Below are 57,671 nucleotides of genomic sequence, written 5' to 3'. Positions count from 1 at the left end.
ATTAAAATCCTCACTATAAGCTTTAGTAGTAATAGCAATACCAATAAAACCAATGACAGCTACTACCCATCTTTGCCAAATTATATTTTCTTCCAGAAAAGGAATTGCAAGAAGCATAACAAATAATGGTATTGAGAAACCTATAATTGTTGCAGTTACTATTGGGCAAATAGTCAACCCATAGGTCCATAAGGTCATTCCACAAAACAACAATGCACCTCTAGTTATTTGAATAGATATTCGACTTGTTTTACAAACTCCTATTCCATAGTAAAATATAAAAGGTATAAGAGTAATAGTGCTAAATAAAAAACGGAAAAAGATTATCTCAAAACTTTGAAGGTGTAAACCGAGACACTTTGATATAGTATCATTAACTACACTACTAAGTAAACTGAGTATAAACCAGGTAACTCCAAGCAAATAAGCTCTTAGTCTGTGATCCATAAAACTCCAAATTTAATATTTTATGAGATAACTTTACTGTACAAAAGATCAATACTAGAAAAGGTTTCTTCTATCTACTGTTTAACCATATTCATAAATATTTAGTAGAAATAATTTGAGAAGTGTTATATAAAATGCAGCTTTATTGCATAATTTTAATAAACAGAAATGCTAACTGATTTTTTTGTAATATATGATAATACTTGCGAATACTATCACATTGTCAGGAAAAGTAATCGGGAGTACTGACGGCTGTGCCAACTAGCTTCTCTACTAGCATTAGCAATATGTGTTTTCAGCATCAATTTTAAAAGCATTAAATTTGAAGTTTATCAAACAACGCAAATTAGCAGCAAAATTTTATGAAAATGCTTCAGTTGAGTCAGCTAAATAAGGGTTTAGAATAGATATATTAACTATATAACTATTTTTGCTTACATCTTAATATAATATCTCTGAATATCCCTGTTTTTAATCCAGAACTCAAGTCAATTCATTTTTGGACAATCACTCAACTCATCAGCAGTGAGGCCACTTGCTCGCAAAATAACATCAGTAGAAACACCCGCCTTCACTAGATTTTTCGCAACCTTGATCTTTTCTGTTTTTTTAACTTTCTCTTTGCTATTCTTCATATCCCTAGATAAAAATTTCTTCACTAATTCTTGCTCTTTAGTTTTTCTTAGTAAATTAAGTAGTTCACTATCTTCATTTGTTTTAGGTAGCAGAACTTTAATATTCACTGATAATCCTTCTGCTATTTGATATAATTTATCAAATGATATGGCAGTGTATCCTATTTCATACTCGTGTATTTCCTTGAGTGTTAAACCAACTTTGTTTGCTAAATCTTTTTGAGTATACCTTTTTATCAATCTCCATTCTCTTATTCTTTGCCCTACTCTGTAGTATATAGAATCAGTGCAGACTTCTTTCTCTGTATTATCATACTCGTAAATAGATAAGCCGGTTGCTTGGGAAATTATGTCAACTGAAACTCCTTCTTTTACTAGATTTTTTGCTATTTCCAACCTCGCCTCTTCTTGATTAATTTTTTCGCTAATATGAACAAACCTGACTAATGAAGGTACTATTTTGCCTAACTTTTGATTCTCGTATATTTTTGTTAAATAGAATATTTCTTCGTCTTCATCTTTATACTCTCTTACTACTACTAGTTCAGGTAGCAGATCTATAGCACTAACCGATAGTTCTTTTGCTATCGTATATAATACTTCAACTGGAATAGCGCTATAGCCATTTTCATAATTGTTTACTTTTTGATATGCTACCCCGATTTTACTTGCTAGTTCTACTTGATTATACCCTTGCATTAACCTGCAATTTTCTACTCTTTGCCCTATTTTGTAGTTTATAAAACTAACGCCACTTACAGAAACAAACATATACCTCAATTAAAAAAATAAACTTTTATGCAAATTGGTCAGCGGATAAACCAACTATTTGCAAAATAATATCAATAGAAATTCCCCCTTTTACTAGATCTCTTGCAACTTTGATTCTTTCCGCTTTCCTCACTTTTTCTTCACAAATCCGTATGCCTTCAAACAAAGATTTTATTAGTGCATTACGTAGTTCTTGGCTCTCAATTTCTTTGTATTCTTTAATCAAATCAGGTAGCTCATTTTCTACTCTACTACCTTCATCTTCTTCTATTAGTAGATCTGTAATATTAATCGATAATGTTTCCGCTATTGCATACAATTTTTCCAGTGGAATAGCCACACGTCCTTGTTCATAGTTGCTTATTTCGTCACGTGTTGTACTCATTCTCTCTGCTAAGTCCTTTTGAGTATACTCTCTCACTAGCCTCCATTCTTTTATCTTTTTTCCTATTTGGCAGTATATAGAACCAACTTTTTCTTCAACACATTCATCAGCAGAGAGACCGATTGTTTTTGCAACAACATCAACAGAAATTCCTGCTTTAACCAGACCCTTTGCAATTTTTATTTTTTCCGATTTTCTACTACTTTTTTCACTGACTTGAACAAATTTGGTTAGCAAACAAAACATTCTACGTAACTCCTGATCGTTAATCTTTTTATATTCTCTTACTAGATTTAATATTTCTTCTCCCTCATCTTCAAGACAGCTTTTTGATACAGGAATAAGATCCGTAATACTGATTGATAGTGCCTCAGTTATAGCATACAACCTTTCAATTGAAATTCTACGGTTCCCTTTCTCATATTGCAGTATTACCCAGTACTTTACACCAATTTTCTCCGCTAAATCCTTTTGAGTATACCCTCGCTCTAACCTCCAATTTTTTACTTTTTTCCCTACTTTATAGTCTAGACTTTTTTCCACGCAAAGAACCTTACATATAATATTTTCTACTATAGCTCAATTTTGTTAAGGCTCCAGTAAACTCTGGAACCTCAAAGTTAGCCATAATTAAAGCTTCCTACAAGTTTCTTTACTTTTTTCACGTACTTTATCTACCCATGAAGACAGCTTTTCACCTGGGCTATCAACCTCCTTCATAAGCTGCTTGCTATTCCATATGCCACATCTCATAAAACTTCCCTTTTCTACTGCTTCTTTAAGTTTTACTCCAGCAAAAAGGCAATTTTTTCCAAATTCTTCCCCTCTTTGTTGTAGTTCAGCCCACATTTCCTTGTTTTCTACTCTGACTTGTACTTGATCATATTTTTTTACATCGTGGTACAATATAATATTTAGCTTACCAATGCTTGTGGGAAATTCTAACATGATAGAGCTGCCATCTGATATATCAGTATAGTTTCTTATACCTCCCTTCTCACTTTTAACTTCAACTGCATCATTCCCTATTTTTAAAATATTACTTCCTAAATCTCTCAGTATTTTGGCTACTTCTATTTTGCTATCTTCGGAAAATTCTACATACGATGTTGTATTATCTATCTCAACATCTATTAATTCTCCTTCTTGCACAGCACTTTCTCCAGCTTTTTCTAGTTCTTCTAGTTGCTTATCTATCTGTGGTTGAACTTCTGGTTGTAGCTCATCATAGATTTCACCTATCAATTTATTCTGTAGTAGAGTATCATGAAACTCTGCACCGCTTAGCATTAATTTACGTATTACCTTTTTACGATCAACCTTATCAAATTTATGAAAATGTGTGCCCAGTATCACATATTCTGCGAAACTCCATTCCCCATTATTACATGCATTTAGCCTTGTTCCATCACCTATTACTTCATCTATAACTCTGTTCATCTCTTTTGGAGTTTTTGCTCTTACCACAGCACTCTTAAACCAGCTCAACTTTTCGCTTTCGCTTATACTTGGCTTTATTTTTTGCAAAGCTGAAGTAAATGGATTTAAATCTTCTGCTTGATCATTTAAAGGTTTTGTGCCATATATGTAGTCAAGTCCTTTCCCATAGTTGATTTTGTTTTCGCGAACTTCTCTACCAGGGAAAGGTGCTATTTCTTGAGACTTTTTAGCCTTATTAATTTTGCTTACAAAAGTAGGCTGCTGGCTAGTACGACCAATTCCTACAATAGCATTTAACATCTCACCTTTTGATAAGATCAACGTTTAATTGATAAGTACCTCCTTTCTTATCATCAAAAGGTACAATTATTTTATTACCCATATTAGCCTCCGCTATTAAATATACTTTCTAAGTGTATAGTTATTATACATTCTACTACTCATTATAAATTATAGTGAGTAGATTTGCAAATACTTTCTGCTATAACAATCCGTTTTCTCGAAAGCTGAAATAGCCTCCACTTGTGATGATAATATGGTCAAACAATTTTACGCTTACAGTACTACATGCTGCTGCTAAGCTCTTCGTTACTTCTTGATCTTCTTCTGATGGTTCTAAACTCCCTCCAGGATGGTTATGTGACATTATTATTAATGTTGCATTTTTTATTAATGCTTTTCTTGTAATTTCCTTTATGTATACTGGTGCTTTTTCCATTTCACCAATATAGAGTTCTTCTCCGATTAGCTGGCGCCTGTTATTCAAGTACAGTATTTTTACACATTCCCTTTCTGAGTGGCCTATACTTACGTTTAAATATTCTACTAGCCCTTTTAAGTCCATTATTGGCTCACTCTTGAGCTTTTCTCTAAGTACCCTTTCTAGCGTTTCCTTAACGCACATAATCATTGCTATTGAAGAATCAGTTACTCCTTCTATGACTTTCAGGTCATCCATTTCTCGACCTAAAATCCTTCCTACTCCCGTATAAGTGTTCACCAGATTTTTAGCAATTTCTTGAGCTTGTGGTCTTTCATGTACTGCACTTAAAAACGTTTCCATTATTTCACGATCAAGTAGTGCTTTGCCTTTGCTTTCTAATATTCTGAATTCGATTTCTTCTTTACTTTTATTCATATAATTTACCCTTCACTAACAACAAACTTTTTTTAAATATTTACTGCTGTTTTTTTATCAGCATTGGCATAGAGCCATAGCTTTCGAGTGAAGTCAAATCAATTTTTCAATCTTTTTTACTTATTTTTTCATTAATAGGTGAAGATATTAATATATAATGATTTTTTATTTTAAACTTGTTGAATTTCGCCTAAAGAGAGGCCTGTTATTTGCAAAATAATATCGGTAGAAATTCCTTCTTTTACTAAATCTTTTGCAATTTTGATTCTTTCTTCTTCTCTAATTTTCTCCTCACAAATTTGTATGCTTTTAAACATAGATTTTATGAGTACATTACGTAGTTCTTGGCTCTCAATTTCTTTGTATTCTTTAATCAAATCAGGTACCACTTTACTACCTTCATCTTCTTCTATTAGTAGATCTGTAATATTAATCGATAATGTTTCCGCTATTGCATACAATTTTTCCAGTGGAATAGCCACACGCCCTTGCTCATAGTTGCTTATTTCGTCACGTGTTGTAACCATTTTCTCTGCTAAATCCTTCTGAGTATATTCCCGTACTGCCCTCCATTCCTTTATCTTTTTCCCTATTTTGTAGTAGATAGAACCTATTTTTTCTTCAACACATTCATCAGCAGAGAGACCAATTGTTTTTACAACAATATCAACAGAAACTCCTGCTTTAACCAGACCTTTTGCAATTTTTATTCTCTCTGTTTTTTTACTACTTTTCTCACCAACTCGGGTAAATTTTGCTAGCAAGTAAAACACCTTGCGCAACTCTTGATCATTAATCGTTTTATATTTTCTTACTAATTTCCTCTCCCTCATCTTCAAAACAGATTTTTTCATTTGATACAGGAATTAGGTCTATAATACCAATCGACAATATCTCTGCTATAGCATACAACTTTTCAATCGAAATTTTACGTGTTCCTTTTTCATATTGTAGTACTATTTGATACGTTACGCCAATTTTTCCCGCTAAATCTTTTTGAGTATAACCTCGCTTTAACCTCCAGCTCCTTACTTTTTGTGCTATTTTGTACTTTATCGAGATATTTGCCATAAACATTATACAAATTAATACTACCAAATAAAGATATACAAAATGTTTGCATTTTAGTTGAATATTTCTTCACAATTGTGTATAATAATTAATGCTTTTTATCTTACTTTCTCATGGCTCTTTCAAAATTTTTAGATCCTAAGCTTGATTTAACATTTAAGAAAATTTTTGGTACTGAAAAAAATAAGAATATCCTTATTCACTTTTTGAATGACATCTTAGGCTTTACTGGAGTCAATACTATTCAAGATGTTGAGTTCCTTAGCACTATTATGAATCCTGAAATTGCTTCTGATAAACAAAGCATCGTTGATGTCCTCTGTAAGGATTCTCTCGGAAATAGGTATATTGCGGAAATGCAGCTTGCTCGTGATAAAGGCTTTGAAAAACGTGCTCAACTTTATGCTGCTAAGGCTTACTCAAGGCAGGCTGATAAAGGTGGTAAGTACATTGATTTAAAGAAGGTTTTCTTTATTGCTATTTCTAACTGTAATTTATTTCCTGATAAGCTTGATTATATATCTAGCCATACCATAAGAGATGAAAAAACTAACGAGCATGACTTAAAAGATTTTCAATTTATTTTCATTGAGTTACCAAAGTTTCCTAAGAGTAGAGAAGAGCAGCTAGAAAATGTAGTAGATCGTTGGCTATTTTTCTTCAGTGCGACCTGGAAGGTCATGGTTTTGTGGTGGTTAAATTCCATCTTCCCAGACATCAGGGATAATGTATATCTCACATTTCAAAGAGTGGCAACCTCTGGGATGCAAGCATGAGATAAAAGCAGGTAACACTAAATCTCGTGGTGAATCCCTGCAAACAGAGTTAGATATGATTACGAGAGAAACCTATGTTTGAATTGTCGTCAAAGCATAATATGCGAAAAGAGATTGAACTACGCATAGACCAAAATGGTACGAAGCAAAAAGGGAACTAAAGATTGAAGACTTTAGTTATTGATGTTCCAAGCTTCCGGCAAATAGTAGGAATCTAAGTTTAACGTGAAACGAAGCCATGGAACAGAGTAACCACATAGAAGCTCTTATATTCATTAAAATATAAGTAAGTAGCCAGCCACAAGCTACTATGTGGAAGGATTGTTTAAGAAGCTAATGCCCAAAGTAATATCTGGGATATGCAGACGTAAACACTTTAATTTGGAAGGTAAAGTGGTGAATAGTAGTGAATATGTTATGGACCAGCAAAAAGTTAGGTATGAATGGAATGGAATTCCTTGGCGCAAGCTAAAGAAATCTTCATTTAAGCTACAAAAACGAATTTACCAAGCTTCTAAATGTAATGATATCAAAAAGATGCATAATCTTCAGAGATTATTACTCAAATCAACAAGTGCAAAAACACTCGCTGTTAAGAAAGTAACACAGGACAATAGGGGGAAGAAGACTGCAGGTATTGATGGAAAAGCTAACCTTAATCAAAAAGAAAGATTACAACTATCATATTCTTTAGATATAAAAGAAAAAGCAAAGCCATCAAGACGTGTCTGGATTCCAAAATCTGGTAAGCCATCGGAGCATCGCCCACTTGGTATACCCACTATATCGTGTCGAGCAAAACAAACACTTGTAAAAATGGCTTTAGAACCAGAATGGGAGGCAAAACTTGAGCCAAACACTTATGGTTTTAGACCTGGTAGATCATGTCATGATGCAATTGAAGCCATATTTGATGTGCTAAAACAGAAAACAGCATATGTATTAGATGCTGATATTTCTGGATGCTTTGACAATATTAACCATAATAAATTGCTTGAAAAGCTCAATACCACACCAACATTAAAGAAAATCATAAAAGGATGGTTAGGAGCTGGTGTTATGGAAGATGGAAAGCTTCAATCCACAAAACGTGGTACAATTCAAGGAGGGACGATCTCACCGTTGCTAGCTTGTGTTGCATTACACGGATTAGAGCAACATGTCAAAAAAGCATTAACAAACGAACTCTTTCAATGCATGAAAAGAAAATATGGTAGGATATCGCATAGAAACGCGCAAAAGTCTATTAGTGTAATTTTCTACTGTGATGATTTTGTCATCATACATGAAAACGAAGAGATTATTCTTAAAGCAAAAATTTTAGTTGAAGAATGGTTAGAAACCATTGGACTAAAATTAAAGCCCTCTAAAACAAGAGTTTCTCATACATTAAGAACCATTGACGAAACAAAACCAGGATTTGATTTTCTTGGATTTTCAATAAGACAATATCCAATAAAAGAAAGTAAGAAAGGTTACAAGTTATTAATCAAACCAAGTCGTAATTCTATAAAACAGCATACACTAGCTATTAAACATAAACTCAGAGAAATGCGTGGAGCACCACAAGAACGTGTGATAAAGGATCTCAATCCAATAAACAGAGGATGGAGTCAATATTACTCCTCGGTAGTTTCATGTAAAATCTTTAGCTCATTGGATAATATTATGCATAGAAAACTCTGGAAGTGGGCAGTTTTTAGGCACCCAAACAAAGGGAGATGCTGGATAAAAAGAAAGTACTTTAAGAAGTATAATAACGAAAACTGGCGCTTTATGACAAGTAACAAGGTACGTCTTACTATACACAGCGATCATGTTATTAAACGACATATCAAAGTGCAAAAAACCAGATCCCCATATGATGGTGATTGGGTATATTGGGGTAAACGTCTGAGAAAAATACCAGATAAGCCACTAGGAGTAATAAAATTATTGAGGTTGCAACAAAGTAAATGCGATAATTGTAGACTATGGTTTAAAAGTGATGATACAATAGAAATACATCACAAAGACCGGAATAGACGAAACAATATGATCACAAACTTATCTTTGTTACATGGACATTGTCACGATGAATTACACAGGAGGTGTGCATGAAAAGCACCAAATTAGAGAGAAGCCGTATGAGGCGCAAAGTCTCACGTACGGTTTTGCAGTCGAGTGAGGAAGGGCGACCTTCTTCACTTAGACAACAATATGCAGAAGAAACGACCGATGAAGATTTAAGAAAAATAGCAGAAAAATCACCAATAATAAAGCTAGCATATGATGAGTTAGATAAGTTTCATTGGAATGAGAAAGATCTTGTAGCTTATGAAGAAAGGGTCATGGATTTACAGAAAGAAGCTGCTATCTTAGAACAAAAACTTGATGATGCTAAACATGAAGGTAGACAAGAAGGTAGACAAGAAGGCATCCAAATCGGCCATCAAAAAGGTAAAGTTGAAGGTAAAATTGAAGTTGCAAAAAATTCACTCAAGGCCGGTGTCTCTATTGATGTTATAGCTCAAATTACCGGTCTCTCTCATTCTGAAATTTTACAACTCAAGGAAAAAACATAAATACTACAACTTATTCACTTTACTTTTCAACATTTATGAAAATCTTTCCTAAGTCAGACATACCCCTTAATTAAGAGTCTAATGAACTGTCTAAAACAGCTATAAAGATTGCACATAGAATTATATAAATTACTATCATAACGTTACCCAAACTTCTATATCAAAGCTACGTACTGTAAGTTCAATATGGAAAACACATTAACCACTTAGCATTATTACCTGTAACGTCTACTTCATCCATTTTATTATTAAGACCATCAAACTTGCTACTGGTTTCCCTAATTATTTTGACTACCTTTACTTTAAATCCTATTGTAAACTTTCCCCTATTTTGCATATTATACCTCCATCTCTCATATTTTAGTCTACCTACTGAGGTTATTCACAAGCTTAGTTACTCCTATGTCAGAAAGACAAGTTGATACTTTTGAATGGCCTTGAACGGAAGCATTACTTAAATAACTTTGAGGCTCTAAACTCATTTCCTTTGCACCATCAACTTCTAATCTACCATCTCCGTTGTGTAATATCTGCTCTATTGATTGATTTAGTACAACATTTAGCCCGCTATTAAACTCTACCATAAACTTGTCAAACTTTTTCGAACTTAATTTACCAGCTTCTCTACCAGGAAATGCTTTCTCTACATACGATTTTAAAGTCCCTGAAATTTCATTAAATTTACCACTCATGACTTTTCTAGTAATCTCTTTCTGCATTCCCATATAATCAATATTTAACCGGTGCATTGATATGCCACTTTTTAATGCAGCTTGCTCTACTACTTTCTCAAATCCCTTTGTAATATTGAGTGCATATCCCTGTGCCTCTAGTGGAGATATAGACTGATCTGCTGTAGAAATATACTTTTGACCTGTAACCTTTCTAATTAATAAGTCAAGTAACATTATCGTACCATTTACATCCATTTTTGCATCAACTTGTGAGATTGGACTTTTAGTACTTGATACTACTTCAGGTAACTCAGAACCTAATAACCCACTCACAGAGCTTCTTATCCAACCAAATAAATCATTTATCCATGAAGACGTTCGAGTAGCACTATTTGTAATTTTTTTGTTTATATCAATAATACTTTCCTTACTTAGTTGATTTGAAATGGAAGTTACTCTACCAGCTCTAATTTTAGAGTTAGATATCGTCTCTACTTCACCAAGTTCAAGAAATACCGACCTTTTCTTTCTGATGGAACTAGAATTTTCTTCCTTCACTGACCTGTTAGTCATGTGTATGAAGAAATTTGGAACCTTTCCATAAATAGCTATCATGTTATCAGCCTTACTTTTTCTCTCTTTATACCAGTTGCCCCATTCCTCTTCTGTTATAATAGCATAATCAATCACCATTGTCGATTGTACACAATGAGAACACCTATCAAAAGCTACTAAAGATTCTCCTGAATTTAGTTCTTTGTAAGTGGCTAAATATTTTATTGGTACTTCAACTTGGTGACCAGGGAAAACTTCTTTAGCTCTAGTAAGTGCTGTAATAACGTGAGCTTCAGCACAGTTATTGTGAACCCAAGGAGCCAATTTTTTATCAAGCTTTTCGACTTCTTCCAAAAGACTACTCTCTTTTAAAAACTCTTGAACTTCTTTTTTTAAATCCTTTGTTTTTTTTGCTATATCTTGTTCCAGTTTATTGACTTCTTTGTTTAAATCATCAAATTCCTTCGATAATTTTTGCCTTTCAGACATACTTTTTTCGGCTTTATTTTTTAATTCATTAATTTCCTTTTCCAATTCGTCTTTTTTACTCTTATCCTTTTCTTTACCTTTCTTCTTCTTCAGTTCAATAATTTGTTCGTTTAACTTTAGAAGTTCCAATCTTTTCCTATTATCTTGATGAATATTCTCATCATGTTCTTTGTTTTGAATTTTCTCTTCTAAAATCTTAATTTCCTCCTTCGGTATCTTTTTTTTATTATTTTTTTCTAGACTCTTTTTTTGTTCTATTAAATTTTGATATTCATCCCACCATTTAGTAACACTTTTTTCTTCTTCCGGAATGGATTTAAGTTCTTCGTTATACTTTGATGCCTCAGTTACTTTTTGTTCTTTCTTAAGTAATAAATCCTTTAAACTGGAGTCGGATTTTAAGTAAATTTCTACTATTTTTGCTCTTAAAGAATCTGGACTCATCCACTCACCTTTTTCTCGATTTTCCTGTAAAAAAGCAAGTACTTTTTCATTCACCTTGCCATTTCTGCTTAATTCATCACCTAACATCTTGTCTAAACTCTCTGTATTAATCTTCTCAAATAATTCTTCTAAATTACTCTTTTTGATATTTTCTTGGTTCTCGTACATATGACGAGCCATAACTTCATTAAGTTCAGGACTATCAGCTACAACGATTCCTTTGCCAGCAATCTTTGAATTATCTTTCTGAAAAAAATAATCAACCAATTTATGATCCTTGAAGTCTTTATGAGTATACAATGCAATAAGTCCAGTATCTTGGTTTCCTGAAAATCCAGCTACTATATGTGTATCAGTTATTCCTATTGAAACTGCTCTGTTGGGTATATTAACATTACTAACATCACCAACTTCTGGTAATTTGGTCAATTTATCTCTATAAAACTCAATGACATGGCTTACAATTTGCTCAGTGCGAACCTTAATATCGTTATAAATACTTGATCCTGCTACATTAGCACTACTGGGTCCTGGTACATCAGTAGATCCTCTCTCATACAAGTTAATAGTATCACCCACAATTCTCTCAGTTAGAATACGCTCATCTCTACGTGTTTCTGCTACCTCTTTCAATTTATAGCTATAGTCCATAACAACATCCTTTACAGTTTTCTGAACAAGAATCTTATTACCATCAGCACTACTGCTTCCCGGTAGACTCTCCAATTCTGATTCAATTAATCTATCTATATGTAATCTATTACGCAACTCATCTTTATACTGTGAAACAGCACTCTCTGCTATTTCCTTAGAAAACTGTCTTTTTGCATCATTATCCTTCAATACTCTACCCAACTTGTGTTGTCTATAAGCATACTTACCAGTAGAGAAAATCTGATTGATTGTCATTGCTGTACCAAATACTTCCCTATAGGAGTTGGGATCACCCATATCTAGATCATGACTTAACCCCGCAAATGCAATCGGTAACCCAACTATTCCAACTGCTTTCATAAAATATTTCAGTTCACTAAGATGAAGAGAATCAGCAATAGGAAAAAAGCCTGTTTTTCTTTTGATAGTCTTCCAAAGAGGACCGTCTTCAGGAAAGTCGATATAATGATCGCTATGAGAAGGCAATCGACCATACTTGCGATTATGCAATCCTGCTTTTACTTTTGTAAAACCTTTTCTCAAAAACTTATTACCGCTATGTGCAAGCATTGGCAGATCAGAAGCACCAGTAACTGCATCCAACAATCCATAGTACATTCCAGGCTTTGACCAGTCCCAATTAGCAGCATGTCCATTCATAGCAAATAATCCCCCACCAGTAACTGTACTACCACCAATAAAAGCACCTCTACTCAAACTAGAACTTAACTTTCCGTAAGCTATTCTAGCACCATGGATTCCAGCTGGTATGCTAGAGCCTAATGCAAACCCATGAAATCCCGCATTCCATGTTGCAGGCGATTCATAATTCCACTTGCCAGGATTCCATTCATTATTAGCTGCGCTCATGCCCAAGTAACTACCACCAAGACCTAACCCTGTTGTTGTAGCAATAGCTTCTCCAGTTGACAATCCCATGGTAGTCAAAGCAGGCACAGATCCAGCAAATCCTACTGGCAAGAATCCTCCAGCAATACCTCCACCTGTTATACCAAGCCAAGTCTCTTTACTTTTAAAATCCCATACCGTGGGATCCCATCTATTATTCGCTGCAGCTCCACCCAAATACCCTCCTGCTATAGCTCCAGCTATGATAAATGGTAGAAGAACCAGGAAGGCAAGCTCTCCATCTGGATCAACCATTGATACCGGTGAGTTACCAGCATATTTGTATGGACTAAAGTACTGTTCTTTCGGATCAATCTGATAAAACCTTCCAATGCTTGGGTCATAAAAACGTGCGTGGTAATTGTACAAACCTATTTCTTCATCCCATTCTTGACCCGTATACCGATATGAAATTTTACCTTCAGGGTTGTTTCCATATTCACGCATTAAATTACCATATGGTAAGTAATCATACGCTGCTACAACTTCATCACCCTTTACCACTAACCTTATTGAGCCTTCATGGTCAGTTATTACACTATAAAACTCATTATTCCTAATAAACCCAAACAACCCTCTAGGACCATAAATGTATGCTGTTACTGATACGTCTGGTCTCAAACCTCCAGCAATATAAGTAACTTCCCTTTCTACTAATGCTCGACCAAACTCATCTCTTATATAGTGTATTTCTTTTGTTGTTTCCCCTGCTTTATCATATACTCTCTTTAGTACACGTTCACCACGTGCATCATAGTAAAATTCTAACACTCTACCGTCGGTTAATTTTATTTTAGTAGCACGATTTGATACCGGATGATAATCAATTTGCTCAATGCCTTTGTGCAAAGCCTGAATAACATTTCCTCGACTATCATGTTTCATTAAAAAATTTTGTTTTCTTTCAGATGAAGCAAAAGATTGAAACTTCACATTGCTAACTTGGTTGGTATTATTACGATAGCCAATCTCATAACGATCAAATCCAGTATAAAAATGACCATGATTACCGTTTGCATCTATACTATAAGACTCAACATCAAACTCCGCTTCACCAAGACGCTTAGCAAAATGTTCCGACAACACACTAACTATTTCGTGAACATATGGCTGATACCGCTCCAGTACCTCATTAAACTCTTTTGCAAAAGGATTCTTTAAGTATCCCTTCTCTTCTAACATTTTCACAATCTTATTTGCATTTGCTTCCTCAATACTACCCCACCTTACAAATGCATCTCGCAAACTTACCTTCAATGATGATAAATCCCGCTTTTGAGCAAAATATTCAATCAATACCTCTTCTAAAGGTAACTTATACCGTTCATAATCAGCATTAACACTTTTAAGATCATCAAGCAGTGTGCCTTTAATAAAAGATTTTCCCCTTTTACCATGACCTAAAGATAGATCAACTTTTTCATTGTCTTCTATCAGATACCAAGAATCTTTTAACCTCTTCCAAATATCACGTGAGGCCGTTTCATTCATTCTAGGAATTTCTCTAGCAAAACTATCAGGCTGCAGCGGCATAGGCGCTTCCTTACCTACAAAATACTTGGCCTTAGTCAACTCTTGATAATTACCATAATCATAGCTATGTCCATATTCTCGAGGAAATCCTTCTCTTCCCAAGGTGTTTTGAATGTGACGACCAGTCGAACCATACCTGCAAATAATTGGGAGCTCGCCCCTCATGGTAGAAGAAACTTTTGCTTGATGCCCATTGTCATTCAGATAACCTCCTTTCTTTAGCTCGCGAAAACAAAGTGCTGATTCTTCAGAAGTGACATATTCACTTACAAATGACTTCTCATTCAATCCAAGTTTACTATCATCACAATTTTCATGCCATTCTGCTTGAAATTCAGTGCGTGTAATAGTACCATCACCATATCCATAACCACCATAACTTCCATTGGTATAGTAAACCCTCTCCGTTAAAAATTTATCTTTTAGTTCAATTAAAAAGCCCGCAGAATTATAACTATATTGACGCGTAAAGTTCTTTTCTAAATCTGGCAAGTGCACCTCACTACTGATCTGCCCATAAGCATTATAGGTAAAACTTGCAAACAGGTCTTCTTTTCCCCTTACACCAATACCTTCAATCCTACCAAGCTTGTCATACTGATAGTTAATCCTCAAAGGTCTATCCTGAATATCAATTGGATATTCTACCTCCCTTAATTTCCCTGCTCCATATCTCTTATTTACTGCAATCAATACAGGCTTTTCACTATCTTTAGTTGGAATAACGATACGTTTGCTTATAGTTTCTTCATCTATATTTAATACTGATTCTTCAATAAGAGGTTCTCCTCTATTAAAAGTAATAGTTCTTGCTATCTTTCCACGTAGAAAAGGTTGATGTTCAGCATCGCTATAGTAAAATTCCTGATATGCTCTTGTATTATTACCAGAAAGCTCTAAACTCAGCAGCTCTTCCTTAGGCGTTGAAGAAATTACTTCACCCGTACTTCGCAGTCTTCCTAGTTCGTCATAATCAAAATATACAGTATTATCAATCTTCTCATTATTAGAATAGTGTAAAACAAATCTTAGCAATCCATCCTTATCGTATAAATTCTCTACTTTCCCTGAATCTGGGGCTGTTTTAGTAATGATGTTTCCCTTTTGGTCATAACTTATATTTACACTTAAAGAATCTTGCAAACTCTTTTCCTCTCTAGACGTAGAATTAAGTTGTGAATTTAGTTTGTAAAAAGTACCCACCTTCTCATGATAAATAGGCGGTAAACTCTTTACTAGCTTGCCATTCTCACCATATTCATAAGTGCTTAATAAACTTTTACTTTTTGGAGTGGAGATGTACCAAGCTACTCTGTTATCCTTGCTGTCAAAAACAGAAACATCTTTCACGTTTCCAGGTTTATGCTCTACACGGTAACTATAATTTTTGCTGGCAGGAAAGAGATTGCTGATAAACAAATTATCTAATGAAGAAGAAAAACGTTTTGCATAAGGACCTGAAATAGAGAACTCTTTGCCAGGTAAACCTACTACACACTCCTCATTCAGTGGATTATCGCAATATTTAACCTGACTGTAACCATATTCTCCTACAATTCTTGCAGCATCACCTTTCAATTTGCCAGTTTTCCATACCGAATTTGCTGCATAAGGATTACCATTTGTAACAAAATTAGGATAGTAGGCTAAACCATTACTCTCTATACCCACTGGTTGTGTGGCAATAGCTTCTCTACCAAGCTCATCATACAGATATTGCGTTATTACTGAAACATTTTCACTCTCTAACACAATCTTCTGTAATTTTTCATTCAGTTTATTCAAATAAGTTACCTCAACGCTTGGCTGACTAAAGACAATCAAGTCACTTACTTTTGCTTTACCGCTAATTTCTAAATTGAACAGAGAAGCATTCAAAAAACCATCAAAATATAGACCCCCATCTACCCATACGAATATCCGCTTACCCTCAGCAACTATTAGTAGTTCACCATCAAGTGGTATAGATTGACCTCTCCCCGAGAATGCAATTTCCGCTTTACTTCCTGTGCGGATTACTTTTAGATTATTATTAAAATTGATCACACTACCATCTGACTGTAGTGAGAAATAAAACCTCATTCCATATGAAGCACGATCTATATCACTTGAATTTAACTGCAAAGTATGTGTACCACTAGTTAAATGTTGCAACCTTCCAGGAGAAATTTGCCAAGCATCAGCACTATCTATTTTCCATCGTTCGTTAAATGATTCAGGAGCAAAATCCTCATAAAAACCATTTTCAGGCTGAATCATAACACTACTCTTTAGCTCTGTTATCCTACCAATACTTGAAGACTTAGTGTAAGTGCTAAGCTCTTTAAGCTCACCATATCCACTGATGCTTCCTACTTGCTTTTGATATTTATCATAAATCTGTCTCTCAACCAATCCGCTAGCACTTATCACTTCTGTCACCTGTTTGGTATATACATTAGCTTTGAAGTTACTCTTGAGCGGAGAGAAACGAACATGATCTACATCAATAGTAGTGTTTGTATCAGGAGCTACAATAATAGATGTTGTTAATTTAACATTCTCTTCTTCTACTAGAGTTTTATTTGTCTGTACTTCATTTAAATTTTTCAAAACCTCTTTCGCATAAAATAAATCTACAATTACCTCTAAATAGAACCAATTACCAACCTGTAACTTAACTTCACCAAGTGGTAAAACCGTCTCATTTTTGTTTTTAGCTGAAACAACTGCTTTTAGATAAGGAACAATATCACCAAGTTTAAACATTTCGCTTTTCGGCCTTACCCAGCATGATGCTATGTATTCCTGACTTTGATCATTTGGCTGAAACTTCCCTACCAAGGACTTTCCTGATAAGCTTAGATAGTTTCTTCCAGTAAATGAAAAACCTTCTCTTATTATATCCTTTTCATCAAATACCCATTTCTTTTCAAATGTGGAATCCTTTTTACCAATTCTATTTACCTCATAACCTTCAAAGCCATAGTAACCAACTTCTTCATCTGCTATTTCGTAAGGAAAAAACTGTGCTATTTCTAGCCTTCCCGTTTTATCCAATAAGGTAGTGTTTAAGTATAAATTCTCCTTATCTACTGTGGTAGCATTAGCTTGCTTATCTTCAAAAATTACAGTTTTTATCAACTCTTTTTGTGAGTTAAAAATTCTTTTTTCTGTTCTAGATTGGTTGCCAAAATCTCTGGTTTCTTCTATCCAACCAAAAGATCCCTTATCATTACCTGGAACTATAGAAACACTCTCATAGTATACAATATTACCTAACGCTTTTACTTTACTATATTCATATCCAGTAATACGCTTATTACCATCATCAAAACTCACCGTAACCTTTTTAATCACAGGGTTAGGAAATAAATGTCCAGCCTGTTTGCGAAAGACCAAAGTCTTACCACTATTTTCACTCGTTACTAATGTTTGATAATTACTGAATGGACTTAATTTCTCCGACCAGGACAATTCATCAATTCTACTAATATTGCCATCATTTGCAAACTTAATCATGCTTATCCGTTGATCCCTTGGCTGATAAGCTAAGTAAATCGGATATCTTATCACAGTCTGATTCAATTGATTTACTCCTAGATCTTTAACCAGCTCCTCTTTATCATTTGACTTCTTATATAGCTTGATGGAAGAATTTAAATCTTCCTTTTTCAAAACAAATTTTTCACCAAGTGGAACAGAAAATTTTTCCTGTTTCAGCTCTTCTTCAGATACCGTACCTTCCTTCCAATTATCACCAGTAAAAGTGAGCTTGGTGTTGTTACATATCACCACTTGTGAATTGAGAGCTGCAAGATACTTATAAGGATTCAGCAGAAAAGGCTTCTTTGCAGGATCTTCCAGAAATTTAGTAGTGTCCTTGAGAACCTCATCTTTTTGATCATTTCTTCGATTAGAATTATCAGTTTGCTTATGTATTTCATCAACAATACTACCACGAACATCCTTAGCAATGACCTTAAATTTATCATTAACAAGCTCATAAGAAAATTTAAAGGAACTTCCATTACCATTTTCCAACCAATCTGAAATTTGATTTAAATCATCTTGTAGAATCTTTTTTTGTTCGTGTTTAGCTAATTTGTAACTACTATCCAGAACAAATAAGTCTATTACAGAATAAAGCTTCATTCCCTCCGTTTTCCATCTATTTAGAAACAACAAATTATTACTAACTTGCAATGCATTATTTTTGAAGAATGCGAAAAAATCATCACGCCGTTTGCTATCTAAATCAAATTTATCTAATGTTTCCTCTATATCATTAATCACTCCAGGTATTGCTTCAATTGTATTATACCGCCATCGGTCTTCATAATCCTTATATCCTATTGACAAAAGATCGTTATCATAAAAGATAAACCCTCTACCAAACACTTTGAGCAATAGTGGTGCTTCTGACTCAGCAAAAGGTTTATCCTTTCTCCACTCTTTTGAATCTTTATTCCAGCTAATCACTTCTATAGCAGAGTCACGATCTACTACAACCATAAAACCCTTGCCAGGATTGATTGTTGTTTTTTCACTAAAAGTGTAAGATTTGGATAACCATTTACCTTCTTCTTGACGTAGTAAATGCAGCTCTTGATCAGTACTATAAGATAAAACAACAGCAAGAAAACCACCTGTAAGAACAACCCCATAAGATTTTGCTCCACCCCTTCCTAACAGCGGCAATTTTGATGAATCTTTCCGTGCTAGAGAAGAGTACAACTCCTCTGTCATCTCTTGATTAAACATTCTGAGGACTACTTTCTCTTGTCCATCCATATAACTCACAAGTACGTAATCATCAACATAATCTACTCTGTAGTCTTTCCCTACACCATACCTTTGCCCAATCCTCTCATTAACTGAAATTGAAGGATCTCTTTCCAACAATTGGTAGTCAAATTGAACACTCGCACCAGTTGGTAAAACAACCTTTTCCAACATATGTGATTTACTATAAGAAAATTGTAGAACTGGCTGATTAGTGAAATCACCTTCTTGCTCAATTTTAGATAATAAACGCTTTCTATCTTCTACTTTATAAACAAAACTAATATCTTGTCGATAGCCTGCAGTGCTAACTTTATAGCTACTAAGATAACGGGTTTGCACAACTTGTGTATTGATATTACCTTGCTTATCCACTAAAGGAGGTAAATCATACTCACTTTTGTCTTTATCAGAGTAATTGAAGGTAATATTATTGCCCTGATCATCACTAATGGTCTTTAAGTAAATTTCCCTGGTAAAGTTTTTACCACTTGCTACTTCAACGTTAATTGCGTCATACGTACAATGCAGAACATTATTATTTTCATCCTCTATTTGAGCTAAATACCAGACATTGGCAAACTGCTCTTGTCCTGTGGAGCTACTACCTACACCTCGCCAATTTTTCCATTTCAATCCCCAACCAACAGCTCCATTTTGAGCACCACCATAACTCTGCTTAACACCCTTGCTATCTATTTCCCATCTTTCTTTATCTCTATAATAACGCACCTGTACATCAGATTGTTTATTCGATAATTTAAAGGAATAAACGTTATCAGTTGAATTTTTAGAATCAAATATTAATTGCTGAGGCAAATCTTGCAGAATAATATAATACTTTTCATCTTCAGGAAAAATACTCGCTTGGTGATCCACCATTATAAAATTTTGTGGTAAGGACCAAGCAAGCCCCAAGTTACCAGATATTTGACTATTGCCATCATAAAACACATCTAACTTGAGATCAGATGAAAGATTTGATAAATCAATTAATGGCAATTTAAAATTTAGCTTTCCTGTATTTTTATTAACCCCATCGATGATCGAAGAGTAATCTAATTGATCCCTAAGTAAAAGAGTAGGTTTTTCTTCTTCAATAGGCAACTTGCGTATTTGTGGTATTACAGGTGGCGCTAATGCCTCAGATGAAGTATTGTGAACTGTTTTAGGCTCAAATTCCTCCTCTAATGACTCCTCAAACTCAACGATGTTTGCCCAGTGTAATTGGTTCTTATACTCTGTAAAGACCATCGGTTGTTGTATAATCGGAGGACTTGCAGGTATAACTTTTACTACATTGCTATGGCGCTGAGAAATAGTAAGATCAGAATTGTCCAACAAGGACTGCCATTGATTAGTATAATTATTAAATGAAAGTACATTTATTCCACTCGGGCCAGTAAAGAGCATATCCTCTCTGCCATCTAAATCTATGTTCTCAAATTGAATGGAGCTTACATATTTTTGCTCCCAACCCTTTAACTTTGAGAACGAAGGCTGATAATCAATTAGTCCATAATTATTCACGCTACCATTATATTGATAGACAAATAACCCACTAGCATTTAACAAAACGATATCACGATAAGACTGCCCTGTTAAGTTAGGAAAGAATAACTCCTCTTCAGAATCACCAGATTTAGCACTACTTGGTACTTGCATCAGGTGTTCTGGATCATTATCTTGATTGATTCCATATACATTCAGACCATTATTACCATGAATAATAATATTTTCCTGGCCATTTTGCTTTAAGTCTGATAAGGCAAACTTAGCTTGAGAACAATTACCAAACACACTAAGGTTGGTATCGAGAAGATAAATAGGATATTCACCGCCCAGGAGCAGATCTACCATGACAGCATAGAGATTTATGCCAACCGCCTTACGGTGAGTTAGTGTTCCTACTAGGCTTGAATCGTGATAAAAACGCCCAAATTTTATAATGCTTCCAGGTTCGTCCCAACCATGATAAACGTCGTTAAACATATTTTCCTCGAAGTCTTCACTTCTTACTAAGAGATTAAATCCGTTATTTTTATGCTGGTAAAAACTAATGCCATCTTTAGTTTTCGCAATCAACATCAACTCTCCATTTCCTAACACATCAGCAAAATAGAGCTGCTGAGCATTAAGATTTTTCATGGATGACACTCGTGCCCAAGTATTGTTGTTATACCGATAGCTGGCTAGCCCTCCATCATGAAGAGCATACAGTTGCAAGGGACCACCACCTCCCCGGTAAAGTTTTACCTTTTTATCGGAAGAAAGGACTTGTTGAGCAAAGCTCAATCTATAAAAATTATGCATAAAAAACCCGCATCAAATAAAAAAAAGCCCAGATAAACAAGTAACATAAAATTACTTTTAAACTAATGAATGATTCTTTCCTATCTTTTCCGCTTTTTCTAAAGCGATCTCGCTAAGGTGAGAAGAAGGTTTTACGTTCTCTTGTATTGACTCCATGGTGGAGTCGCTTGCATTTTCTGCCCCTTTTACATCGCGTCTCCTACGCAAACCTCCACAGTCTTGAAATTCCCAAGTGGCTGCGCTGGGCTCTGTAAGCTGATCAAGAGGGACAGCTAACGCAAGATGTTCACCAACAGCATGATAAGGATAGTGAGCACTAGAACGATACAGATAACGGTCACTGTAAAATGCATTTACTATATTTACACCACGAAAGACAGGTAAAATCTTCCAGTTAGCCGATTTATTATCTGTAGCACCAAGAGTGAATACGTTGTACGCATAGGCATCACAACCCTTCACTGTATTAGGCCCCGACCATGTATAACCAAGATAACAACCTTTTAGGTCACCCCAATATGCTAGACGCCTACCATGCTCTGAAGGTGCGCCATATAAATATACATTATGTACAACACTCTTTATGGTAAAACTTCCACTTTCAAGGAGTTGAAGTTGCCATTCATCCTTTTTCACTTTCCCTCCTGGATCCCAAGTAGAAACTTCACGATTTTTATCCCCAAACCTATAAGTGTAGCCAGCGACATGCAAATATTGATTACCTATAGCACTTCTAATACACACATTTGGAGCAAACGCCAAAACGGAAATTGATTCAGGTAACTTGTTTCGTAATTCTTCAAGCTTACCTCTTGCTTCTGAATCGACATGAGGATAGTCATCCATATTCACCATTTCCCTAATATAAACAGCTAACCTGACCAACGCATCGTCAGTAATTGGATTGCTTCTAATTTGCATCACGTTAAATAGAGAGACATACGCTTCCATACGAACGGCAATACTGGACAAATTGTTCCTTAGAAAGTTTAGTATCTCTTTCGTATCCTTTCCACCAAATACTTGATTCACTGCTTCTTTCATATAACGTCTAAATAACGATCGATCTAGCGAATAAACTTCATTAGAAACCAACCCAACTCTATCATTTGACACATTGCCACTGGCCGACATAGCATCTACCAGCTCTTGCCTTGCAACATTTGCTGCTAACCTTTTCAATTCGATAAAAAGCTCACCCGATCTTCTTACTATAGAAAGTGAAGCGTTTTCTTGACTAAGAACTTCCGATCTCACTACACTAGCTAGTTCGATTATCTCAACAGCATTTTTATGCAGGTCATGTTCCAGTACGTCATGCAGAGCTTTAAAAGATGAAAACCTCAATCCGATATCAGAGATATTTTTACAAAATTCAATTAACAAAGGAAACTGATTTGTCCGGCTATCGTAAACTTTATCTATTATACTAACAATTTTAGTTTCATCACCAATCCTTTTCAGTTTCTCCTCTGCAGAGTTAAACCTCCTCCCTTCTATATCCTTAACACATTCATCAGGTAGGTGCTTTAGCTCCATTTCTTCAATTTTTTTCTTTAAATTACTCACTTCTGTAGAAAATTGATTGACAGAGATCATCAAGTTTTGTATCTCCGAATTTTTCTCCGATAGTTCTTGCTCAGACTTTTTTTCCATATCGTCTAGAGATTTTTTCAAGGATGTTTTCTGCTTCTCCAAAGCGGAAATACGAACTCGCGAATTCTCATCATTATCAGAAAGTTTTGCCCGTAGTTCCTTGAGCTCGCTATCCTGTCGGTCTATCGTAGCTTTGAGGCTTGTAATTTGAGAACTGAGAGAAACATCATCATTTCCTTTAACAAACTTTCCCCTTTTTACTCTAACTCTTGGACTAGTGGAATTAGAAAAAAGTTTATAGCGCTCGACACCTTGGTTGCTACTATTACTTGAATGGTTCAAACCCTCTACCGGCCTGCCCTCCTCCTTTGACTCCTTTACCTTAACATCAAGGATTTCTACAAACCTGCCATCTTCGCTGGAAGTATTCTGCATGGAAACACTGTCACTTGTACTCACCTTAAGCTCAAAAGATTCATTGCTAAAAGGCAAAACAGAATTTTCTACAGTAGTAGAATTACTTGAGTAAGCATTAGCAACAGCCACCTGAACAGCTAAAAATAAAGTTATCGCTTGCCCTGGATTACAAAGGAATAATTTACTAATATTCCTTAATCTAAAGTTGGTTTCTCTGCCTTTGCTTACAACAACTTCATCTAAAATCGGCAATTCAGTAACTAAGGCTTTTTTCTTACCTCTTTCATCTAGTAGAGAGTTATAATAAGCATTCCCCCCTCTTCCCAAATCTGTATCACTTTCGATACATCCTTTTAACAGTGAAGGCTGTGCTCTTAATTCCTCTCTAAATTCACCCTTCACTTCTGCTAATACTTTAGAATAATTACAAAAATTATCTAAGTTAGATACAAAACTCTCTAATTCCTTTAATCCATCCTCATAAACAACAGGAGATAAAGTATACTTACCAACTAACCCCTGCAACTTAACAAGATCAGCTTCAAACATACTTTCTGACACTCCCAACTCTAGCTGTTCCTTTATCTCCTCTATATTCGCTCTAAACATTCCTTCCCAAACTCGTTTATCAAGATAATTAACTTGATCAAATGTTTTGGCAAAGTAATCACGAGGTAGACCATTAATTAAATTCAAAAACCAACGTGAGGTAGCTTGATCAATTGAAGACATAGTATTACCCACAAGACCGATAGCCCAATTTTTCCACTCATTTAGACTTAGCTTTTTACTTGCAAACATATAAACCTCTATAATATTCTAAAAGAAGAATAATAAGAATTATGATAAAAGCAACATTTATTTATTCAAATTGAAATTTTTTTTATGATAGGCTTATTGTAATTTTCCTATCTCATTATCAGATGACAGACTATTAATTTATCAATATATTATATTGAAAACCTAGGTAATTTGGCCATTCTCAGCACTCAAAACCAGCTAGTGTGAGAAGAGTTTGTTTTGGGATGAGTTGGTCTACCAAATGATACATACGAACTTTTTAATATAATAACTTCAATGTGCGCTAAAATCAGCTATATTAGCTCACTTTAGCTAAATTTACATACGAACTGTTTTGCCTAAGCTTATTGAAATAATTTAAATCTTCTATTTTTGTAACTTTATTTTTACGCGGCTTGTTCTCACAAATATACGACCTTTTTTGCAATCTTAGGAAGAGTCAATAATTCAATTCTTTATAACACTAACTAGCATGATACTTTTACTAAAGTATTTTTTGAAAAAGTTAGTTGACTCATAAATAATTCTCTACTAATACTGGCATGTGTTTGTTTATTCTGCTGAAGTTGCTCCGTACAAGTTTGTTGTAAAAAAACTTCAGCAGTTTCCGTACTCCTTTAAAGCATCATATTCCTATATATTAAATATAGCTGGTGTTCTCAATTTTTTTGATCTATAGTAAAACTGGCTAAAACTTCCAGTAATAAACAACTTTTAACCTAGTAGTAGTACTCACCATAAAAACTTAACAAAAATATGAGTAGTAAAAATATTATGTTGAAATTAGCTTGACCAATATTATATATTATACATAATACATCCTATATTTAGAATTAGGGGGTAGCTGTGGTTGAGACTAAAGAATTTGTAGAACATATTATAAAACTTACCAATCGGCAAAGTGATCAAACAAATGAGCAGGAACCGAAATGGAAATCAAGCACTGGGCAAAGATGGCCAAGCACAGATGACCAGGAATTAGAAATAACTCAATTACCAACAAGTAGTAAAGATGACTACTACGAACTCATTAAACAAAGTTTATTTTGGATTAATATGAACTTAATGGATAATACAAGTAATTGGAGCTTATTAGAAAAAGAATGGGTTATTAAAGCGCATAGATCAGAATTAACAAAGAATCAGGAGAAGTTAATTCAAAAGTTATTTCATATTATTAATAGTCGTGATACTTCAACACTCCAACAATTTTTACAGAAAACTAAGAGTAATCCAGATCTAAAAACTGTTCTCGATCTTAAAGTAGGGGCGTCAGAGTTAACACTGTTACATATACTTCCAACAATCCTATATTCATTTGATAGTTGTACTTTAGTGGATTGTCTCTTAAAAGCAGGAGCTGAACCAAATATACAAGATTATAAGGGGAAAACACCTCTACATTACTATGCTGCTACTTATCCTGTTGAAAAGAAATATGTGGATTCTCTTGTAAGCCATGGAGCTGATTTGAATATAAAGGACAATAATGGAAAAACTCCTCTACAAATTGCAATTGATAAAGGTACTTTGGATGTTGCAGAGTGCTTCTTTAATTTAGAGCAAAAGAAATTGTATGAAGAATTAAACAAGCTAATTGAAGGTACATCTAAACTTGAGAATGGTTCTTCCAAATATAACGTTCAAGGTGTTGAGGACCTGAAAAAGTTCTTAGATAAAAATAAAAACAATGAAGATTTAAAGATGATTTTGAGTATTAGGGATGAAGAAAATAATTTAGAAATACTTAAAGATTATATGTATACTGAAGTGATAAATTTACTCTCGGCAACTCAATCACAATTAATGGTAACTGAGCAAGAGACAGAGGAAACTTATGTACCACATCAATGTTTATTGGACATTTATTTAACAGATCAACTAAGGCAACTAAATCAGTTTGTAAGTAAAATACCAAAAGCTGCAAACATAGCTGAATTACAGAAAGTTGTCGATAAGGCTATCATGTCTGGAGTGGGATTGAATCTTACTAAAGATGGAGGTCCGTGTTTCACAGATTACATACTAGAAAGAATTGGCCAACTAGAAAAAAACCATGAAGTTGCTAGCAATATAGTATGTACATTAATATCAAAAGGAGCAAGGTTAAGTGACTGGAATAGTTTAAACGTTATTGATGAAATAGAACTGGAGTTTAAAGAGCACAAAGCTAATATGATAAAAGCTCATGAACAGTGTGTTGATCGTACTCATAAATTTCTGAAAATCGCAAAAAATGCGACCAACGGCAAGTTAAATTGTGCAAAAATGGATAACGCTACTTTTTACTTAGAATATTCAGAAGACAGTATAATAGATGTTGCGCAGGTTACAGATGGAACAAGGGATTTAGGACTAACCCATGGAGATGTAAAGTGTGGAAGAAATATAGTAAAGATCGGTAGTAGTGAAGTAGAAATTCAAACCAAAGGTGGAATAAGGTATTACACAGATCTTACAGAAGGCAGCGATATAGTATTAACCTTCTATACTAGTTTGGGAAATGTAGACGTTAGGTTGTATCCTGACATACAGAATAAAAGCAAAATTATAGTAGAAGTGAGTAATAAAGAGGAAGTATTGGAAAAATTCGAAGGTCATAAAGAAGAATTAGGCGAGGATTGTGCACTTGGTAATTATTATGTCTACGATGCTATTGAACAGGGATATTTTGAAAGATCTGATGGATTAATGCGTCCTGAAGTAATAAGCGAGTCTAACAACAAATGGGCAGAACGTGAAGAATTAAGAAGGGTTTCTAATTCGAGGGAAGAAATTGCTAGGTAGAAGGTATTAAATATTAACTAAGATAATTAGCAATTTAAGAAACGGATTATCTTAAGCTCTACACAAATCACTCGCTCTTTTTTACAATTAATTTGGTTTATAGAACTACTCGTAGTAATCAAAATAAGATTTTTTCTTATAGTCAAGTTATAGTAAAATGAAATGCGATAAAGTTGCATTATTCTTTCTACAGCTAAATTTTTGCCTTAGCGTATTTATTATACAGGTAGTACAAAGCCATCGTTACACTTATATATCGTCAATAATCTATTAACAATTCCTATGTATAATTAATTTTGAAGGCTTTATAGCTTTTTTCACAATAATCCGAACGGACCGTAATATGCTACTGGCCTGCTATAGCCATAAACACATATCTTATCACATTCAGACTATTACAAGAAAGGCTATAGTAAGGGGGAAGTATGACAGAAGCAAATCCAATAGTTACATTAAAGGCTAAAATTAAAGAATTTGGTTTTAATAAATTAAGAGCTAAAGATAATAAAAGCGCAAATTCTGGTGAGCAAGCATATAAAGACATTAATAGAATGGATTTCATCATTAACGGAGAGAATATAGATAGGGATTTTGTTGACCGATTATATAAAAAACATATTAGCTTGGTTAAAAATAATAAAGATGGAGAAAAGAATTATCGTTCATTTGCAAAAGAGGTTTTTAAGGAGATGTTTCAACATTCTAGAGCAGAAGCTCCAAATGATCATATTCTAGAAGAGTTAGCTACTAATTGCAATCAAGCAGGATATGAACATATATATGGACCATTTATGATGGAACTTTATGAGAAACATAAATTATTTATGAATGTCAATAGTGGTGTTGATAGAAAAGTGTACATTAACTGCAAAAATCCAAATTCTGTAAAAGTTGAGTGTAAAATCCCCAAAGCACCTGTAAAGCTTCTAGATTTTTCTGAGAAAAAAATATGTGATATATCATTTTCAATGGAATTTACACTTGAATCTCAGAATGGTAAAGAGGGTCTAATATATAGAGACGGTAAGTTATTACTTGATGTTCCTGAGGAGTTAAAAAACTATCAAGATGGCGATAAGAGTTTATTTGATATTATAAGAGAATATTTCGAAAAATTTTGCAAAATATTAGGATTTACGTTTGCAACAAAAATAGAGCACAACTTAGGAAATGAATTGAAAGTAGACAGTCATGGCTATCTGGAAAATGTGGAATCTCCTGTCCGGAGCAATAATCATGCTCATGGTTAAAAAAGTATGCTCTATAAGCTCAAATGAGAAGAAATTACCTAATTTAAAAGTTTTACTTGATGAGTATGGATTTTCTCAACTGTGCAGGATTCAAAGAAGGCTGGATAATAGACCTACTCAAGTTTAGTATTCGGCTTTGTAGCATTATACAACGCAAAACCCATACACCACATCTACTGCCACTGCGAAATAAAACATAAAACACAACACAGCTCACCAATAATAACGCACCAACAACACCAGCCGCAATTGGTTGATTTGATGATTTTTCGTATATAGGGATTTCCTTCACTATAAAAACATGGTTCTATTTCAGCAGAAAAGGGTTGTTATGTGAGTTTGACTCTTGCTCAATAATTTGCTCTGGTTTCATATGTAAATTAAAAATCTTTACTATTTATATTAATATACTCATATAATTTAATGTCAGTTTTCGTCACACTGGTTTACATCAAGACTATTTTAAACCTCTTCAACATCTGCTGGTGCATTAGAAGTCCTTCATATTTTGCAATAGTGGTTTCCTTATAAATCCTTGAGTTTTTTTTGCAACAGCTTTTCCTATTATTTTCGATGTTTTCATCTCCTCTTGTTAAACAATGCAATCAAGACCATAAAATTTCTCCAATTGCTCACTCCACAGCATCGGTATTTCTCTCAAATCAACTAATTTCAAATCTCTTGGCTGTCTCCCATTTACTATGTCTTCTTTAATCTTTGGTGCTAAATAGTTCAACCTCAAAATTTGCTGTATACGTCTTGCACCTATGTTAATTTTGGCACTCAGCTCCTTCACACTTTCGTATTTTCCCTCTTCTAGTTGCCGTTTCCACAGATGGGATCTTACCACTGCTTTCAGTAGCGCATTATTTGTTTTGCCTTCTGGCTCTACTACTGTGCATTTGTTTCCTTTCTTTTTTATTGGTATAAATGTTTCCTCTGACTCAGAATGTACCTCTATTCCATCTTCTCTTATCATTACTCCCTTTATTAACTTTTTCACTACTTCTTTCTGCTTTCCAAAACTTAAATTTTCCCATTTTTCTTCGGTCTTTTCTCTCCAATTTTCATATATCTGCTCCGCTTTCCTCATCACTTCTTTTTCTACTTCTCCTGCTATTACATTTCGGTTTTCTGATTCACAACCTTTTCCCCTTAAATGATTGTTGCATACGTAATATCGATATCTCTTATTCTCCTTTTTTGCATATGTCAGTGTCATATTTACACCGCAGCTCTTGCACTTAATTATTCCCCTAAGCAGCGCTTCCTCATATTTTGCTTTTCTATATGGCTGATTCTTTATCAATTCCTGTGCTTTTCTCCACTTTTCCTCTTCTATTATCGCTTCATGCTTTCCTTTATACTCTTTCTCATAATGTCTGATTTTTCCCACATATATTGGATTTGTTATTATTCTTCTCACCGTTGCTTTTTTAAAGATATCTGATTTTGTTCTGTAACCTTGGCTATTTAACTCTCTCGCCAACTCTGCCATTGACTTCAACTCCAAATATCTTTCAAATATATGCCCTACTATTCTCGCTTCTTTCTCATTTATTATTAATTCTTTATCTTTCACATCATACCCTAGCGGCACAGTTCCACCCATCCATAATCCTTGCTCCTTTGATGTTGCTATTTTATTTTTTACTCTCTCTACTATCATTTCTCTTTCTAGTTGTGCTGCTCCTGATAACACTGTTTGTACAAACTTTCCCATTGGCGTATTATTGTCAAATATCTGCGTTACTGCTACAAAATTTACTCGATGCCTTCTAAAAAATGATGTTACTTCAATGCTGTCTTTTGTTTCCCTTGATAGCCTATCCAGAGTATATACTACTACACAATCTACTTCTCCTTTTTTTACATCTTCAAATAATTCCTTTATCGCTGGTCTTTCTAAATTCTTTCCTGAATATCCTCCATCGTCGTACTTTTTTGCCAATGCTACCCAGCCTTCTTTGCTCTTTATATATTTTTCACATGCTACCCTTTGCGCATCAAGACTGTTAAACTTTTGTTCTAGTCCATCCTCATTTGATTTTCTTGTATATATCGCACACCTTACTTCTTTTAGCATTTTATTCTCTTCAATTTTCATTTTTATCACGCATCCCAAATAATAAAGGTCCGTTGTAGCTCATTCCCATTATTTTTCCTGCCACTGCTGACAATGATGTATAAAACTCTTCTTTGTAGATTAAACCCTTGTCTGTTACCATTACCGCATGCGTTTCTTCCCCTCTCTCTAATATTAGCTCTGTCCCTTCTACTGGTAATTTATCGCTACTTATTCTTTTTCCCTTCTCTAGCCGATCTGCCAGATACTCTAGTCTTTTTGCTCCTTTTCTTGACATTTCTCCATATGCTTTTTCCTGCATTCTATAAGCTAATCTCGGTATCAGATATTTCTTTGAGTATCTAGGCGCTTCTTCTCCATATACCTTCTTCCATATTTTTCTCAGCTCACCCAAAGGTTTTCTCTCTAAATTCATTACTTTCTTTTCTATTTCTTCCTCCATATTTTTAGCCTTTCATAAATAACTTTTCAATTCTGTCTATTTCTTTCTTCAATACTTCAGTTACTTCTTTACTGTTTTTCGCATAATCCATTGCTATCATTCCAAATTTATCTGCTTGCTCTATTTCTGCTCCTGCTTCCACTAACTCTTCCACTATTTCCACTTTCCCCACCATACATGCAAGGTGCAATGGAGTGCATTTATTTCCATATTCTTCCGCATTTACATTCCCTCCTGATTTTATTAATTCTCTCACGGTTTCTAGGCGTTTCTCGGTTACCGCTAGATGCAGTGCTGTATATCCTCTTGCATCTGCTGCATTCACATTCGCTCCTTTTTCGACTAATAACTTCACTGTTTTTGCGTCTACCGCATAATGCAGAGCTGTTCTTCCTTTTTCGTCTCTTTCATAAATATTTTTAAATGAGTTCTCTAATAGTGACTCCTCTTTTTTACCGAGCTTTAACATAATTTACCTCACCTTTTCTTTAAATTTAAATCCCTCTTTTAAGCCTTCCTTCTCACCCCATCATCTATCATTTCATTTACTTGGCTCATTATTTTGCTTGCTAAATTTTCACATTTTTCCTTTATTAGTGATTTGTCTCTCTTTCTTATTTCTTCTATCTCTATCACCTTTAACTCAGGTAAATAGCTTCTATCTAACGTATATGCTATTTCTTCCACTAACTTCTCTATTCCATAGCACGTCAGTTCTCTACTTTTTGTTACTCCACCTTTTTCTCTCAAAAATTTACTTGCCTTTTCACTTTCTTTGCTATCACATAGACGATACTTTTCACTTTCCCAGATGTAATACATTGGTGTTGCACCATATTTATTCAGTTGATTAACTTCAGCTCCGGCCTTCACTAGCTCTTTTATTATTTCAACTCCTGCTCCTCCTATTTTGCACGCAGAGTGGAGTGGCGTACATCCACTGACATATTGAGTGGCGTTTACTTCTACTCCTTCTCTTAGCAGCACTTTTACATTTTCTAAACTTTTTGCGAATACTGCACAGTGCAGAGGTGTATAACCATTTTTGTCTCTTGCATTAACCTCTGCTCCTTTCTTTATTAAGAACCTCACTGTTTTGTAATCAGAGATTTCTACTGCTTGATGCAAGATCGTCTCTCCTTCTTCATTTCTTTTATTAATGTTTTTAAACCCGTTACTTGATACTTCTTTAAAAAACTTACTAAAAGATTCTTTGCTAAACTTCATACTTACCTCACAAAATTAGCTTTTCTAGCGCCAGACAAATTTCTTATATTTACCTGCTGCTATTCAAGTCATGTCCGTTTTAGCATAAGAAAGCAAGTCTTTTTCTTTTTATTTCATACACTTTTACCTATTATTAATATAATATATGAGGATCTAAATATAAGTACTTAACTTATTAGACATATTACTTGACTATTTTTCCAACTTCTGTGCAAATGTCGATGTTCGTGCCACTTCAATACTCCCGGGTAAAACACTAAAATGTAATTTTCCGGTTCATGTATTGAATCCTTTTGCTCTGAATTTAATTCGCTTTCAAAATGAACATTATGTTCTGCTAAACCAAATCTTATAACTTTCTGGTTGGTAAAATCTTCTACCTTGTAGTGGTGAGTAACGCTAAACCTTTCTAAAATTGGCTTGTATTTTAAATTCCACAGTTGTTCAGATAGTTTGTGGTCATTCAAATAGAACTTTTCTCCACATTCTTCTACACTCGTAACCGGAAAACATGCGTTTATTTCTCCTAATCTCCAACTGCCTGACAATACTATCTCTGCTTTAGCAAATTTAATCGGTGGTAATAAGCTCTGTGGTAGAGGATATAACGTTTTTAAATTATTCCACTGATGATTTCTTTCATAAATACCGTTATAATTCTTCGTGTGAGGCTCGGTTTCTCCAAGTATTGCTACATCTAATCGATATATGTCATTACTAAATGCTTGCTCATAATGAACACGAAAAGTACTAAACTTAAAACTTGGATTTAATATTTTTAGCTCAAATGAGTTCTTCCGACCAAATGATAACACCGGTCCATCTTCTTCTATTTTTACACCTGAGTAATCCGATAACAAATTTCCAAAAAAACTTTCATCTAAAATGAACCTACCCATGTTGTAGTGATCGTTAAAAATTCTCATTAGTCTCGATCTTGCAGGTAATGATAGTTTTGCCAGCTCTACTACTGCATCTACAAAGAAATCATTTGGTACGTCTCTTATCCCTACCTGCAACTCAAAAAAGTGTTTACCAGGTGGCTCTTCAATAATCGTAATATCTTCTATATTTGCCCATTTGAGCGCTATTTTGAGTGATGCTGGTGTTCCTCTTAAACGCTGAAATTCTACCCCTTCTTTTATCGCTCTTTTTTTATCTTTTGCCCAGCGTAGAATTTCTTCTAACCCGTATTCTTCAACCAACCACGGCAATACTTCTTCTTTTAGGTTAAATTTAAACCCTCTGATACAACTTGGATCTACTTTGTAATCAATAGCCTCTACTAATGCTTGCTCTTGTTTTGTTGCATTTGGGGGTAATAGCATTAATTCAACTCAATCTTTAAATTTCGCAAATTTGCACACTCATTACCTAGCACAACAACATCCTCTCTTGGCTCGATTAATTCCACGTTTTCCACTCCTTCCACAAACAAATTCGCTATAATCCATGATCTTGTTACACTCCATCCCAGCCTTCTACTTGCTTCAAACTTCTTAATGAACTGTTCCTTAATTTCCTCCTTTGATATTACAGAACTTATGCTCATTCTGCTGTGAATATCTATTTCCGTAATATTGCAACTTACCACTTCAATCGTATCTGTTAAAATCCTCACATCCTCCTTGTTTAGCTGATTTCTGACAATTTCTAGTAATTCTTCTTGCAGTGTGGATAATTGTGTTGATAAGATTGAAACTTGTACTTTTCCTGGTACCAGAGATTCTACTAATGCATCTTTAACTCTCGTATTTGCTGAGAGTGCTTGAAACCGATAATTCCCCCCTGTGCTTGAGCCAACTATTCTTGCCTTGATTCTTTTTCTGAAGCGTTCATCTTCTTCTCCATCTTGCCTCTCTGCTCCATAAAACTCAGCTAAATTATCAAGATCTTCTCCCCTTGCAAACTTGAGTAAATTGCTTTTTACCGCTTCATTTATTCTTTGTCTCAGCAAAAGCTCTCTCCAGGCTGCTACTTCCAGAACCTTCATTGCTGGATCAGATTCTACTAATGTTGTAAAACTTGCATCACGCTTCACTAACTCTTCCTTCATCCGAGCAAAAATCTCTTCAAAGTTCAGTGGTTCGATAATATTTGGCTGCTCCATCTTTATACCACAACCCCGTCAAAGCGAATATTTTCTCCATTTGGTAGATAAATCCCATCCAAAGAAATTGTGACTTTCCCTTCTTTCGCCTCTGTGATTTTTACCTTTTCGAGTTTGAATCTTTTTTCCCACTTTTCTAGTGCTCCTGCTGTTGCTGCATAAATTTCTAACGAAAAATCTCTATTTATTGGCCGGTCAACTAACTCAAGTAATCTTGACCCATAATTTCTACGCATAATACGTGATCCTATCGGTGTGGTTAATATATCAATTATTGATTGCTTTAAATGTTCTATTCCTTCTAATGCCTTACCTGTTCTAGCACTCATTCCCTTCATATCTTTATCCAGAAAAAACGCTGCTACTTCCGCCTATTACCTTAAATCCACACGAAACCATATCTCCAGTTCTTGCTACACCAATACCATTCACAAATACGCTGTTTGAACCTTGTGTTATCGTCTCTCCCAGAGTTACAATATCTCCTTTTCGACACACAGATCTCCCTTTCTTAAAAACATCACTACTTCCACTCATACAAACATGAACCGGTATCCCACTGCAATAATCCCCTATACAAACGATTGCTTTACCCATATTTTAGTTTAAATCTATTCTTTTTCCTTTGAGTTTTATTCCTTTTTTTGTCATCTCTATGCTCGATTCCCCAGCCTTCAGTGTTATTTTGTCTAATACTTCAATCTCTAAATGATGTTTATCTTTATCGTATGACAACTTTGTTCCATCTTGAAATGTTAAGCTACTCACCTCTTTTTTATTTTCTGGAGCAGAGTACTTTTGTTGATATATTCCAGGAAGTACTACTCCTAAAGATAATTCTCCCAGCGGGGAAAGTATAACTACTTGCTCATCAATATCTGGCGGACACCAATCTCTATCTTTTCCTGCTTTACTTGTTATCCACGGCAACCAATCTGTTAAAAATTCTCCTATTTTCACTCTTACTTTTGCTTTTTCATAATCTATTTCTTTTACAATTCCTATTCGTACAATGTTTGCTAACTTTCTTTGCAGCTCTGAAATAGCAAAATTACTCTCTAACATTTTCTCCTATTGTAATCGTATGTGGCTTAATCGTATTTTCTGTCCATATCGATTTACCTAAATGAAGCTGATGACTCCACTCAACCAACCACACCAAATACGCATCTAATTCGGGTCTAAATCCGTCAATTTCCGCAGATATAAATTCTCCTGGTGAAACATTTTCCACATTCCAAGTATTTTTATTTACTACTCTTGCTACTTCTGCTGCTAATGTTCTGACAATAATAGCTGCATTTTCTATTGTGCTATCAATCACAATTCGTGCTTCAAATCTTGCTTTCAGTGCTAATTCCTCTGTTCCTGGATCTTTTCCCGATTCTAAACTCACAAGCTCTACAAATAACGCTGGCGCTAATAATTCTTTTCTTATCGATGGATAAATATCACAAGTTTGAATTGCTGATATTTCTTCTTTTAACTTAGTGCAAATTGCTTTATGTAAATCTTGCCAATTCATATAGATGTAATGTAACTTAATTCGCGGTGGAAGAATTTTTCAAATACCTTTTCAACTTCATAATTAACAAGATTCCCTATTATCCTTGAAGCCTCAGGTTCTAGTGGCAACTTAACTTCCTTTATTGGCAATGCTGCCCTTCCTTCACGTTTAAACATACCGCTATTTCCTTTTGGCATAACTGCTGCAAATCCTCCTATAAACTCATGCTTTCCTACTTTCGATCCTCTTCTTGTTTTTTGTATTTTGCCAATTGTCCATGCTCTAATGTCATAGAGATTTGCTCTAATCAACACGTCTAATCTGCTAGTTTTCGCCTTAAAAATTCTTAATCTCTTTCTTATCAAACTTAATTTTATCTTCTTTTCCTCACTGATTTCCTTAGCTGCTTGCGCTTTTAACCATAGTGCCGTTTTGTTTAGTGCCTTTACCATTGCTAATTCTATTTTTCCTCTTTTAGCATTTACACTGTCTATACTATTAACTTCTATATGAATAGACATTCAGATGCTTCGATTCGCCAGATCATTCCAGATTTATCTCTAAGTGGTGGTGAGTGCACCTTATACTTACAGTTACCAATAACGAAGATATCTCCTACAATTGGCCTCAGTATATCAAAAATGCTTACCTCAAGAAAAAGCATCTCTCCCACAAATTGTCCTTCACCAATCTCGTATAATTTATCTGGCTGTTGCTTTAATACCTGTACCATATATGACTTATCCTTTGATTTATATAAAGCCACTTCTCCTAAATGGGCAAAACAATCTTTAAATAATCTCTTAATATTCTCTTGCACATTTCTCCGCTATATACTAACATTTATATGCTAAGAAGAGGTAAAGCATTCTTCTGCCTCACACCACTTTATATTTGCTCTACCTATGTTGCAACGATCTTGACTAGTATTGCTGGACGGTGACACATTGGCAGAGGGTTTGACTGCGTATGCAAATCAGTCCCTCTATCAAATCTTCTTGGCTCTTGTTTTGCATAGAGTGGCTGTCCAAGAGTATTTACTGTCTCATTAAAGTCTGCTGGTGCAAAATATGTTGTAAATGTACTTGCTGTTCCTAGTGGAAAACAGTGACCTGTATCTCTTTCTATAAATCTTCTCACGGTTCCTTCAGGATCAGTTGCTTGCCCTCTATATTCCTCAAATGTGATTCCACAGAACGTAAATCCTGACCTCATATCATTCCTTAGCGCTGCTCCTTCTTGCCATCTTTCATATGCTTCTTTTACTTTAGCATGAGAAGTGAGTGCATCAAAAAACTCAGGGCTTACCAGTGCATGAATCCCGGTCATATATTCACCACTTAAGTTGTCTTCAATATGCCGCAATACTTCCAGACACTTACGTTTTACATCAGTTGTTGCTGTTCCCAGGACAAAATTTACTACTTTTGGTGTTATTTCAAATTCGTTGTACAGATTTAATAATTCTGACCCATCAGCATCTAAAATTATTCCTTTGAGCGCTCCCATTCGCAAATGCTCTAATGTTATTGCATGTTTGTTTCTCATTAGCTGCAAATGATCAGTTATTACATCTGCAAGCGCTTTAAGTTCACTCTCTGATCCAAATGCCCTTATTCCTTGTACTTCTTCTGGCAGCACTACATCATCATGCGGAATGTGCGGAATCGTAAATGTTCTTACCTTTCTTTTTCCTCTTTTTCCTACTGTTGCTGGTGCTCCGGGTACTTGCGTTGGTAGTAAACTTAACACTCCGTTGTGTTCTTCTATCGTAATATGTCTAAATCTTACTGACCTACTTGGAAACAAATTTAAATTTTCAACACGTCCATAATTTATCGGCAATATATTCATCGCATTTGTTAGTGCCGTCATGCTAAATGCTGTATTCGTAAATGGATTTTGCATTCTTTTTTCCCCTTATTAATTTAAGTTACACTCCCTTGCGGACAATGATCCCTCGTCCTTCAAGTTGCTTTATTGCTGCAGCTTTTTGCTCTTCAGTGATACCTGTTGGCCACACAATTGCATGATCTGCTAGCATTGCTATACGTGTAATGATTACTGCTTTGGCATTTTCTGTCGCATTTACATCACTTACTATCGCACCTATTGCTGTTTGTGTACCATCTGTTGCAGTTGGATTTATTATCTTAATCATGTTATCCTTATCACTACCAACAACTGTACCAAGTTTAAGATTTTGTCCCTTGGCTACCGTTATTTGGTCTCTTGAATATAGACTTGATGCCTCATACTTTAATAAGTCACCTAGATTATTTTGTTCGATTATACAACTCATAAAATTTCCTCATTTATTTTCCCCTTTAGTTTTACCGCCATGTTTGTAATTGTTGTACGCGGCGGTTATAAAAAAACTTAAATACTTGATTGCGCTCTAGTCCTTGCTACCTCCATCATCAACTCTTCTCCTGAATTCTGCGGTATTGCACTCAGTATCTCTGTCTTTTTCGTTCTCTCTGCAAGTAATTCCATTAAAACTTCCCTGGCTTGCTCAATACTTACGCCTTGCTCTATAAATTCTTCTATTTTCTCTGGCATTCGTGATAAGTTACATAAACGTATTAATTCAAGAACTTCAGTACGATACTTAGTTACATTATCAGTTTCTAGGTCAGTTGTAGTTTGTTCATTCATAGTAATACTCCTGTTTTTATTAATAGATGAAAGAATTGTAATTCCATCTGCAAGACCTATTTCTATTGCTCTCTCGCCAAAATATAGCCCTGCCTCCGTTGATCGAATCTTTTCAATTGAAAGACCTCTGTTCCTCGCTATTAGCTGCACAAACATTTCATATAGTCGGTCTACTTCTTTTTGTAAGCTTTCCAGACTTTCAGACGTCATTGGCTCATGTGGATTTAAATCATTTTTTCTACTTCCTGCAAATACTGTGGTATATTTTATTCCACATTTTTCATTAAATCCACTTTGATCTATATGACTTGCAATTACCCCTATGCTTCCTACTCCTGAGGTTCTGCTCACAAATACCTTTTCAGCGCTAGAGGCTATAGCGTACGCAGCAGAATATGCATCATCATTTGCTATCGCTATTATCCTCTTTTTTGCTCTTGATTCATAAATAAAGTCAGCTAGGTCAAATATACCGTTTACCTCTCCTCCGGGGCTATCTATTTCCAGTATAATTGTCTCTATGCTACTATCTGCTAATGCTTGTGTAATTTGTTCTTCTATTTGCTCATATGATGTCATTCCGAGCATTTCATCAAATGCACCAGGTTTTTTAGTTAAAATGCCATGTATCGGTATTATTCCTCTTTCACTATTTCTTACTGCATGTTTTATATTTTTAAAGATAGGCTGCTTTCCTGTTTGTAGTGACAGCAACTCAAAACTCCTTGGTTCTACCATTACACATCTGTTTAGCCATTGTTGTTTCATATCACCTCTTGATTTGCAGTAACCTCAGAATCAAAACTTAAGCCCAGTTCGCTTGCACGTCTTTGATCTTCTGCTATTTCTTGGTCAATTTCTTCTACATCATAACCCATTTCTGATACTACTTCCGATCGACTCTTAAATCCATTTCTTACTGCCATTTGTTGTGCTTGCTGATCTTTCAGTGGATCCACCCAATCAAATCCCTGTGGTATCCATTTTACTTCTTCTTTCGCTGCTTTTACTACTTTTTCATCTATACTCAGTTCTCCACAAAGCACTGCTAATTCTAGCCATCTATTCCAAATAGGTCTACAAAACTGGAACACTATAACGTTATGCTGTAACATTGCACACCTTCTGCGAAACTCTATCAGCCCTGCTCGAATGGATGAATAATTAACACCTGTTAAATCTCCTGTTAGCTGCTCATATGTTATTCCTGTACCTATTGCTATTGCCCTCAGTTGCTGTCTCATGAATGCTTCATAACTTCCTCCTACGTCTGATGGTTCTGAAAATTTTATGTCCTCTCCTGGGTCTAAAAGCTGCATTGTTCCAGGTTCCAGGCCAGATAGTGCTACTCCTTGCTCACTTGCTTCACCTTCTCCCATGATATTTGCTTCTGGATCGAGTCTCGTAATAAATCCAGCAAACATTGCTGCAGTTTTCTTTCTCACCAGCTCTGCATCATCATATTGATCAAGCTCATAAAGCTTCAGCAGTATATTAGAAAGCCAAGGCTCCCCTCTGATTTGCCCAGGTCTTAATGGTCTATAAATATGTAAAACATCATTTGCTGGCACTCTCACTGATTCACCAAACGAGCCTTCACCAGGGTGTTCTTTAAATAGGTAATATGCTTCTCTTTGCCCAAGCTTGTTAAACTCAATCCCGTTTCTTATTACATTACCATTTCCTAAAGTTTGATTTGTTTTATTATCTAAATGTTCAGACTCAAGTACTTGCAGTTGTAATGGCACAGAAAATCTATCTTCCAGCTTTCTCGTTCTTAAACGTACAAAACATTCTCCTCCCTCTATCATACTTCTGCATACTAGAGCTTGTAATCCATAAAAATCACTTATTCCACAGCTATCTGCTTCATCTGTCCATTTTAGCCATAATTCTTGCACTTTCTTTCGAAATTCTCCATCTCTTGCTTTTGATTGTGGTTTTATTCCTGTTCCAATAGAGTTACTTACTATTGTATCAACGATATTTGCTGCATATGGATTTTTTCTTACCATATCCCGAGAGCGGCTACGTAAGTGCCCAAGGCTCTGAGAAAGTAAATTATTTATGCTTCCTGTTTCTCCTTGCCAATACATCACTCTTCTTCCTGAGCCTGACGCATCCCAAGCAGAACTTTTGATTTTTGGCTTACTAAATAGTTGTTTGAAATTTTTCAGCATCATACTAACCAAAATTCTCTTAATTCTTTCAAAGTTCCGTTAAATTTATTTCTGTCACATTTTCCGATTCCTTCTACTTCATGTGGCTCTGGATTTGTTTTACCGTCAGTATATTGCCATAAAATCCAATCATTCCAGCCTTTTGGTAATGTGAGCTCTTTTCTCCAGCTTGCTATCCATAATGGACATTTTGTCAAAGTTGGTGTGGCAAAATCCTTAAGAAAATAGCTACTGCCATAAATTAGGGGTAATCTTCCTGTTACTTCTTCAACTCTCTTTACAAATTCCTCAGCTTGCTTAACTGCAATATTTTTGCCACTTTTGTTTTCTTCAATATCCAGCGCAAGTATGGTATTTTTGCTTTCGCCTACCGTTTTTAGAAAATGATCAGCTTGATTCTTGCCGTTTCCTTCTGTGCCAAAATGATATGCTCCCCAGAGTAATCCTTCTTCTTCAGCTTTCTTTCTTCTTTTCGCATACTTTGAATCCGCATATTTTAGCCCTTGTGTTGCCTTGTGAATTACTCCAACTATACCATTCTCTTTGTCTAGCTTAAAATTCACATTTTCTTGCCAATGTGACAAATCTATTATTCCATTTACTGGACTCTCTTCTCCCATAGTTTTATAAAAGTTTTTAATTGCTCTAAAAATTCAGAATATTCCTCTTTTACAACTTTTCTCAGAAAATTTTCCCTCATATAACTCCTTTATTTGTTGCAAAAATAATCTTTCGTTTAGGCTTCATTCCAGCAATCTTTAGTTCACCTTTGATGCGTTGTCTGAGGCTGAGCAAATCATTTATCTGAACTTCAGCATATCTCACCACATGGTCACCATATGCAATTGATACCACTCTTTCGCCACTCTGAAGCTTCTTTATTGCTTGTTCAACTTGAATTAGATAATCTTCGTTATACATTTACTACTCGCTGATCCATTTGCTTTTCACTATTTTCTTTGATTTTTTACTTTCTGGTTTTTCACTTAAACTATTCCATCTACTCTCTGGCCATCTATCTATTCCCAGTGCTATCGATGCTGCTCTTGCATAAATCCTACAGTCTAATACTTCATTTCTTTCTCTTACCTTTTGCCACTCTTGTTTGGTATAACCTTTTACTACTTTGCTGACTAATTGCTCTGCCGTTAGCTGCTTAAAATATTCAGGTGCATACTCGGGAAAATGACAGTATCCTGCTGGAGCTTCTTCACCGTCCTTTAAAACATTAAGTAATTGAAAAAGTTCTGACTTTAAAATCGATACTCCCACTGGCCAGAGCTTTATTCCTCTTTTTAGCTTTTGACCACCAACTGTTATATCTACTCTACTTGGGCTGCTAAGTGGTACTAGAGCTTTATTTACACCTTTCACTGCCATTACTCTTCCAGAGCCTTGATGACCTCTTACCCAATTGTATACTTCTTGTGTCGCATACCCAGCATCAACCGCCATCATACTTATCATGTATTCAAGACCATTTTCACCGATAAAATGATGATTTAAGAGCTCAGAGAGTTTTCCCCATACTTCTCCTCTTCCAGTATCACCTTCAAATACTCGGTATTCTATTGACCAACTTTCGCGGCTTTTTCCCCATGCTACAACTTCTACTTCTAAACGATCTTTTTGGACATCTACTCCTGCAGTAAGCACCACTTCTCTCCTAGGTACTGTGCCTACGGGAAAAAATTCTCTCCTGTTAAATAATTGCTTCCAATCTGGTACTTCTCCTTTGTCTACCCAGGTTTCTCCAAGCGTAGTATTTATCCATACTTTTAGTAATTGTTCACTTTCTTTTGCATGAAGAAAATCTTCTACTGCTTGAGTCCAGCTATACCAGCCTACTGGACTATAAAGACTTGAAAGATGAAATCCTTTTTTCTCACCTTTTACTCTATTAGTAGGCCTCCATTCTCCACGCTCAAGCATCTCTGTCTTTTGATGATTTTCTATTTTGCCGCTACATTCAGTGCAGACATAATGTGCTGTTCTTGAGTCATTGTTTTCCCATTTTATTTGTGACCATTTTAGAACTTGATAGTAATTACAATGCGGACAGGGAACAAAAAAATATCTCTTATCTGTTGCTTCAAATTCTTTCTCAATTCTGCTTATTCCATGAATTGTTGGTGTTGATACTAAAAAAATCTTTCGCTGTGCAAATGTATTAGTTCGAGCAATACTGAGCAGTACTGGATCACCTTCTCCTCCTGAATCTCCTGGATAGGCATCTATTTCATCAAGAAAGAGATATTTTACTGGCATGGATCTAAGTCCTACACTGCTATTCGCTCCAGTTATTACTACTATTCCACCTGGAAACTCCTTACTTTGTACAGTATTGCCTGAGTCTCTTGATCTTGGGTCTTTTACTTTACTCTTTAAACATGGTGTACTCTCTATCAACGGTGCAAATCTTCCTTTTGACCAACGCTTTCCCATTTCAACTGTCGGCTGTACTACTAGCATTGGCCCTGGCGTTTGATCGATGATATAGCCAATCCAATTATTTCCTGCTTCTGTTCCTCCAATCTGTGCTCCTTTCATGAATACTACTTTTTCTGCTGGTGAGGACGGAGATAGTGAATCCATGATTTCTTTTAAATAAGGAGTTCTCTCTGTTCTCCATTTCCCTGGCTCTGATGCTGCAGTTGCTGCTAAAACTCGATACTCATTCGCCCACTCTGATACTTTAAGCTGGGGATCTGGTCTTAAACCTTCAGAAAAAGCTCTAGCGTATATCATTGTCTGCATCTACTCATAATTGGTTCTATCTCAATACTGTTAACAGTAGAGTTTATTCCTCCACACTCCTCCAATTCCATAAACATCTTTTTCTGAAATTCGTTTTCTATATATCTTTTACTCATCTCACTTATCATTATTGCTATAACAAGCGCAAATACTCCTGTTACTGTTGCAAAAATGATTGCACTGCTTATTGTTGTTGCTGTTAACCCTATACATACCGCTATTGCTACTGCACTTACTGAGGTAAAAATACAGATCACATTATTGTATTTTCTTACTTTTGCATCTCTATATTCTATACATCTATAATAAACTGGTACAGACTTGCCTATCTCATCTGGTAATTTGATACTCTTTTCTTTAAATAAAGTTTTTAGCAATTCTAAATTATTTGACTTGATTGCTGAGTGCAGAACAGGTGTATAGTTTGCTCCTTTTTTCAGTAGTAATTTTACTACATGTAAATGTCCTTTTTCTGCAGCAAGGTAAATCGGTGATAGACCTTTATTGTTTGAAATATCAATATCAATTTCTTCTTTTAAAATAGACTCTACAAGCTCAACTTCTCCCATTTGTGCAGCTAAATGGAGTAGACTATTCTTCTCAGAACCGTATTTATTACTCACCAAAGCCTTCTTTATCTCAGGTTTAGCGTAATCAAATGGTGTTTTGCCGCTATCGTCTTTTACCAATGGATCTATATCTTCTCGCGTTAGTAAGACCTCTATTGTTTTAAGTCTTTCAGCGTAATGTAGTGGTGTTTTATTTTCGTAGTCTTGCAAATTGACTTGAGCATTAGGCTCCCTTATTAAGCATTTGAGGATATCCAAACACAGATCTCTTTCATCGTAATTAGTATTACTTACAGCTATATGAATAGGTAACAATTTCATTGAGTTTTGTCCCATGCGCGTGCTATTTACATCTGCTCCAAGCTTTAGCAGTAACTTTACTATCTCCAATTTTTTGTTATTAACTGCATAGTGCATTGGTGTCTGATTCCGTGCATCAAAGACATCTATTTCAGCTTTTCCTTCTCTTATCAAAATCTTTACAACTTCTGCATGTCCTATTCCTGCTGCTAGATGTAATGGCGTATGATGCAGAGCATTTCGTACATTAACGTCAACACCTTTTCCTATCAAATATCTAACTGCATTAACTTCACCTATCATTGCAGCTAAATGAAGTAAGTTATCTTGTTCTGATCCGTATTTGTTATTAATTAGCGCTTGTAATATTTCTGCTTTTTTCCCTTCTTTGGCGTAATCAAGAGATGTTTTACCATCATTATCTTCCACAAAAGGATTGATATTCTTTTTCGTAAGTAGCAGATCTATCATGCTTAATTCATCAAACTCTATAGCACAATGTAGTGGTGTCTTTCCATTTAATCCTCTAACATTAACATCTAATCCAGGTTGATTGATGAGACACTTTATTAACTCTAAACTTAAGTTATCAGCCATTTTATATTCAAAATCTTTCTTATATTTGAAATTTAGTATTAGATAATTCTTCAAGTGAGTTTGTAATCTCTTCAGTGAGCGTCTTATGAATCTTTTCAGTGTCACTTAGTGATGCAAGCAGTGCTGAAACTCTATTTGGAATATTAAGCAAATTATTACGGACAACTCTTGCTACATTAAATGCTTCGTTTTTTACCTCCTCTACTGCTACAAGTTCACCAATCTCAGCTTTTGCCTTTGCCTCAAGCAGTTTACCTCGTTCCATTTCATTTTTTATTCTAGTTTTTAGCAACATCGTAGAAAGGTTACTTGTACTTTCTGGATTTTTCCTCCTCAGTGGCTGACTTGGATCTCTTATTGCTGCCACCGCTTCATTTGCTTGTTCTCTATTTACCAAACCATCCTCCAACTCAACTATTCCTTTCTTTACTAAATAACAGACATATTGCTTTGATACTCCTATCTCTCTTGCCCATTCCGTCTGCGTGATTTTTTCCACTCTTTTCCTCCACTTTTTTTGCTCCTTTTTACGAATTTTCTTCTTGAATTTCTGCAAAAGTTTTACCAGTACTGGCTAAAAGGGCATCTCTTCCGGTATATATTTGCCAACGTTTTATGGTTACATCTACAAATTTTGAATCTAACTCTATTGTCCTGCAAATTCTTCCTGTTCTCTCACATGCAATCAGTGTACTTCCAGAACCGCTAAATGGATCAAGTACTATGTCTCCTGATCTGCTGCTGTTTACTATTGCTCTCTCCATTAGCTCTACTGGCTTCATTGTTGGATGTAATGAGTTATGTGTTGGCTTATCATAAAACCACAGATCACTTTGATTTCTACCCCCATGCCACTCACGTTTATTGCCGCTTTTCCATCCATAGAGCATTGCTTCGTATTGTCTTTGATAATCTGATCTTCCTAGCGTAAAGTGATTCTTTGCCCAAATGATAAATGTTGACCATTTCCCTCCCGCTTCCTCAAATGCTTTTTGCAACGTTGAAAACTCTGATGATGATATGCAGATGTAAATTGCACCTTTCGTATATGCTAAAATATGGGAACAGATGTCGTAGAGAAAAAGTTCGTACTTTTCACCTTGATTATCATTTAATATCTTTTTGTCTTGGCTATTACCATAATCAACGTTATATGGAGGATCACAAACAGTAATGTCTGCCATTTTATCATCTAACAGCGCTTTATATGATTCAACTACAGAGCTATCACCACAATAGATTCTATGATCACCTAAAATCCAAAGATCACCTGGCTTTGTTATTTCTACCTTTTTGTCATCAACAACTAAGTCAGAAAGATCTTCTTCTTCACCATCTAAATCATCAAGAAAGTTTTGAACTTTTTCTAGCTCAAATCCAGTCATTTTAAGATCAAACTGCAAATCTTCTAATTCTTGAATTTCCACCTTCAAAAGATCATCGTCCCATTTTGCCCAGTTAGCTGATTGATTTGCCAGTAACCGAAAAGCTTTAGTTTGTGGTTCATTTAAATTATCACTTAAAACAACAGGAATGCTCTCCATACCAAGTTTTCTTGCTGCTTTAAGTCTTAAATGACCATCAACCACAGTGCCATCGCTTTTTGCAACTATTGGTATACGAAAGCCAAATTCCCTGATTGAAGCACACATTCTATTTACTACGTCATCATTTTTACGTGGATTACGCTCATATTCGACCAGATTTTGAGTAGGATAATAGTGGATTGCTAAATTCATATAATTACTGTACTAATTAAAAAGTTAATATTCAAAATATCTCTGACGCTAAAGAAGGCCTGGGGTCTGACCCACCAAACCCGCCATTATGGCCGAAAGGACCCACTTTTTATGGATTTTTCATCTTATTAATATCTTTACTAATATAGAACATTAATGCCAAAGCATCGGCCTCATTATCATCTCTAGGTAAAAAACTTTTTTCACGTATCGCTTCAATAACTTCACTCTTACTTGCATTGCCTTTGCCTGCTATAAAGCGTTTGATAGTTTTAACATTAACACCTTGGTAGGGAATATTGTTCTCTTCACACCAAGCAGATAGAACGGCAAGAAAACCACCGTAGCAATGAGCGGCATCAGTTCCTAAGTGTCTTCTTACTTCCTCAAAATACACTGCAGAAATGTCCTTCAAAGAATTAAGCCAATTACGAAAATTCAAGAAGCACATGCCACCTCCGCTAAAACGGCTACCATGAAAACTTTTGCTCCCACTTTCAATTACTCCATCTGTTAGAATTGCCCAGCCTGTCTGTTTACCGAGGTCCAGTGTTAGGATTGACATTATTTAAAACTATAAGTAGCACTGATTCCAAAATATCGTCTGGTTCCTCGAACGTACTATCAAAAAGCGGTTTATAGTTTTTTTGTTGGCCAACAACGGAAATTCGAGAATCATGTGCTACTCCTAATACCAAGTCCCGTTAGTAATAAAACAAATGAAAAAGAGCTCTTTTTGCCTATAACTGGGGAATTAAGCAAATTTATAACGTGTTCCATTTGTCTTCCCAATAACGAATATTGGTATAAGAAGTATATGGATTAAGGTTGTCTACGTTATAGTAGCTCTTTCAACTACCTCTTAACAGATATATACTAGAAATGAGGTTGGAAATTTGATTTGCACTAAATTTTTTTTGTTTGAGTTAAGTTATTTCTTCTCAATTACGCAACTTAGCAAACACTTTGTTTCTCTTGCTATCAGCTAATTTAAAGGTTTTCTGGGAACACTCAATAAAAAAAGATGAGAGATACAAGGAACTTATGAAAGCTGTTGCAAAGTGAGTTTTCTCCTTCATACAAATTTTTTCTTTACAATGAATAAAAACGGTGTTAAACTTACCTGTAAGTTTATTTATATCAATCTAATCATTAGTAGTACTTTTTATTTGCTTTTCAAAGGGTGTTAAAGGAAGTGTATGAACAGGAATCATAATGAAATTTTATTCTATGAAACAGATGATGGAAAGGTATGTATTGAAGTTAGATTTGAAAATGAAAATCTATGGCTTACTCAGAAACATATGGCTGAGTTATTTGGCTGTTCAACTGATAATATTTCATTGCACCTAAAAAACATTTATCTATGTAAAGAACTAGATAAAAACTCAACTACCGAGGAATCCTCGATAGTTCAAAAAGAGGGAGAAAGAGAAGTAAAACGTGATGTGGTTTTCTACAATTTAGAGGCTGTGATATCAGTTGGTTATCGTGTCAATTCAGAGCGTGGTGCTGCTTTTCGCACATGGGCAACTGATAAGCTAAAGAAGTATATTTTCAAAGGTTTCGTGATTGATAGCAATAGATTTAAAAATGGCTCTAGATTTGACACTCGGTTTTTTGATGAGTTGCTTGAAGAAATTAGAGAAATTCGTGCAAGTGAGCGTATGGCTTATCAGAAAATCACAGACATTTATGCAACTTCAGTAGACTATGCAAGCTGTTCAACTGAAACAAAAAATTTCTTTGCTATAGTGCAGAATAAATTGCATTTTGCTATTACTGGAAATACAGCAGCAGAAATTATTGCTAACAGAGTGGATAGAAGTAAACCTAATATGGGATTAACAAATTGGCGTAAGGGGCCTAAGGGAAAAATCTTTCTTTCTGACACGCAAGTAGCAAAAAACTATTTAGATAAAAATGAAATTGCTCAGCTAAACAGAATAGTAAATATGTATATAGATTACGCAGAGTTTCAAGCTGCCAGGGGTAAAGTAATGTATATGAAGGATTGGAAAGAGAAACTCGATGCATTTTTAAGATTTAATGAGCAAGATATATTACAGAATTATGGCAAAACCTCTCATGAAGTAGCAATTGCCCTAGCTACAAAAGAATATGAGGTATTTAGAAAAACACAGGATAAGTCATATAAGTCAGACTTTGATAAATTGGTGGAAGAAAAGAAAAGTCTTGATCAAAAAAGTGTAAAAACTTAGAGCTAAATTTCATAAAAGTAAAAAACAATTTAGAAATGCCTTTTAATTGAGTTTTAAGCTATCTTGTTGGTGGGTTGTATAATCGCTTTGAAACTTAATTGTAGTGGCTTTTACCTTTTTGCAGAAGTTAAGTTTTCTGAGTAGTAAGATGAAAGTAGTATATGTTAATTCATACTACTTATTATTATATAATAATAGAAAACTTTAGAGACTGAAAACTGGTCAAAACCCCTCAATATTCCTAAGTTTTTTGCCACCTAAACCAGATTGCAGCTCAGAAATCTGTCAACCCTTAAACTATTGAAAATACATCATTTTTTTGCTAGCAGAAAGTACCAGATCTCATAAACTGCACCAGATTCTGCCAAGACTCTGGAGTCTGGTATTGTAGCTGAGATCTAATTATAGTAAAGCCAAATGTTTGAATCTTCAACTGGCACAATACTTCCATATTCTGGCGATTTGTAATCGGTTGGTAAAATCTTTTCATACACTGTAATATCCTTATTTAGTTGGTTTGTAACTTTCTCTTCCATACCTTCAACACAAGTGTAAAAATGTCTACGAGAACGTTCTGCATCTAACTTATGACCATATTTATAAGCCTCTGATATGCCAGCAGTTATTGATTTATATTTTGATGGAATAGCATACGTAATTCAAACATCAGTTGACGACTACTTTGCCTGTTTGAAAAAATATTTTACAACGAATAAAAGACGTGATAAACTAAAATGAAGTTTTTTTATAACAAGTAAAAATTTAAAGTAGAAAATAATTTAGAAGTCCCTTGTAATTGAGTTTTAAGCTATTCTACGTAAGCAACTTAGGTCTTGGTGGTATAATTGTACCCCAAAGTCATAGAATCGTTTTAAATCCGCATTAAAAGCTATTTCTTGTATTTATGAATATTTTAAGACCTTTCCAGTTCCCCTAACTTCTTTTTTCTTCACTCCCTAAGCATTACTTTAATTCTAGTTAACCTCATTATATTTTCATATTGTTTATTATTATTTGTTATTAGTATATATATATGTATAGTGTTATTTACATATTATAATAATATATAAGATTTTCGGAAAGTGGAAAGCTAGCTACTGTAGCGGGTTTTAGGGCGATCTGATTCATTAAGTCTTTTGGAAATGGAAAGATAAAGTCTTATAGATATTAAATGGATAAAAATACTGAATTTCAATGGTTTAGGTGTATTATATTTCTGTTTCCTTATTTTGAAATTTTGCCGGAAATCACGGAAACTATAAAACTCAGATCGGCCTAGCCAAAGTAATGAAATACATCAAGCTTGCCTATAGTTGCGAAATTTGTATTCCCAGTTTGGCTTAAATGCTTTTTGTATGACCCATTTTTTTAATAAAAGTTTTTTCAAGTTTGTAATTAACCTTTTATTATAGCAGATTTATGCTGATGGCTGTAATACCAAGTCCCGTTAGTAATGAAACAAATGCAAAAGAGCTCTTTTTGCCTATAATTGGGGAATTAAGCAAATTTATAACGCGTCCCATTTGTTTTCCCAATAACGAATATTGGTATAAACTGTTTTTAAAGACTATTAGCAACTTTGAATTTCCCTGCACCCAGCTTAAATTTACCTTCACCTCTTGCAAAAGGACCAGTTGGAACATCAAGCCACTTATCTTCTTTTGAATCTGCAGCCATACCTTTTACTATCTTATTTTCATTTAGCAAACTCTGTACTAAACGTTCAAGTTTATGTCTGCTAGCATTATGAAACATGGGTGGTAATTTATGCCGTTGCTTGAAAACTCCAGGACCACCTGTATGCGTAAATGGATGGCCTTCGTGGGCTGAAAGTTTAATGTAGTGAATAAGTATATTTTTTAACTCTTCATCAGAGGACTTAATAGCATTAATTTGTTCAGATATATCTTCTAGCAAGCCTGTTGATGAACGCGAATAAGTTCTTACACTTCTGTCTGCTGCCCCATTGGACTTAACCACTGCTCCCTGATAAATTTTACTATGAGTTCTTTCAAGCTTTAGTGTATTACACACTGAATTTTGATGCTCTACTGGTGCAGGCCATAATGCAAAAGAGCATCTAACTCCATCAACAAGTGCAGTTGTACCTCTTATTGCATCTCTTGCTTGTTCTACGGTTGTAATTGATCCACATTTAGGTTTTCTCATATGATGTGCAGCAATTACAGTCGCTCCTGTTTCAGTTGCCAAACTTGCAAGCAATCCTGTTGAATACCACCCAAGTTCTGGATCTGAATTTATATCAGCATGAACAAACGATACTAATGGATCAAAAATAATCAGTTTTAAATTTTCAATTGCATTTAATTGTTCGCTAATACCTTCAAATTTTTCTGAAGTTTCAGGACATTTACCACGCGTATTGGTTTTTATTATAGAAAATGGTCCTCCTGTGTTTGGCATAGGTACAATAAATACACGATCCTGGTACTTTGCTCTATTACCTTCAGGATCAAGACGTTCTAAGCGACGATGTATCTCATCTGCATCATCTTCTGCTGAAAAAATTACCACTGATCCGTGCTCTTTTACAAGCGAACCAAAACCACAGATCTGATCTGTATCACTTGCAACTTTGAGGGCTAAATCAAGTAGTAGCATTCCTTTGCCTGTATCTCCCATAGCAGCTACTATTGAAGTAACGCCTAAAGGAAATAACCCTTCAACTAGGAACTTTTGTGTTGGTACTTCACCTAAATAACGGCTGAGATTCCAATCTAAAATATTGAGTTTATCATTTTTCTTTAACCTCCTTTCAATAAACTCAGAAGCTCTTATTCCTTCTAACACACAATCAGCAGCATCCCAGCCTTTTGTTTTATTTTGTGGAATATTAAGAATAACAAGTGATTCAACTCCGATCTCTAAAAGCTTTTTTTCAGCATTTTTTGCGTATTTATTACCTGCTTCATCATTATCTGGCCATATAATAATATGTTTACCCTTTAGGGGCGACCAGTCTGTTTTATCAACATCTGCGTTTGCTCCAGACATTGTTGTTGTAGCTACAATTCCTTGTTCTATCAGCGCTTCTGCACATTTTTCTCCTTCAACCAGAATAACTTTATCAGACTTTAAGATTTCTGGAATGTTGTAGAGTGGCCTTATCTCTGGTGCTGCAAACTTAGATTGTTTGACATCAAAAGGCTTGTATACTTTTTTCTTTCCTGGAGGATCAGAACGGTAAACTTTTACAATTACCTGGCCATTTTCATCATAATAATTCCAACTGTGGGTAATAAATTTCTCGAAGTCTTCATCAACATATTGTTTCTCGATGTATTTTTTATTATTTCCGAGCCATTCACTTATTGAAGCTATTACCTCAGGAAACTCTGTCCTTGCATTCTTTCTATGCACAGCTGCCCAAAGGTCGATAATGTCACCACCTTCTCCAGTTGCAAAATCATTCCATAACCCAGCTCTACTGCCACTTAATTCTACTACCAGACTTTTTCCTTTGTTACCATGCACATCACCTACGTAAAACTTATCACCACGAAAAGTTCCTCTTGGCAAAAGGTAGAAAAGGCAAGATCTTATGTTAAGCAATAGTTCTGTTTTATCATTTAAAGATTTAGAATCGATATTCATAATAAAACCACAAATAACCTTATATAAGAGTTATTCAAGTTTTGAAGGCTAATGTTTACATCGACATTATTTTAAATGCTACCGCAATTATTCTCAAAAAAAAGCAAGCGAATATCAATAGGTTAAAAATTGCACCGCAATTATTTAAATTTCCCCGAACCTGCAATTAACCGTCTATAAAGGTCATCCTTGACAGTTAGTTATTCAAGGAGCTTCAATGAAATCAAAGAATTCTTACTCGGGGATTGATCCCATAATTGTTAAGTACGTCAGACATTACGCAAAATGCATAAAGAATTTAAAGTGTTTTGTTCATGAAAGTCTTGAAGATATTGAGCAAGAACTTTTCTGTATGATTTGGCCTACTATTGAGAAATATGACGAAAGTAGAAGCTCTTTTTCTACCTTTGTATGTCAACTTGTTAAGTGTCGAGCTATTAATTTTATCAATAAGCAACTCTGCAAAAAACGCGGTGGCAGAGAAGGTATATTCTATGTTGATCCTGATGATCTACATGAAGTAGTTGATGATAGATGTCATTTTATCACTGAAATCACAACTCGTATTGATATGAACGATGTTATCTCAACACTACCCCAAGAATGGCAAGTACTATGCAGACAACTGGAATTTTTCAGCGTTCCAGAAATAGCTGAAATAAATGGAATACCACGCACAACAGTTTATAACACTTTGCAACGAATAAGACGGCACATAAAAATTTTTTTTAGCAAATCAAACAACAAGTAACAGTTCTAGTATAACTCTTATAGGAGGGCCATGATATATGACTTTAAAAATAATAAACAGCAAAGAAAGGACAAAAATGGTCACAGGTGTAAAGATAGTAATCTTTGGTCCTTATGGTATAGGTAAAACTAGTCTCTTAAAGACCATAAATGAACCAACACTTTGTCTTGATTTTGAAGCAGGACTTCTTGCCGTTCAAGACTGGAAAGGAGATTCAATCGAGATGCGCACTTGGAATGAGGCCAGAGATATTGCTTGTCTTATTGGTGGGCCAAACCCTGCACTAAAATCTGATCAAGCATACAGCCAAAGACACCATGAACATGTATCTGGCAAGTATAAAGATCTTCTTTCTGAAGTTTCTAAATACCGATGCATCTTTGTAGATAGTATAACTGTTGCTTCACGTTTATGTCTATTATGGGCAAAAATGCAACCGGAAGCTTTTTCTGAGAGAAGTGGAAAGCAAGACATGAGAGCTGCTTACGGAATGCTTGCTCAAGAAATGATGGCTTGGCTCAATCAATTTCAACATATTCGAGATAAAGACATCATCATAGTTGGCACATTAGGTCAATATCTTGATGACTGCAATCGTTCAACATGGCTGCCTCAATGTGAAGGAGCTAAAACTGCTAGTGAAATTCCTGGGATAGTTGATGAAGTAATTAGCATGGTTGGAATCAAGAAAGATGATGGCACAGAGGTTCGCTCATTTGTCTGTCAGACTATTAACTCTTGGGGATATCCAGCTAAAGATCGTAGTGGCTGCCTGAATATGGTTGAAGAACCTCATTTGGGTAAATTACTTGCGAAAATTAAAGCCAAAACCTTGGCTTCTGTTGCCTAAATTTAATTTTAAAAGGAGTAATATGGAACAAAGCTTTTTCAATATCGGTCAAAAAATTCCCTTTTTCAGTGTGAAAGAATACTTGAATGATCAAACGCCAATACCAGAGGATATAATCTCACCAAGAATTCTAACTAAAAGAGGTTTGTTAGTATTTGGTGGCCCTCCTAAGATTGGCAAAAGCGACTTTTTGATCTCTTGGCTTGTTTACATGGCTGCTGGTAGATCATTTCTCGGTATGACACCAAATAGACCTTTGAAAATTTTCTACATGCAAACTGAAATTGAATATGAATATATGAAAGAACGTTTGCAACAACTTCAACTTGATGAGGAACTTTTGGATATAGCTGCTAACAACTTAATCATTACGCCAAAGGTGCACTTATCATTTAATCATGATGAAATGAGTGAAATTAAGGAAATTGTGAATGAACGCTTTAAACCTGATGTTTTGGCCATAGATCCATTACGTAACATCTTTAGCAGCGAGTATGGAAATGAAAATGATAATAGTGCTATGCTGTTTTTTCTGCAAAAGACTCTTGAAAAGCTGCGCAGTGCTGTCAATCCAGATGCTTGTATTGTACTCACTCATCATACAAAAAAATTATCGAAAAAGATGCTGGAAGAAGATCCATTTCAGGGTTTAAGCGGTGCTGGTTCTTTGAGGGGATTTTATAGTACTGGCATGGTGATGTTTTCTCATGATGAAGAAAGTACTGTACGTCAGATAGTATTTGAACTGCGTAATGGTGAACGTGTGGCAAGCAAGCTTGTCGATAAGATAAATGGTCGTTGGGAGCTTGTAGACCAATGGAGCAGCTGATTCTTTTTTTTACTTAATTTATGGGGAACAATATGCTAACAGATTTTTTAACTGATTTTAATACTGCGAAACCAAGGAGTAGCTTAATACCAGCGGGTACCATAGCAAAAGTATTGGTTAAAATTTGTCCTGGAGGCTATGAACCAAATGGCTTACTGACGAAAAGTAAAAATACTGGCAGCATTTACTTAAATCTCGAATTTACTGTGGTAGAAGGACCATACTCAAAACGTAAGATCTATCAAATCTTTGGTATTCAAGGGAGTAAACTCAACGAAAATGGAGAAGATGTCTGGGGAGAAATGGGTCGTTCGATGATTAGGAGTATTTTGGAGTCAGCTCGCAATATCTATCCTCATGATGATCGAGAAGAAGCAAATCTTGCCCGTAAAATTAAATCCATTTCAGAACTAAATGGCCTGGAATGTTTAGTTAAGATTGGCACAGAAACTAGTGGATATGGTGAAAAAAATAAGATTATCTCAGTGATTACTCCAGAATATGGTAGTTACGCGAGTTTTATGAAGGCAACAGTTAATTGGAATTAAAAAATTTAAAAGTAAAAAAATAAATATGGGGGATATATGGATTTTTGGAGTATTACAGAAAACTTTTTGTGGAAAGATTCTGAAGATGTTTTAGGAATTAGATCACTGCTACTTCATAATATTAAAGCATGCATTTCTCATCTTTTTCCTAATGGAAGATTCTATAAAAAGAAGTTTTGTATTGCTGATCTACAAAAGGACCAAATCGTAGTCGACATGAAGGCAGGAAATTGGTCTAGCCTAGTTACCGGTAAAAGTGGAGATATCATCAGTCTTTGGGCATTTGTTACTGGTAAAACTAAACTTTTTGACGTTATTGGCTTAATATCAAAATGGCTCAATGCTGAAAGATTCATTTACCGTGATGAAAACGGCAAAGACATTATTTATGTCTATCTTTATAATGATAACAGTTGTTATGCTTGGAATACTAAAACGCGCAGTAGTAATTCAAAGCCACTTTTCAACATTCCTGAAATCATAAAATCAGACAGAGTAGTTATAGTAAAAGGCGAAAAATGTGCTGAAAAATTAACAAATCATGGTATCACAGCAACAACAGTAATGTTTGACTCAATTGATCAGACAGACTTTTCACCTCTTAATGGAAAGCAGATCATCATTTGGCCAGACAATAATGAAGTAGGTAAGCAGTATGCTGAAAAAATAGCTAATAAGCTGAGTAACCTAAAGTGCTCTATTCTCAACATTCCAGAAGGTAAAAAGAGTGGATGGAGTGCTCTTGATGCTATTGCAGAAGAAATAGATATAAACCGGCTGTTAATATCAGCCAATCCAGTAGTTAAAGAAAACATCTCAGCTTTTTCTGTAAAGCAGTATTTAAACGATAAGTCACCAATACCAAAAGATATAATTTCCCCAAGAATCTTAATACCAGGTGGATTATTAGTATTTGGTGGTACTCCTAAAGTGGGAAAAACTGATTTTTTGATTTCTTGGCTCGCTAATATGTCAGCAGGTGTTCCATTTTTTGATATGGTACCAGTAAAACCTCTAAAAATCTTTTATCTACAAACTGATGTTGGCTATCACTATATGCGTGAGAGACTACAACAACTTAAGATTGACAGCAAACTTTTGAACTTAGTTGTCAATAACTTTGCTATTACATCTGATACTAATTTACTACTTGACGAGAGTAAAGTTTATAATACCGTGAAACAATTTTTCAACCCAGCAGAGGTAGATGTTATCGTTATTGACTCTTTACGCAATGTCTTTAACTATAGAAATGAAAATGACAACAATGTTATGTATTCCTTTTTGCAGGAAAAAGTCGAAAAGTTACGTTCTACAATTAATCCAAGTGCAGGAGTTATCTTAACTCACAATGTTAATAAAAAGCTTCCTAAGGAAAATCCTTTTCAAAGTTTAAGTGGTGCAAGCAGTTTAAGAAATGTTTATACTTCTGGTATGCTCATGTTAAAACCAATCGAAGAGGAAAATATTCGCCAGTTAATGTTTGAGTCAAAAAATGGTCAGTCCTTGCCAACAAAGTTTATCAGTAAGGTTAATGGCAGTTGGTATTCACAAGTTTGCGGTATTTAGTATGCAAAAGAATAGGGTTTAAAGAAGAAGGTTTTTCGGAATTTGGTGTAATGAATGAACCAGATACATTTGTGTGTTTAACTGAGAATAAGGAAATACAAGAGGTGAAGCAGAAATTTACCTTTTTAACATAAGAGTAAAGGGATTAAGACGATAACCGTGTTCTTTACAAGTTAATTCTGGCCAACCAATGGTTTGAATAACATCATCACGTTTAATGCTTAATCCCAATTGATTGGCTAGTTTTTCTTTTATCGTTCTTTGCATTTTATTCAGAGGATATCTTATTTGTTGTTCTAAATCTGTAATTTCTGAATGAAAAGTTAAACGGTCTGCTATTTTTTCAATGCTAAGGGGCATATGTTTCTCTAACGGTACATCATTTTCAAAATCATTAAGGAATTGTTTGAATAAAACACTAAAAATACTAATACACAATGTAGCTCGTTTATTTACTACTTCAATATCATTAATGTAAACTACACCATGTGAAAACTTTAGTTGTAGAACCTTTTTTGGTGATTTAGGTTTGACTTCCTTTAGTGAAATAATGGGAAATATTTGCGTGGAGACATTAGCAATTAATTCTGGTATAGCTGCTCCACAAAGTATTTCATTTAAAGTTTTATGCTCACAAAAAAGATCAGACATTTTTACAATAGGTAAAACTAATGGCAAGTTTGGTACATATTCTCTTACGGT

The 57,671-nt window shown here is 35.0% G+C and carries 42 protein-coding genes and 4 pseudogenes (2 of these 46 cut by a window edge); 11 read left to right on the top strand and 35 right to left on the bottom strand.

What is annotated here, in order from left to right; all coding sequences use genetic code 11:
• From NL281_RS05550 to wmk (NL281_RS05525), 6 genes and pseudogenes are all read right to left on the bottom strand, one after another.
• Window positions 1–447, bottom strand: the 5' portion of a protein-coding gene (locus NL281_RS05550) for a DMT family transporter (RefSeq protein ID WP_253303108.1). The gene continues 453 nt to the left of window position 1, outside the view; 447 of the gene's 900 nt are visible here — the first part of the coding sequence; its start codon is at window positions 445–447; the stop codon falls past the left edge of the window.
• Window positions 448–935: 488 nt separating this feature from the next.
• Window positions 936–1,853 carry a WO male-killing family protein Wmk gene (gene wmk / locus NL281_RS05545; RefSeq protein ID WP_253303107.1) on the bottom strand — a complete coding sequence of 306 codons (918 nt, stop codon included), beginning with the start codon at window positions 1,851–1,853 and terminating at the stop codon, window positions 936–938.
• Between the two features lie 25 nt (window positions 1,854–1,878).
• Window positions 1,879–2,781, bottom strand: coding sequence for a WO male-killing family protein Wmk (gene wmk / locus NL281_RS05540; RefSeq protein ID WP_253303106.1), 903 nt, complete (start codon window positions 2,779–2,781; stop codon window positions 1,879–1,881).
• A gap of 87 nt (window positions 2,782–2,868) precedes the next feature.
• Window positions 2,869–4,060 (bottom strand): annotated as a pseudogene (locus tag NL281_RS05535) (hypothetical protein).
• Between the two features lie 99 nt (window positions 4,061–4,159).
• Window positions 4,160–4,816 (bottom strand): JAB domain-containing protein, encoded by a 657-nt coding sequence (locus NL281_RS05530; RefSeq protein WP_253303105.1) that lies wholly within the window; start codon window positions 4,814–4,816, stop codon window positions 4,160–4,162.
• A 170-nt stretch (window positions 4,817–4,986) separates the two neighbouring features.
• Window positions 4,987–5,887: pseudogene (gene wmk, locus NL281_RS05525) on the bottom strand (WO male-killing family protein Wmk).
• A gap of 113 nt (window positions 5,888–6,000) precedes the next feature.
• On the opposite strand from wmk (NL281_RS05525), the pseudogene NL281_RS05520 reads away from it, so the two are divergent.
• The 3 genes and pseudogenes from NL281_RS05520 to NL281_RS05510 form a co-directional block, all read left to right on the top strand.
• A pseudogene (locus NL281_RS05520) lies at window positions 6,001–6,549 on the top strand (Rpn family recombination-promoting nuclease/putative transposase); the annotation flags it as partial.
• 426 nt (window positions 6,550–6,975) lie between these two features.
• On the top strand, window positions 6,976–8,763 hold the full coding sequence (gene ltrA, locus NL281_RS05515; protein WP_253302976.1) for a group II intron reverse transcriptase/maturase: 1,788 nt from the start codon (window positions 6,976–6,978) through the stop codon (window positions 8,761–8,763).
• Window positions 8,764–8,858: 95 nt separating this feature from the next.
• Window positions 8,859–9,227, top strand: a pseudogene (locus tag NL281_RS05510) (Rpn family recombination-promoting nuclease/putative transposase); the annotation flags it as partial.
• A 181-nt stretch (window positions 9,228–9,408) separates the two neighbouring features.
• Here the strand turns inward: NL281_RS05510 and NL281_RS05505 are convergent.
• The 3 genes from NL281_RS05505 to NL281_RS05495 form a co-directional block, all read right to left on the bottom strand.
• Complete coding sequence (locus NL281_RS05505) at window positions 9,409–9,564, bottom strand: hypothetical protein (RefSeq protein ID WP_253303103.1); 156 nt, start codon at window positions 9,562–9,564, stop codon at window positions 9,409–9,411.
• Between the two features lie 28 nt (window positions 9,565–9,592).
• On the bottom strand, window positions 9,593–21,109 hold the full coding sequence (locus tag NL281_RS05500; protein ID WP_410543424.1) for an RHS repeat-associated core domain-containing protein: 11,517 nt from the start codon (window positions 21,107–21,109) through the stop codon (window positions 9,593–9,595).
• 510 nt (window positions 21,110–21,619) lie between these two features.
• Window positions 21,620–24,376, bottom strand: a complete 2,757-nt coding sequence (locus NL281_RS05495) for a hypothetical protein (protein WP_253303101.1) — start codon at window positions 24,374–24,376, stop codon at window positions 21,620–21,622.
• 846 nt (window positions 24,377–25,222) lie between these two features.
• Here NL281_RS05495 and NL281_RS05490 point away from each other — a divergent pair.
• Complete coding sequence (locus tag NL281_RS05490; protein WP_253303100.1) at window positions 25,223–27,163, top strand: ankyrin repeat domain-containing protein; 1,941 nt, start codon at window positions 25,223–25,225, stop codon at window positions 27,161–27,163.
• Window positions 27,164–27,588: 425 nt separating this feature from the next.
• Window positions 27,589–28,413, top strand: coding sequence for a hypothetical protein (locus tag NL281_RS05485; RefSeq protein ID WP_253303099.1), 825 nt, complete (start codon window positions 27,589–27,591; stop codon window positions 28,411–28,413).
• A 592-nt stretch (window positions 28,414–29,005) separates the two neighbouring features.
• Here the strand turns inward: NL281_RS05485 and NL281_RS05480 are convergent.
• The 23 genes from NL281_RS05480 to NL281_RS05370 form a co-directional block, all read right to left on the bottom strand.
• Window positions 29,006–30,499: a recombinase family protein gene (locus NL281_RS05480; RefSeq protein ID WP_253303731.1), complete on the bottom strand. Its 1,494-nt coding sequence runs from the start codon at window positions 30,497–30,499 to the stop codon at window positions 29,006–29,008.
• Window positions 30,500–30,509: 10 nt separating this feature from the next.
• The gene (locus NL281_RS05475) at window positions 30,510–30,941 is read right to left on the bottom strand and encodes a DUF2924 domain-containing protein (protein WP_253303098.1); all 432 of its coding nucleotides are present in this window, start codon (window positions 30,939–30,941) and stop codon (window positions 30,510–30,512) included.
• Between the two features lie 4 nt (window positions 30,942–30,945).
• Window positions 30,946–31,410, bottom strand: coding sequence for an ankyrin repeat domain-containing protein (locus NL281_RS05470; RefSeq protein WP_253303097.1), 465 nt, complete (start codon window positions 31,408–31,410; stop codon window positions 30,946–30,948).
• Window positions 31,411–31,448: 38 nt separating this feature from the next.
• Complete coding sequence (locus NL281_RS05465) at window positions 31,449–32,168, bottom strand: ankyrin repeat domain-containing protein (RefSeq protein WP_253303096.1); 720 nt, start codon at window positions 32,166–32,168, stop codon at window positions 31,449–31,451.
• 167 nt (window positions 32,169–32,335) lie between these two features.
• Window positions 32,336–33,496 carry a phage tail protein gene (locus NL281_RS05460; RefSeq protein WP_253303095.1) on the bottom strand — a complete coding sequence of 387 codons (1,161 nt, stop codon included), beginning with the start codon at window positions 33,494–33,496 and terminating at the stop codon, window positions 32,336–32,338.
• Window positions 33,496–34,278, bottom strand: a complete 783-nt coding sequence (locus NL281_RS05455; protein WP_253303094.1) for a baseplate assembly protein — start codon at window positions 34,276–34,278, stop codon at window positions 33,496–33,498. Before NL281_RS05455 ends, NL281_RS05460 begins: the two co-directional genes overlap by 1 nt.
• 2 nt (window positions 34,279–34,280) lie before the next feature.
• Window positions 34,281–34,616: a GPW/gp25 family protein gene (locus tag NL281_RS05450; RefSeq protein ID WP_253303093.1), complete on the bottom strand. Its 336-nt coding sequence runs from the start codon at window positions 34,614–34,616 to the stop codon at window positions 34,281–34,283.
• Between the two features lie 4 nt (window positions 34,617–34,620).
• On the bottom strand, window positions 34,621–34,875 hold the full coding sequence (locus tag NL281_RS05445) for a PAAR domain-containing protein (RefSeq protein ID WP_253303092.1): 255 nt from the start codon (window positions 34,873–34,875) through the stop codon (window positions 34,621–34,623).
• 3 nt (window positions 34,876–34,878) lie between these two features.
• Window positions 34,879–35,343, bottom strand: coding sequence for a phage baseplate assembly protein V (locus NL281_RS05440; RefSeq protein ID WP_253303091.1), 465 nt, complete (start codon window positions 35,341–35,343; stop codon window positions 34,879–34,881).
• On the bottom strand, window positions 35,330–35,803 hold the full coding sequence (locus tag NL281_RS05435) for a hypothetical protein (RefSeq protein WP_253303090.1): 474 nt from the start codon (window positions 35,801–35,803) through the stop codon (window positions 35,330–35,332). The genes NL281_RS05440 and NL281_RS05435 overlap by 14 nt, the downstream gene beginning before the upstream one ends.
• Entirely contained in the window at window positions 35,800–36,306 is a 507-nt protein-coding gene (locus tag NL281_RS05430) for a phage tail protein (RefSeq protein ID WP_253303089.1), read from the bottom strand. Before NL281_RS05430 ends, NL281_RS05435 begins: the two co-directional genes overlap by 4 nt.
• On the bottom strand, window positions 36,291–36,605 hold the full coding sequence (locus NL281_RS05425) for a head-tail joining protein (RefSeq protein WP_253303088.1): 315 nt from the start codon (window positions 36,603–36,605) through the stop codon (window positions 36,291–36,293). The genes NL281_RS05430 and NL281_RS05425 overlap by 16 nt, the downstream gene beginning before the upstream one ends.
• A gap of 83 nt (window positions 36,606–36,688) precedes the next feature.
• The gene (locus NL281_RS05420) at window positions 36,689–37,693 is read right to left on the bottom strand and encodes a major capsid protein (protein WP_253303087.1); all 1,005 of its coding nucleotides are present in this window, start codon (window positions 37,691–37,693) and stop codon (window positions 36,689–36,691) included.
• 25 nt (window positions 37,694–37,718) lie between these two features.
• Entirely contained in the window at window positions 37,719–38,087 is a 369-nt protein-coding gene (locus tag NL281_RS05415; protein ID WP_077188124.1) for a head decoration protein, read from the bottom strand.
• A 77-nt stretch (window positions 38,088–38,164) separates the two neighbouring features.
• Window positions 38,165–39,211 carry a S49 family peptidase gene (locus NL281_RS05410; RefSeq protein ID WP_253303086.1) on the bottom strand — a complete coding sequence of 349 codons (1,047 nt, stop codon included), beginning with the start codon at window positions 39,209–39,211 and terminating at the stop codon, window positions 38,165–38,167.
• Window positions 39,208–40,626 carry a phage portal protein gene (locus NL281_RS05405; RefSeq protein WP_253303730.1) on the bottom strand — a complete coding sequence of 473 codons (1,419 nt, stop codon included), beginning with the start codon at window positions 40,624–40,626 and terminating at the stop codon, window positions 39,208–39,210. The genes NL281_RS05410 and NL281_RS05405 overlap by 4 nt, the downstream gene beginning before the upstream one ends.
• Complete coding sequence (locus tag NL281_RS05400) at window positions 40,623–41,243, bottom strand: glycoside hydrolase family 25 protein (RefSeq protein ID WP_253303085.1); 621 nt, start codon at window positions 41,241–41,243, stop codon at window positions 40,623–40,625. The genes NL281_RS05405 and NL281_RS05400 overlap by 4 nt, the downstream gene beginning before the upstream one ends.
• 76 nt (window positions 41,244–41,319) lie before the next feature.
• Window positions 41,320–41,544: a gpW family head-tail joining protein gene (locus NL281_RS05395; protein WP_114517459.1), complete on the bottom strand. Its 225-nt coding sequence runs from the start codon at window positions 41,542–41,544 to the stop codon at window positions 41,320–41,322.
• A 3-nt stretch (window positions 41,545–41,547) separates the two neighbouring features.
• Window positions 41,548–43,371 (bottom strand): phage terminase large subunit family protein, encoded by a 1,824-nt coding sequence (locus NL281_RS05390; RefSeq protein WP_253303084.1) that lies wholly within the window; start codon window positions 43,369–43,371, stop codon window positions 41,548–41,550.
• Entirely contained in the window at window positions 43,368–44,846 is a 1,479-nt protein-coding gene (locus NL281_RS05385; RefSeq protein WP_253303083.1) for an ankyrin repeat domain-containing protein, read from the bottom strand. The genes NL281_RS05390 and NL281_RS05385 overlap by 4 nt, the downstream gene beginning before the upstream one ends.
• Before the next feature lie 19 nt (window positions 44,847–44,865).
• The gene (locus tag NL281_RS05380) at window positions 44,866–45,345 is read right to left on the bottom strand and encodes a hypothetical protein (protein WP_253303082.1); all 480 of its coding nucleotides are present in this window, start codon (window positions 45,343–45,345) and stop codon (window positions 44,866–44,868) included.
• A 28-nt stretch (window positions 45,346–45,373) separates the two neighbouring features.
• Window positions 45,374–46,585: a DNA modification methylase gene (locus tag NL281_RS05375; protein WP_253303081.1), complete on the bottom strand. Its 1,212-nt coding sequence runs from the start codon at window positions 46,583–46,585 to the stop codon at window positions 45,374–45,376.
• Window positions 46,586–46,694: 109 nt separating this feature from the next.
• Window positions 46,695–47,150, bottom strand: coding sequence for a crossover junction endodeoxyribonuclease RuvC (locus NL281_RS05370; protein WP_253303080.1), 456 nt, complete (start codon window positions 47,148–47,150; stop codon window positions 46,695–46,697).
• Window positions 47,151–47,784: 634 nt separating this feature from the next.
• On the opposite strand from NL281_RS05370, the gene NL281_RS05365 reads away from it, so the two are divergent.
• The gene (locus tag NL281_RS05365; protein ID WP_172758862.1) at window positions 47,785–48,807 is read left to right on the top strand and encodes a virulence RhuM family protein; all 1,023 of its coding nucleotides are present in this window, start codon (window positions 47,785–47,787) and stop codon (window positions 48,805–48,807) included.
• Between the two features lie 398 nt (window positions 48,808–49,205).
• On the opposite strand, the gene NL281_RS05360 is transcribed toward NL281_RS05365, so the two are convergent.
• Both NL281_RS05360 and NL281_RS05355 read right to left on the bottom strand, forming a co-directional pair.
• Entirely contained in the window at window positions 49,206–49,343 is a 138-nt protein-coding gene (locus NL281_RS05360; RefSeq protein WP_019236431.1) for a hypothetical protein, read from the bottom strand.
• A gap of 1,024 nt (window positions 49,344–50,367) precedes the next feature.
• A complete protein-coding gene (locus NL281_RS05355; protein ID WP_253303079.1) occupies window positions 50,368–52,422 on the bottom strand; it encodes an AAA family ATPase in 2,055 nt (684 codons plus the stop codon).
• Window positions 52,423–52,639: 217 nt separating this feature from the next.
• On the opposite strand from NL281_RS05355, the gene NL281_RS05350 reads away from it, so the two are divergent.
• The 5 genes from NL281_RS05350 to NL281_RS05330 are packed head-to-tail and all read left to right on the top strand — an operon-like array spanning window position 52,640 to window position 56,969.
• Window positions 52,640–53,173 (top strand): RNA polymerase sigma factor, encoded by a 534-nt coding sequence (locus NL281_RS05350; RefSeq protein ID WP_017532588.1) that lies wholly within the window; start codon window positions 52,640–52,642, stop codon window positions 53,171–53,173.
• Between the two features lie 37 nt (window positions 53,174–53,210).
• On the top strand, window positions 53,211–54,023 hold the full coding sequence (locus NL281_RS05345) for an ATP-binding protein (protein WP_019236434.1): 813 nt from the start codon (window positions 53,211–53,213) through the stop codon (window positions 54,021–54,023).
• Between the two features lie 22 nt (window positions 54,024–54,045).
• Window positions 54,046–54,852, top strand: coding sequence for an AAA family ATPase (locus tag NL281_RS05340; protein ID WP_019236435.1), 807 nt, complete (start codon window positions 54,046–54,048; stop codon window positions 54,850–54,852).
• Between the two features lie 32 nt (window positions 54,853–54,884).
• Window positions 54,885–55,400, top strand: a complete 516-nt coding sequence (locus tag NL281_RS05335) for a hypothetical protein (RefSeq protein ID WP_026097204.1) — start codon at window positions 54,885–54,887, stop codon at window positions 55,398–55,400.
• 36 nt (window positions 55,401–55,436) lie between these two features.
• Window positions 55,437–56,969 carry an AAA family ATPase gene (locus NL281_RS05330; protein WP_019236437.1) on the top strand — a complete coding sequence of 511 codons (1,533 nt, stop codon included), beginning with the start codon at window positions 55,437–55,439 and terminating at the stop codon, window positions 56,967–56,969.
• Window positions 56,970–57,086: 117 nt separating this feature from the next.
• Here NL281_RS05330 and NL281_RS05325 read toward each other — a convergent pair whose 3' ends face one another.
• Window positions 57,087–57,671, bottom strand: partial view of a hypothetical protein gene (locus tag NL281_RS05325; RefSeq protein WP_253303078.1) — the 3' portion only. It continues 525 nt past the right edge of the window; the window shows 585 of its 1,110 coding nt (coding positions 526–1,110); its start codon lies beyond the right edge, outside the window — the gene reads right to left on this strand; the stop codon is at window positions 57,087–57,089.

The organism is Wolbachia endosymbiont of Phyllotreta cruciferae (assembly GCF_918697765.1).
GTDB lineage: Bacteria > Pseudomonadota > Alphaproteobacteria > Rickettsiales > Anaplasmataceae > Wolbachia > Wolbachia pipientis.
This window is presented reverse-complemented; position numbering and strand designations above follow the sequence as displayed.

Excerpts from the sequence above, each read along its gene's own strand:
- NL281_RS05455 (WP_253303094.1), bottom strand. The coding sequence starts at position 34,278 with ATGGAGCAGCCAAATATTATCGAACCACTGAACTTTGAAGAGATTTTT.
- NL281_RS05530 (WP_253303105.1), bottom strand. The coding sequence starts at position 4,816 with ATGAATAAAAGTAAAGAAGAAATCGAATTCAGAATATTAGAAAGCAAA.
- NL281_RS05420 (WP_253303087.1), bottom strand. The coding sequence starts at position 37,693 with ATGCAAAATCCATTTACGAATACAGCATTTAGCATGACGGCACTAACA.
- NL281_RS05460 (WP_253303095.1), bottom strand. The coding sequence starts at position 33,496 with ATGCTATTACCCCCAAATGCAACAAAACAAGAGCAAGCATTAGTAGAG.
- NL281_RS05395 (WP_114517459.1), bottom strand. The coding sequence starts at position 41,544 with ATGTATAACGAAGATTATCTAATTCAAGTTGAACAAGCAATAAAGAAG.
- NL281_RS05330 (WP_019236437.1), top strand. The coding sequence starts at position 55,437 with ATGGATTTTTGGAGTATTACAGAAAACTTTTTGTGGAAAGATTCTGAA.
- NL281_RS05445 (WP_253303092.1), bottom strand. The coding sequence starts at position 34,875 with ATGGGTAAAGCAATCGTTTGTATAGGGGATTATTGCAGTGGGATACCG.
- NL281_RS05415 (WP_077188124.1), bottom strand. The coding sequence starts at position 38,087 with ATGAGTTGTATAATCGAACAAAATAATCTAGGTGACTTATTAAAGTAT.
- NL281_RS05355 (WP_253303079.1), bottom strand. The coding sequence starts at position 52,422 with ATGAATATCGATTCTAAATCTTTAAATGATAAAACAGAACTATTGCTT.
- NL281_RS05385 (WP_253303083.1), bottom strand. The coding sequence starts at position 44,846 with ATGGCTGATAACTTAAGTTTAGAGTTAATAAAGTGTCTCATCAATCAA.
- NL281_RS05505 (WP_253303103.1), bottom strand. The coding sequence starts at position 9,564 with ATGCAAAATAGGGGAAAGTTTACAATAGGATTTAAAGTAAAGGTAGTC.
- NL281_RS05345 (WP_019236434.1), top strand. The coding sequence starts at position 53,211 with ATGACTTTAAAAATAATAAACAGCAAAGAAAGGACAAAAATGGTCACA.
- NL281_RS05370 (WP_253303080.1), bottom strand. The coding sequence starts at position 47,150 with ATGTCAATCCTAACACTGGACCTCGGTAAACAGACAGGCTGGGCAATT.
- NL281_RS05390 (WP_253303084.1), bottom strand. The coding sequence starts at position 43,371 with ATGATATACGCTAGAGCTTTTTCTGAAGGTTTAAGACCAGATCCCCAG.
- NL281_RS05485 (WP_253303099.1), top strand. The coding sequence starts at position 27,589 with ATGACAGAAGCAAATCCAATAGTTACATTAAAGGCTAAAATTAAAGAA.
- NL281_RS05400 (WP_253303085.1), bottom strand. The coding sequence starts at position 41,243 with ATGGGAGAAGAGAGTCCAGTAAATGGAATAATAGATTTGTCACATTGG.
- NL281_RS05440 (WP_253303091.1), bottom strand. The coding sequence starts at position 35,343 with ATGTTAGAGAGTAATTTTGCTATTTCAGAGCTGCAAAGAAAGTTAGCA.
- NL281_RS05465 (WP_253303096.1), bottom strand. The coding sequence starts at position 32,168 with ATGAAGTTTAGCAAAGAATCTTTTAGTAAGTTTTTTAAAGAAGTATCA.
- NL281_RS05365 (WP_172758862.1), top strand. The coding sequence starts at position 47,785 with ATGAACAGGAATCATAATGAAATTTTATTCTATGAAACAGATGATGGA.
- NL281_RS05450 (WP_253303093.1), bottom strand. The coding sequence starts at position 34,616 with ATGAAGGGAATGAGTGCTAGAACAGGTAAGGCATTAGAAGGAATAGAA.
- NL281_RS05480 (WP_253303731.1), bottom strand. The coding sequence starts at position 30,499 with ATGCTAAAAGAAGTAAGGTGTGCGATATATACAAGAAAATCAAATGAG.
- NL281_RS05430 (WP_253303089.1), bottom strand. The coding sequence starts at position 36,306 with ATGTCTATTCATATAGAAGTTAATAGTATAGACAGTGTAAATGCTAAA.
- NL281_RS05435 (WP_253303090.1), bottom strand. The coding sequence starts at position 35,803 with ATGAATTGGCAAGATTTACATAAAGCAATTTGCACTAAGTTAAAAGAA.
- wmk (WP_253303107.1), bottom strand. The coding sequence starts at position 1,853 with ATGTTTGTTTCTGTAAGTGGCGTTAGTTTTATAAACTACAAAATAGGG.
- NL281_RS05500 (WP_410543424.1), bottom strand. The coding sequence starts at position 21,109 with ATGGTAGATCTGCTCCTGGGCGGTGAATATCCTATTTATCTTCTCGAT.
- NL281_RS05475 (WP_253303098.1), bottom strand. The coding sequence starts at position 30,941 with ATGGAGGAAGAAATAGAAAAGAAAGTAATGAATTTAGAGAGAAAACCT.
- NL281_RS05350 (WP_017532588.1), top strand. The coding sequence starts at position 52,640 with ATGAAATCAAAGAATTCTTACTCGGGGATTGATCCCATAATTGTTAAG.
- NL281_RS05375 (WP_253303081.1), bottom strand. The coding sequence starts at position 46,585 with ATGAATTTAGCAATCCACTATTATCCTACTCAAAATCTGGTCGAATAT.
- NL281_RS05495 (WP_253303101.1), bottom strand. The coding sequence starts at position 24,376 with ATGTTTGCAAGTAAAAAGCTAAGTCTAAATGAGTGGAAAAATTGGGCT.
- NL281_RS05360 (WP_019236431.1), bottom strand. The coding sequence starts at position 49,343 with ATGGAAGAGAAAGTTACAAACCAACTAAATAAGGATATTACAGTGTAT.
- NL281_RS05405 (WP_253303730.1), bottom strand. The coding sequence starts at position 40,626 with ATGATGCTGAAAAATTTCAAACAACTATTTAGTAAGCCAAAAATCAAA.
- NL281_RS05340 (WP_019236435.1), top strand. The coding sequence starts at position 54,046 with ATGGAACAAAGCTTTTTCAATATCGGTCAAAAAATTCCCTTTTTCAGT.
- NL281_RS05335 (WP_026097204.1), top strand. The coding sequence starts at position 54,885 with ATGCTAACAGATTTTTTAACTGATTTTAATACTGCGAAACCAAGGAGT.
- NL281_RS05470 (WP_253303097.1), bottom strand. The coding sequence starts at position 31,410 with ATGTTAAAGCTCGGTAAAAAAGAGGAGTCACTATTAGAGAACTCATTT.
- NL281_RS05410 (WP_253303086.1), bottom strand. The coding sequence starts at position 39,211 with ATGAAACAACAATGGCTAAACAGATGTGTAATGGTAGAACCAAGGAGT.